Origin of the sequence: Gemmata sp. SH-PL17, assembly GCF_001610855.1 — a bacterium.
Lineage (GTDB): Bacteria > Planctomycetota > Planctomycetia > Gemmatales > Gemmataceae > Gemmata > Gemmata massiliana.
Genome location: NZ_CP011271.1, coordinates 1726775 through 1784445, shown reverse-complemented (window position 1 = coordinate 1784445; position 57671 = coordinate 1726775). Strand labels below are relative to the sequence as shown.

Sequence of the window (57671 nt, the reverse complement as noted above, 5' to 3'; positions counted from 1 at the left end):
ACGAAAGCACTCAACACTGTGGCTCCCCCTTAGAGCCCTCACCCAGATTCAGGAACCTCCGTCATGACGCCTACGTGGAAGACGTTCCTTTCGCGGCTCCACTCGACGATTTCCGGTACCGGGCGGCGCCCGGTGCGCACGCGGCGCCTCAAGCCCCTCGCCATCGAACAACTCGAAGACCGCTTGGTGCCCTCGTTCGCGCTGCGGTTCAGTACCAACGGCGGCGCGACCTTCGGGGCCGCTGTCACCGACGGAAGCATCAACGACACCGACCCACTAGCCGGCACCATCGGCGTGAACATCGGGGCCATCTCGATCAAGGCCTCGTCCCTGGGGTCCACCAGTGCCGCGAGCACGACCCTGAACTTAGCCGTTACGGGTACCGCGGCGGCTTCGGCCACGGTCGGGCACGACATCGTCGTCCAGGCAAGTCTCGACGACCTCACCACGGCCCCCGCGCCCCAAACGCTCGTTTACAGTTTCACCGGTTCGACCCCCTCGGGCGGGACCGTGACCGCACAAACGTGGGTCGACGACGGCAACACACTATTCGGGACAACCGGCGACACGACTGGCGCCAAGATCATCCCGGCGAGCGGGTCTCTCGTGGTGAGCGACACGGTCCCCTACTCGTCCACGACGCAACTCCGGCTCGTATTCAAGAACAGCACCCCGATCAACCTGAGCCTGAACAACCTCAACACGATCACCGCGAGCCCGGAACAAAAGGCCGAGATCCACGGAACGAAGTTCGAGGACGTGAACGGCAACGGCACGCGCGAGGGTGGCGAGAGCGGTCTGTTGGGTTGGACGATCCAGTTACTGGATACCAACGACAATGTACTGGCCACTACGCTCACCGCGGTCGACGGCTCGTACTCGTTCACCAACCTCACCCCGGGCATTTACCGGGTTCGCGAAGTGAACCAAGCCGGGTGGACCCAAATCACGGCGAACCCGGGCGACATCGGAACGGTCAGCGGCTCGAACATCACCGGTATCGACTTCGGTAACTTCAAGAACATAACGATCGCGGGCACGAAGTACACGGACATCACGGGCGACAGCTTCAGCTCCGACGACACCCCGCTCGCCGGGATCACCGTCAACCTGTTCAAGAACGGCGCCCTCGTCGCCACCACCACCACCGCCAGCGACGGCACCTACTCGTTCGCGAACCAGGGCCCGGGCAACTACTTCGTCCAGGAACTCGTGCCCACCGGGTATCAGCAGACCGGGGGCAACGCGGGCTACACCATCGTCGCCACCAGCGGCCTCGTCAGCAGCAGCAACAACTTCGACAACTTCCAACTCGCCAAGATCACCGGTAAGAAGGTCAACGACATCACCGGCGACGGGATCACCAGCGACGACACCGGGCTCGGTGGCGTCACCATCAACCTGTACCAGAACAACGCGAGCGGGGCACTCGTCGCCTCTACCACCACCGCCGCCGACGGCACCTACTCGTTCGACAACCTCGCCCCCGGCACCTACTTCGTCCAAGAACTCGTTCCCGCCGGGTACCAGCAGACCGCCGGGAACGCCGGGTACACCGTCACCGTCGGGGGCACCGGGGTCCAGAGCGGGGGAACCGCCACCGGCAACAACTTCGCCAACTTCAAACAGGTCACCATCACCGGGACCAAGTTCACCGACATCACGGGCGACAGCTTCAGCTCCGACGACACCCCCCGCGCCGGCGTCACCATCAACCTGTACCAGAACGGGAGCTTCGTCACCAGCACCGTGACCGGGGCCGACGGCACGTACAAGTTCGAGAACCTCGGGCCGGGTAACTACTTCGTCCAGGAACTCGTGCCCGCGGGCGCCACGCAGACCGGGGGCAACGCCGGGTACACCATCGCCGCCACTAGCGGCCTGAACAGCGCCGACAACAACTTCGACAACTTCTACCACGGCCAGATCACCGGCAAGAAGGTCACCGACCTCACCGGCAACGGACTCAGCGCCGATGACACCGGGCTCGGTGGCGTCACCGTCAACCTGTACAAGGCAACGTCCACACTCACTCTGATCGCGAGCACCGTAACCGCGGCCGACGGTACGTACTCCTTCGGGGATCTGGACCTCGGCACCTACTTCGTCCAGGAACTCGTCCCCAGCGGATACGTCCAGACCGGTGGAAACGCGGGCTACACCATCACTGTCGGACCCGGCGGCGTGGTCAGCGGGGGCACCTCCTCGGGCAACGACTTTGCCAACTTCCAGAAGGGATCGATCACCGGGACCAAGTACACGGACCTCACCGGCAACGGGCTTTCGGGCGACGACACCGGGCTCGGTGGTGTCACCATCAACCTCTATTCCGGCAACTCGACCGCGGGCACACTCGTTGCCAGCACCGTAACTGCGGCCAACGGTGCGTACTCGTTTGGCGACCTCGCGCCCGGTACCTACTTCGTCCAAGAACTCGTGCCCGCAGGTGCGACACAAACGGCCGGAAGCGCCGGCTATGTGGTGGTCATCGGACAAGGCGGCGTGGGCAGCGGGGGCACGTCTTCCGGTAATAACTTTGCGAACTTCTATCGCGGTCAGATCACCGGGACCAAGTTCACCGACAAGACGGGCGACGGGATCACGAGCGACGACGCGGGCCTGGGCGGGATCACGATTAACCTGTACCAGAACAACGCCAGTGGCGCACTGATCGCCACAACCACCACCGCCAGCGACGGCACCTACTCGTTCGGGAACCTGGATCTGGGTACCTACTTCGTCCAGGAACTCGTGCCCGCAGGCTCGACGCAGACCGCCGGCATTGCTGGGTACACCATCACCGTCGGTCCCGGCGGTGTGACCAGCGGCGGCACGTCCGCTGGTAATAATTTCGCCAACTTCAAGAACATAACGATCGCGGGCACGAAGTACACGGACATCACGGGCAACAGCTTCAGCTCCGACGACACCCCGCTCGCCGGGATCACCGTCAACCTGTTCAAGAACGGCGCCCTCGTCGCCACCACCACCACCGCCAGCGACGGCACCTACTCGTTCGCGAACCAGGGCCCGGGCAACTACTTCGTCCAGGAACTCGTGCCCACCGGGTATCAGCAGACCGGGGGCAACGCGGGCTACACCATCGTCGCCACCAGCGGCCTCGTCAGCAGCAGCAACAACTTCGACAACTTCCAACTCGCCAAGATCACCGGTAAGAAGGTCAACGACATCACCGGCGACGGGATCACCAGCGACGACACCGGGCTCGGTGGCGTCACCATCAACCTGTACCAGAACAACGCGAGCGGGGCACTCGTCGCCTCTACCACCACCGCCGCCGACGGCACCTACTCGTTCGACAACCTCGCCCCCGGCACCTACTTCGTCCAAGAACTCGTTCCCGCCGGGTACCAGCAGACCGCCGGGAACGCCGGGTACACCGTCACCGTCGGGGGCACCGGGGTCCAGAGCGGGGGAACCGCCACCGGCAACAACTTCGCCAACTTCAAGAAAATCACGATCAGCGGGACCAAGTATAACGACATCACGGGTAACAGTTTCAGCTCCGACGATACCCCGCTCGCTGGCGTCACCATCAACCTGTTCAAAGACGGTGGCACCACGCCCGTCGCCACGACCGTGACCGCTTCCAACGGCACCTACTCGTTCGATAACCTCGCCCCCGGCACCTACTTCGTCCAAGAACTCGTTCCCGCCGGGTCCGTCCAAACCGGGGGCAACGCGGGTTACACCATCGCCGCCACTAGCGGCCTGAACAGCACCGGGAACAACTTCGACAACTTCAAGAAGGTGTCCGTCACCGGTACGAAAGTTACCGACAAGACGGGCAACGGGTTCACCAGTGACGACGCCGGGCTCGGCGGGATCACGATTAACCTGTACTCCGGCACCTCGACCGCGGGTACCCTCGTTGCCAGCACGACGACCGCATCGAACGGTACGTTCTCGTTCAGCAATCTCGCACCGGGTACCTACTTCGTCCAGGAAGTCGTGCCCAACGGCTACGTCCAGACCACCGGGACCAGCGGCTACGCCGTCACCGTCGGCGGCACCGGCATCCAGAGCGGCGGGACGTCGGCCAACAACAACTTCGCGAACTTCCAGAAGGTGAAGATCACCGGGACCAAGTTCCAAGACATGGACGGCTGCGGGTTCGGTTCGGACGATGTGGTGCTGGGCGGGGTTACGGTCAATTTGTACTCCGGCACCTCGACCGCGGGTACCCTCGTTGCCACCACCGTAACTGCGGCCAACGGTACGTTCTCGTTCGAGGGCCTCGCGCCGGGCACCTACTTCGTCCAGGAAGTGGTCCCCGCCGGGTGGACGCAAACGGGTGGGAACGCCGGGTACGTGGTCACCGTCGGCGGGACCGGGGTCCAGAGCGGCGGCACCGCGAGCGGCAAGAACTTCGATAACTACAAGAAGCCGAACCCCGGCATCGATATCGAGAAGACCACGAACGGGCCGACCAACTCCAACACGACGGCCCCCGACTACGACAACGAAGACGCCGTGGACGGCCCGGGCGTGCCGATTCTCACCCCGGGTTCCACCGTCACCTGGACCTACAAGGTCACGAACACGGGTGACGTGGCGTTCACGACCAGCCAGATCGCCATCGTGGACGACAACGGGACGCCGGGCCTCACGTCCGACGACCTCTCGATCGCCAACGGGAAGATCACGTTCCTGAGCGTGCAGACCGGCGACTCCGACAACATCCTGGAACCGGGCGAGGTGTGGTTGTACAAGGCGACCGGTACCGTTCAGGACTTCTCGGTCCCCGTAGCCGGTTCGTCCGTCTCGTTCGACTTCTCGGGCAACAGTCCCGTCAGCGGGACGGCCGGCAACGTCCGCACGTTCACCTCGTCCGGGGTGTCGGTCAACGCCAGCGCCTTCAGCCGGGACAAAACCACCGGCGCCTGGTCCACGGCGTACCTGGGCAGCTACGGTGGCGGGCTGGGCGTCACCGACACCAGCGAGAGCGGGAGCAGCAACTCCCACACGGTCGATAACTACGGGCGCGACAACTACGTGCTGTTCGAGTTCTCCGAAAGCGTCGTCATCGACTCCGCCTTCCTCGGCTACGTCGTGGGCGACAGCGACCTGACGGTCTGGATCGGCACGAAGACCGGCGCGTTCAATAACCACCTCACGCTCAGCGACAGCGTGCTGGCGAGCCTCGGGTTCACCGAGGTCAACCTGGGCGGGTCGAGCACCCGGACCGCGAACCTGAACGCGGCCCTGCTCGCGGGCAACGTGCTCGTCATCGCCGCCAAGACCGGCGACTCGGACGACAATTTCAAGATCGAGACGCTGTGCCTCCAGAAGGTCAAGCCCGGCGTTTACGAGAACAAGGCCACCGTCACGGTCCCCGGGGACAGCGACAGCGACCTCAGCCACTACAAGAACCCGCCCGCGGCGGTGGGCGGGTCGATCAGCGGCACCAAGTACCTCGACGTGAGCGGGAACGGCCTGAACAAGACGGCCGGCACCTACTCCCCGGCCGACACGCCGCTCGCGGGCGTGACGATCTACCTCGACCTGGACAACGACGGCCGGCTCGACGCGGGCGAGCCGCAGACGGTGACCGACGCGAACGGGAACTACCTGTTCACGGGCCTGTCCTCGAAGACGTACTACGTCCGCGAAGTGGTCCCCGCGGGCTTCGTCCGCACCGGCCCGGCGCTCTCGGACTACTACGCCGTGGCGGTCGCCACGGGCAAGAGCTACACCGGGTACGACTTCGCCAACGCCGAGGCGTGCGACACGTGCGTGGAGAACACGATCACGTGCGTGTCGTACACGATCTACCACACGGACGGCACGCGCGAGACCGTCAGCGACCTGCGCGGGCGCACCCGCGAGGGCGACCTGATCACCGTCACGTTCAAGGTCAACGTCCCGACCGGGCAGACACAACAGGTCACGTTCGTCAGCTACACGGCTCCGGGCGCGGACTTCGACGCGAACACGGCGAGCCAGCAGAAGATCTACGACCTGGACACGGACGAGTTCGGTCCCGGTACCCACACGCTGACGGTCCGCGTCCCGAACTGCTACTACCAGGTCGACTTCGTCTGCGGGTTCGCGATCGACAAGCTCGGGCCGGCGAACAGCAACATCTTCTACACGCCGCAGAAGCGCCTGCTGAGCGCGGACAACGGCGGGGACGATTGCTGCGACAACGCCGGCACGATCAGCGGGTACAAGTTCAACGACGCGGACGCCGACGGGGTGTGGGACAACGGCGAGAAGGGGCTGTCGGGCTGGGTCGTCTACCTCGACGGCAACAACAACGGGTACAAGGACTCGTGGGAAACCGCCACCGTCACCGACGCGAACGGGTACTACAAGTTCAACAACCTCGCCGCCGGGAACTACCGGGTCCGTGAGGTCCAGCAGTCCGGGTGGGTCCAGAGCGCGGCCCCGGCCCTCGTCGCCCTCACCACCGGTCAAAACAAGACCGGCGTGAACTTCGGGAACGTGGCCGGGAGCCTGGTGTCGGGTTGCGACACGGCCTCGATCGACTTCTGGAACTGCTCGAGCGGCCAGAACCTGATCAAGTCGCTCAACGGCGGGTCCACGAAGACCGCCCTGGGCACCTGGCTCGCGAACAACTTCTCGAAACTGTACGGGTCGTCGAGCAGCTACAACCTCAGCGGCAAGACGAACGCACAGGTCGCGTCGTACTTCCAGACCCTGGCCGGGAAGACGGACAAGCTCGAGGCCCAGATCCTGGCGACCGCGCTGGCCGTGTACGCGACCGACTCCGACCTGGCCGGTGGGACCTACGCGCGGAACTACGGGTTCAAGGTCACCACCACGGGCATCGCCGACGAGTTCTACAACATCGGCACCAACGGCGCGCTCTTCGGGGTCGCGAACGGGGGCGTGCGGACCGTCTGGCAGATCCTCGTGGCGGCCAACAACTCCGCGACCAGTGGCCTCGCGTGGAACGGGAACTCGACGACCCGCAACGCGGCCCGCACACTGTTCGCCGGGCTCAACGACGTGGGCGGCATCGGGTAACCCGGACGTAGTATCGCGGCTCGGGTCAGCGGGCCGCGGCGCCAGGCAGCGGGGTACGGGTGTGTTAAAGCACCCGTACCCCGCTGCCGTTTGTCCCTCGAAGTTCACAAAGTTGTGTGCCCGCTCATTAGCGCTCTTCGCCCGGATCTTTCTTGGCGAACTGTGCGAGTTTCTTTAAACAGGCTCCCCAAGTCCCCGATTCGCGCCACACAATAGTGAGACACAATCCGTGTTGACGATTGGAACGGTGCCGTTTTAAATTCCCTCTTCGCCGCGCGGTTCGGGGCCTCTTTCCGGTTCGGAGAGATCGCCGCTCCGAATACACCTGGAGCGACCTTATTGTGAAAGTTGCGATCATCGGAACCGGGTACGTCGGCCTCGTGACCGGCACGTGTCTCGCGGAGAGCGGGAACGACGTCGTGTGCGTGGACAACAACCCCAAGAAGATTGCGGTCCTGCAGCAGGGCGGCATCCCGATCTACGAACCGGGCCTCCAAGAGCTGGTCGCGCGAAACGCGCGCGACGGGCGCCTCGCGTTCACGCCCGACCTGGCCGCGGCGGTGCGCGCCGCCCGGCTCGTGTTCATCGCGGTGGGCACGCCCCAATCCGACGAGGGCGACGCCGACCTCACGGCCGTGTTCGCGGTCGCGGACGCGATCGGCGAGGCGCTCAAGGACGCCCCCCCGGGTCCACCGGGAACCCGCGTCGTGGTCACCAAGAGCACGGTCCCGGTCGGGACCAACGCCAAGGTCGCCGAGCGCCTGGCCGCGAAGGGTTGCGCGCACGTCGACGTGGCGAGCAACCCGGAGTTCCTCAAGGAAGGGGCCGCGATCGAGGACTTCATGAAGCCCGACCGCGTGGTCGTGGGGGCGCGCCGGCCCGAGGCGGCCGAGGTGCTCCGGGAGCTGTACGCCCCGTTCCTGCGCACCGAGCGCCCGTTCCTGGTGATGACCCCGGAATCGGCCGAAATGACCAAGTACGCGGCCAACGCGATGCTCGCGACCAAGATCAGCTTCATCAACGAGATGGCGAACCTGTGCGACCGGCTCGGGGCCGACATCAACGACGTGCGCAAGGGCATCGGGCACGACCAGCGGATCGGGTTCCAGTTCCTGTTCCCCGGTCCCGGGTACGGCGGGTCGTGTTTCCCCAAGGACGTGGAGGCGATCATCGCAATGGGCCGGCGCACCAACTTGCCGCTCGAACTGATGCGCGCGGTGGACGCGGTGAACGACGCACAGAAGCTCGTGCTCTTCGAGAAGGTCCGCGCGCACTACGGCGACGGGCTCGCGGGGAAGACGCTGGCCGTGTGGGGGCTGGCGTTCAAGCCCCGGACCGACGACATCCGCGAGGCCCCGGCCCTGACGCTCATCGACGCCCTGCTCGAAGCGGGCACACAGGTCCGGGTCCACGACCCGGAAGCGACCGCCAACGTGCGCGCGATTTACGGCGACAAGTTGCACTACGCGGACCGGCCTTACGGGGCACTGGAGGGCGCGGACGGGCTGGTGGTCGTGACCGAGTGGGCCGAGTTCCGCAACCCGGACTTCGAGGTGATGAAGCGGCTCCTGGCCCAGCGCGTGATCTTCGACGGCCGAAACGTGTACGACCCCCGAATGCTCCGACAGTTCGGGTTCACTTACTACGGCATCGGGCGCGGGGCACGTGTGTAGTTCGCGCCAAGGTGTTGCGAGCGCCTCGCGTGAAAATGTGCCGCTACTGCCCCGAGCGCGGGGCGGTCGCGGGGGCATCAGCGGGCGTGGAAAGCTCGGACTCGGTCGCAGTGGGACCGTCGAGTGTGGGGAGTGTAGGGAGCGTGGGGCACGTCGAAATGTGAACCGTCGTTTCGGCCGCGGCCGTCACGAGGGGGGTCGCGAACGGGGCGAGTGCTTCGGCCGCGGCCCGCGCGGACGGGAACCGCCCCTTCGGTTCGCGCGCCAACAGGCGCCCCACGACCTCCGACAAACCCGCGGGCAAATCGGGGCGCAGTTCGTGGATCGGGCGCACGTTCTCGGTCACGCGCCGCAAGGCCCGCGCGACCGGCGTACTGCCGGGGAACGGCACTTCTCCGGCGAGCAAGTGGTAGAGGGTGCACCCCAGTGAATACTGGTCCGACCGGCGCCCCACGTTGCGGGCGTTCAGGACCTGCTCGGGGGCGGCGTAATCCGCGGTACCGACCAGCCACCCGGCTTGCGTCAGCACCTCGCCGTCGGCGTCCGGGTTCATCCGCTCCTTGACCAGCCCCACGTCCAACAACTTCACGGTCCGCCCGCCTTCGGCAAGGCTCACGTTGCCCGGCTTGATGTCGCGGTGAATCAGGCCGCGCTCGTGCATGTGGTGCAGCCCGAGCGCGGCCTGGCGCGCGTACTCGCACGAGTGCCCGACCGGGAGCCGCTCGCCGGCGGCCAGCACCCGAGCGAGGTCCGGACCGGGGACGTACTCCATCACCAAGTAGCACGCGCGCCCGATGAGACCGGCGTCGTAGGCGTGAACCACGTTCGAGTGGTCCAGGTGGCCCAGTGCCCGCACTTCGCGCAGGAACCGTGCGCGCCCGCGTTTGTTATCGAGGCGGTCGGGGCGCAGCACTTTGATCGCCGCCGGGCGCCCGAACGAGCGGTGCCGGGCCAGGAACACCTGCCCCATGCCGCCCTCACCGATCCGATCGACGAGAACGTAAGAGCCGACGAACAGCCGCGCCCCGTGCCCCCGGAGCAACCAGCGCCCCTGGAGCGGCGTCAGCCATTTACGGCGGACGAGTTCCGTGGTGAGCTGCTCTTCGGACGCGAATCGCGCGCGCAGACCATCGATATCCGCGAGGCGTTCGGGGGCGAGCAGGGCCAAATGATCGATCAGCGCGGACAGGGCGAATCCTCACGCGGGTTGAACGTGCAAAACCACACCAAACCGGCTCGGGTTGGAATCGGCTGTGCAATTAAGAAGCCGGGGAACACGAACCGGGCTGGGCGCTTGGCGGATTTAACACGGACCGTAACTTCCTTGAATTTAACGGGTCCACGCGCACTGTCAATGTGAACCTTTCCAAGTACGAATATCCGATCGATTCGAGTGTAGGGAAATTGGCTTCTGGGTAACGGACGGCGGGTGCGTGACTTTGCTCCCGCATGAAAAGCGGCACCGGTTCGTGCGACGCACAAACGCGCTCCGCGGACCGAACGCGATCGGCTTCAAGGCGCTTTGAGTCCGCCGACCGGCCAAGCGACGTCGGCGATCACCGGGCGGTGCGGCGACCCGATGTTCGGGCCGACCCAACACGCGCTCGCGCGCCCGCCCCCGCCGACGAGGACGTGGTCGATCCGGACCGCCGCGACGCGCACGATAAACGTGTGCCCCCACCCCCACCCGGCCGACGCAAAGGCGTTCTCGTACTCGCCCCAAACCTGGCGGAAAATGTCGCTGTGCGGGGGCGTGTTGAAGTCCCCCGCGAGGACGACCGGGCCGTCCACCCGCCCGGCCCAATCCGCCAAGTTCCGCGACTGGATCCAGCGCAACTCACTGTTCGCGAGAATATTATCGAACCCGAACGTCCCCCCCTTTGCCACTTCACTCAAACCGTCGCGCGGGCTGGCCAGGTGAACGCTGAACAGGGTGACGGCCCCGGCCGGCGCGTCCAGCGCGTAGCGCGTGACGGACCCCTGCGTCCCGGCGGACTGGTTGCCGAGCGGTTCGACCCGACGAATGGGGTAGCGGCTCGCCAAAAAGTGCCCGCTGTCGCGGTGCGTGTGCCACTCGGGAGCGGTGAGCACTTCGGACCGGTTCTTCGAGTTCCATTCTTGAAGCACTACGACATCGGGCCGGGCGTCCGCAACAAGGGCCTCCAGCGGCGCAGCCGACATGCGCGCGTAGTGCGCGTTGCAGGTGAGCACGCGGAGCCGCGCACCCGTCGGCACACCGTCCGCACTCGCGCCGGCCCACGGCACACAGAATTCCGCTACCGGGCCAACAGTTATGACGAACGCGGGCACGAGAGTTCGCAGCGCCCGGCGGTGAAAGGCCGCCGCAACAACGAGAAGTGCGCCGGGGAGCAGGGCCACGAGGTGGAGCGGGGCGAACATCACGACCGTGGCCACGGGCCACGAGTCCGCGAACCGCAAAACGCCCCACAAACCGAGCGCCAACACGAGACAGCACCACCCACTAATCGCAACGAGTCGGCGGCGCAACGAGGAGCGCGGGGGCGGCGTGTGGTGGGGACTAAAAAAAAGCTGCGGCGGGTCACCAGAAGGTATATTCATCATTCCGCTCGGCGTGGTACCGGGGCAAGGACACGCAAATTGAGAGCGACGGCGCCCGACCGACCTTACACGAACATTTTACTCGCCACCGGAACCGCTGACGAGTGCCCCGTCGGGCGGCTCCAGTCCCAACCCGCGGAGCAGTCGCTCGATCTGCGGCCACGCGACCGTTCCGCGAATGGCGCTCGCGTCGGCACCGGTCACGTCTTTCACGAAGCGCACCAGGGCGTCCCGCAATTGGCGCTCTCCCGGCGTCAGCAGTGAATCGAACCGCTCCCCGACCAACAGGTGGGCCGCGTCTCGCGTCCGGGACACCAAATAGTCGAGAAACACTTCCAGGCGCCGGGCCGCTTCGGGCGCCGCAAAGTTCGCCATCGTCTCGGGCACATCGGCCATGCGCACGCGCCGAATATCTTGGTCCCACAGCATTTCGGCCAATCCGCCCGCACCGAGTGATAGGGCCGTTCCAAAGTGCCCCGGAGGGCGGTGTTCCCCGCGTAAGCGCCGCACCGCGTCCACGATGCGGTGGAAGTTGTCATCGGTCATCGAGAAACCGACGAACAGAACGTGTCGCGTGACAAGAAACGCCTGAACCATTCCGCTAAGGGCCGGGAGCTGCTCGTCGTAGCGCGTGTAACTGGAGCGCGTTAGAACCACTCGGTCCGGGTCCGAGAGGCACCCGTGCATCTTCAGGAGCCAGCGCCGGGCGTCCGGTTTGATCGCGCCCGGTAGCACCGACAACCCGTCGGGATCGGACAGCGCCCAGGCGTCCTCGAACAGTTGGTCGTAATTGGTGGTGATCGCTTCGCGGACCGGAAGCGCGGCAAGTAGTGCGTGGGCAAGAGCGTAGTGCCGGCGCGGGCCGAGAGCCGAAGCAACCGTTCGGCCGATCGAACCCCCGCGTGCTTTGAGGCGCCGTTCGATCACGGTCGCCTGATCGAGTGCGTTGCGTAGCTCCGCGAGTGCGGCACGCTCCTCGCGAGACATTTCTGCCCGAACCGCCAGTTCGTCGAGCAACCCGCCCCAACTGGGAAGTCCGGCCGCGATGCTTACCCCCGCACCGAGAAAGAGCGCGAGTTCGCCCCGCAGAGCGTGTGCGGCCAGGCGCTGGGCTTCGGCCCTCAATTGTTCGGTGAGGTCCGTGGGCCAGTCCGCCCGGCGCACGCGCTCGGCCTGGGCCGCGGCGTGACTGGCAGAATCCCAGCACACGAGCGCGACATCGAACTCCCGCTCTCCGGGGAACGTCCGCGCGGTAAATGCTTCCAGTTCTGGCAGAAGTGCCTGAAAGGCCGTCTAGAAAGCTAGGATTTCACCGCCTTGGGCGGTCTCCTCAGTAGGTCATCGTCCTTGTTCTTGTCGGGCAAGCCGAACCGCGACATGCGATGGATCATGGCGATGTAGATCCATGCCTCGCTGCTCTTGGTGTTGTGCTCATAATCCTTGGACAGGCGCCGGTACCGGCCGAACCAGCCGAACGTGCGCTCCACGATCCATCGCCACTTGTGGACCTCGAATGTGGTCTGACCGGGGCGCCCGGTGACCACCTCCAGTACCCACCGCGCGTGCCCCTTGATCCACTCGCCCAGGGCGCTCGCCCGGTAGTTCGCGTCGGCCCACACCTTGGCCAACCGGGGCATCGTCTTCCCGACCTTCTCGAACACCTTCACCGCCCCGTCCCAGTCGGTCGGGGCCGCGGGAAGAACGACCAAACCCCAGATCAGCCCGAGCGTGTCCACGAGCACGTGGCGCTTGCGCCCGGACACCTTCTTGCCCGCGTCGTACCCCTTCGGGCCGCCGGCCTCGGTCGTCTTCACCGACTGGCTGTCGATGATCCCGGCACTCGGAGTTGGTTCCCTTCCGCCGCACACCCGGATCTCGGACCGCAGGGCGTTATGTACCTGCTCCCACACCCCCGCATCGCGCCACGTGTAGAAGTAGTAGCTGACCGTCTTCCACGGCGGGAAGTCGTGCGGCAGCATGCGCCACGTACACCCGCCCCGGGCCAGGTACAGGGCCGCGTTCACCACCTCACGTACCGGGTACGTGCGCGGACGACCGGTCTTCCCATTACCCTGCGGGAACAGGTGCCCGATGTTGTCCCACTGAAGGTCCGTCAGGTCGCTCGGGTAGCGCTCGCGAGTGCTCATACCCGAATGGTAACGACCACCCCAAACGGCTCCCGGGACCGCTTTCTAGACGGCCTTTGAACGATCTCGCCGGCCCGCTCCGCCCCACCGCCCTGCCCCGTACCCACGACCGGTAGCGCGAGCAGCGAACGGGCACGGCCAAAGAGTGGTGGAAGGTCGTTCGTGGCGATCTCGGTCGCGGCGGTGTTGAGGAACTCGGCCGCGCCGGAGGTGTACCAGGACACCGGCTGCCCGCCGCGCCCGATCCAGCACAACCACGGTTGCGGGCGGTTCGGTGCGGGGGCGATGAGCGGTTGCACGCGGCTCTGCCCGTCGACAAACCGGCGCCCCTCGCGCGGGCCGGCGTAGTCCGGCGGGAACCACTCGTACCCGGGGCGCGCGCTGCGGCTGCACGGGACGAGCCACGCATCGCAAGCGAGGCGCCGAACGTCGCCGCGAACGATGAACACGTGCCCCGGCATCGTGGTACCCCGCGAGCGCCCCGCCCGGGCCGAAATCAAAGCCGGATGCCGCCGGACACGTCGAGCCACGAGCCCGTCACCCAGCGGGCGTCGTCGGACGCGAGGAACGCGGCGGCGTCCGCAATGTCCTTCGGGTCACCGATCCGACGCAGCGCGGTCGCCTGTTCCTCCTGGCGCTCCTCTTCCTTGGTTTTGCCGCTCTTTTCACTGTTCATGTCGGTCCGCGTCGAGCCGGGTGCGAGCACGTTCACGCGAATGCCCTTCGGCCCCAACTCGGCCGCGAGTACGCGGGTCATCACGTCGATCGCGCCCTTCGTGGCCGTGTACACCACCGCACCGGGGTACGCCATCCGGCTGATCGCGCTGCCGATGTTGATGATGCTCCCGCCGGCCGTCATCAGCTCGGCCGCGTGCTTGACGCAGAGCAGGTACCCGCGCACGTTCACGTTGAAGTGCGCGTCGATGGATTCCGCGGTCACGTCCGTCAGGAACGTGCGCTGCATGATCGCGGCGTTGTTCACCAGCACGTCGAGCCGGCCGAACGCTTTTGTCGTGGCGGCGAACAGCCTGGGGATCTCGGTCGGGGTTCCCACGTCCGCTTTCACGGCCACGGCCGATCCGCCGGCCGCGGTGATCGCCGCGACCACGGCGTTGGCCTCGGCCTCGCTCCGGGCATAGTTGACGACCACTTTCGCCCCGTCCGCGGCGAGCCGGGTGGCGATGGCCGCCCCGATCCCGCGCGACCCTCCGGTAACGAGCGCGACCTTCCCGGCGAGCGGTTTATCGGACATGGATGCTCCTGTAACGTGCGTGTGAAGAGAACCGCGTAGACAAGCCTATGGGAGCACGGAGAAAGAACCTAACCCCCACCCCAGGGCCAACGCAGCTAATTCGCTTTGAATCCTTGTTCTGGGCCGCGTGAACGCCCGACGCCGTGCCACCGAGTGCCACAGCGTCGGGGATCACCGCCACGCGAGCCGACAACTCCCGGCGGCGACGTGAGACCACCTTCCGGTCGCGCCGCTCAACGAGTTCCGCTCCGACCTCAATGTGCGAGCCGCCCGACCAGGCTCTCGCTGACGACAGTGTTTGCCATGCGAACCGCGTTGGTGGCACCGCTGAACGAGGAGAACCGTGCGGTCGCGGTGCCGATTCGCTCGCGGACAGAGGAGCTACAACCGTGTTCATCCAACCCCAGTACCGTTCGCGGGGGAAAAATCCCGGCGACTGTCGGGGCAGCGAGCCACTCGCTCGACACTGCACAGTCCCACAAGGCAGTTCGCTAGTGAGCCGTTGGGCTTGTTGCTGGGACGGGAGGTGGAAGGTTCCTTCGGTCGGCCCTTGCGTGGCGGTGGTAGCGATCTGCTGCAAGGGTCGGAAGTCGACATTAAGACCTGGTCCACCGTTCCCGAATGTCCGTTTGGAAACAATTTGGGGCCACTGAGCTGCAAGGTCGTGGAGCTCTTGGCGTTCTTCGGGCACGAATCGCGGGAGCGCCATACCTCATCCTGCCCTGAAGTTACGTCAATGACAGTTTCAGCACTTCCTACCCCGTAGCGGAATTAACGCAAGCGCCCGCGCCGACCGCGACGTGACCTCCGCAATGCCCCGGGTTTTGTTCGGCTTGTTCGCGGACGTGTGCGCGATAGAATCGTCGATGAACCTGTCGGCTGTTCATCGAGAGCAGCCGTTGTAACTCGGCCACGGGTGTTACTCGCACTCTTGGTCATTTGCGAAGATACTGGGGGTCACAACTGGTGTCAAACGAAGTGAAGCGAGTGAAACGAAAAGCTCATAAGTGACTGAAAAGAAAGTATTTGCACCCGTAGCTCAACTGGATAGAGCATCGGTCTTCGGAACCGAGGGTTAGAGGTTCAAATCCTCTCGGGTGTACTGAACTTACGGAGAATCTGCCCGCGTGTGGCAGAGAATTCTGGCAGAAAAAGTGACCTCCTACCCAGCATTTCACTCTGGGAGGTCAACTCATGCCGCACATGCCCAAACCGTTCTTCCGAACGGCCCGGAGCGCCTGGTACGTTCAACTCGGGAAGCAGCAACTCAAACTGTGCGACGGGCCGAAAACGGCCCTCACGGAAAAGGCCGCGTGGAGCGCGTTCCACCAACTCATGGTGGAACGGGCCGCCAACGACAACACCCCGCAGGCATCGACCTCGAGCGCCTCGCCACCGGCCCTGAACGGACTTCTCGTCAGCGAACTGTTCGACAAGTACCTGGAGTGGTGCCAGAAGCACCGGGAGAAGCGCACCTACGACGGGTACGTGTGGCACCTGCAGCGGTTCTGTGACCACCTCAAGGACCGGACCACGATGCCCGCTCTGGCCCTGCGTCCGTTCCATGTCGTCGAGTGGCTCGACGCGCACCCGGGTTGGGGACCCACGTACCGGCGCAACGCCACCGGCGCGGTCCAGCGGGCGTACAACTGGGCCGAGGAGCTCGGGCACATCGAAATCAACCCGGTGCGCAAGATCAAGAAGCCCGCGGCCCGACGCCGCGAGGAGTTCGTGACCCCAGAGGACTGGGTGCGGATCCGGGACAGCTACCCAGCCGGTGACCCGTTCCGCGCGTTCCTGGAGTTCTGTTGGCACACCGGGTGTCGGCCCCAGGAGGCTCGCATCATCGAGCCCCGGCACGTACACCTCGACAAGGCCCTGATCACGATTCCCCCCAAGGAGGCCAAGGGGCGAAAGAAGTGGCGCGTGATCCGGCTCGAGGGCCGGGCCCTGGAACTCGCGCGCGAACGGCTCGCCGGCGCACGGGGTACCTTGTTCGTCAACCGCGACGGGGCGGCGTGGACCTCGTACGCGGTTAACTGCCGGTTCGGGCGCCTCAAGGAGAAGCTCGGGGAGCGGTTCTGCGCGTACGAGTTCCGCCACGGGTTTACCCAGCGGCTCCTCATCAGCGGCGTGGACCACCTGACCGTGGCGGCCCTGTTGGGACACGCGGACGGGCAGATGGTCCAGAAGGTGTACAGCCATATGGATCAAGCGGACGCGCACTTGCGGGACGCGCTCAAGAAAGCCGAAGGTGCTTGAGCGCGGGTTTGCGCGCCGGGTGCCGGCGCGGCCCCGGTTGCGCGCGCGTAACCTTGAACGCGGCAAGTGTGGCGTCGAGGTCTTCGCGCTGGATCCGGATGTGCCCGCGGCGCCCCTTCGCTCCCAATCGGAGCACGGGGAGCAGGCCGGACGTGACCCACTCGCGGATGAGCCGTTCCGAAACCGTCGCGTACACCGCCGCCTGTGCGACCGTGAGCATTATTCCCCCTTTGGAGTGAGTCTGTCCTGAATCAATTGTTCTCCGGGTCAGTTCGCACTCGGGTCTGCGGTGCGCCAGGTTTCCGCCTCGAGGTACGTCAGGATCGCGGTATAGCTCAGGTCGTACAGCAACTCGTGGAGTTCGTCGTGCCGATCCGCGGGGAACCAGTTTGCTAGCTGGTGCGTCCCACACGCGGCCACAGTGGCCGCGACGGCCTCGGCTCGGTCGGGGTCAATGGTCATCGCACAATCCTATTTTGTTCATCGAACTGCGCTGCTGGTTGCTGAAGGCGCGAGCCGGTCACGCGCGAGGGGGCACTGTTCCGGTCTCGTCGTAGGTCAGGAGCGCGGTCAGGATGATCAGGGTCAGTTCGTGGTGTAATTCGGGGCCGGGGAGGTGGAGCAAGTCGCCGCGGAGCCGCTCGGCCAAATAGGCTGCGGTCGGCGCGGCGACATCGAGCGCACGATTGTGACTCGGAGAATTCATCTCGTCTCCTTGTTCATCGGCGCGTCTGATTGGTGAGGAACCGACCCCGCGAATCGGGTCGCGGCGCCTCGGATCCGGGAATGAAACAGCCGACGGGATTTCGTCCCGTCGGCCGCGACGATGGTTCCCTAACGTGGGTCACCGGACCGGACGTCGGTGGACCCGCGCCGCCAGGCCGGTTTCGACGCGGCGCGTCAGCCGCAGGAGCGAAACCAGCACGAACCGCCAAGACGCCCTCAGGTGCGTCTTCAGTCGCTCGGTCTTCATCTTGGCCCTCCCGTTACGTTGTCGAAGGTCATCAACCATGTAGCCCGCACTTGGCCTTCTACGCCCGCGCCCGGACCGCCCGGACGTCCAGGCCCTCGCCGAACAGTCTGGCCGCGGCGCCGATCATCAGCACCGCACCGAGCGGGGCCCTCCCGAGTTGGAACAGGACGAGGCCGACTCCGAACGCGACCACCGCGTCGGCGAACCGGGCCGCCCGCTCGGCCCACGGACCCGGCCCGAGCCAAAGCCACGACGCCCCCGGAAACTCGGCCGCGCATTCGTACCCGCCCAGGCGGCGAACGATTCCTACAACGCGGTGGAAAATGAGTAGGGCAGCGGTCGCGATCCAAAAGTAGAACAGGTCGTCATTCCGCAGGGACCGGACACAGGCGATCCCGATCACGCCGAGCCAGGACAACCCGGCCGCGGCCGAACCCGCCAGGAAACGCGTGCCCCAGGTTCCGGACTTGGTCGTCCACACTAGCACGGGGAACGCCAACAGCCGGGCGATCTCGGCCGTAAAGTCGAACGACCAGTCGATGGCGCCGCGGACGTTGTTTGGTTCGATTTGTTCCATACGGAACACCCATGAGTTAAATGAAATTGTTCGGGTCCACACACTTTCATGCCCCTTCGGCCCGCGATTTTCTTCCCGACCGCTCCCGCCGCGACTCGCGCGCCACGAACATTCGGGAAGCGAAACGGCCGGCGGGGAGCGTCCCGTCGGCTGCGACTGTTGGTCCGCAGACCAGCGACGGTCTGTTAGTGACTGTCCCATATGTGCGAAAAAGCCTGGAAAATCGCGAGTGGTAACGCAAAAACACCGCGATTTCGAGGCATATGGAACAGTCACTTAGCGCTGGGGACCGGTGACATCGCTCACTGGCCTCTGGAGATGAGGCGTTATGAGTCGCCCTTTGCTTAACCTGCCGGCGGGACGTTGTACCCGAGCCGGCGGGCGGCCGTGCGGATCCGCTCGCCGGCCTCCCGGTGGATAGCCCTCACCCGGCGGATCACTCTCGTGTCGGGCGGGGTGGCTCCCACCGGGCCCGCCCGCCACGAGCGAACCTTCACCACACGGCCGTTGACGTCGAGAACCGCCAACCGGGCGATGTAGGGGTACGCCCCGTGAGCGGTGCCATACTCGTACTCGTACCGGCGGTAGGCCTGGGCCACCCCCACGTGGAGCCGGCCGACGCCCCGGGCTTCGCGGAGCACGGCGGCAAGCAACTCGCCGCGCTGGGCGATATCGGACGCGTCGATGGTCGGTGACGCGATGCGGTCCACATCAATCCCAGGAGCGTTCGAGCCGAGTTCGGTGCGAGCGGCGGCGTTCCGCGCGAGGTGGCGGAAGTGCATGGCGTTCGTGGCCAGCACCCGGGACGTCATTTTCTGGAGGCACTCGACGGTCTCGATCCGGCCCGCGGAAACCAGGCGGGCCAGTGTTCGGAGCGAGTAAATCAGAACCCGGTCGGCCCGGTCATCGACGTGTTGGGCGAGGATATTGAAGGTTGTTCCGAACGGGCTGTCTGGGTGGTGACGGAGCCATTCGACCACGGCGGCGCCGTTGCGGCTCTGAATCGCCGTGGCCAACACGAGGGCCGGTCCCCGGCGTGTGCATTCGGTCGGTACGGGTGCCGGGGTCAAGGGGGTGCGAGTTGTCACGTGCGTTAGCCTCCTGGAGTTGGCCGGGCGATGCGGGCCCGGTTGCTTTCCGAAGACGCGAGATGGGGTTCTTGCCGACAGAAAATGATCGGACGTGGAGAATCGGAGCGCGACCGCGTTGAAGAAGGTGCCGCGCCCAAGCGTTTGAATTTTGTGGACGTCGGCTGCCGGGGAAACGTGCGGGCGCGGTGAGCGGGAGGGGAATCGCCGACTCGGGGAGCGTTCGCGAGCGCTACTAGCGCCCCGGTCGGCTGCCGTCGTTTGCCCGCCGCACGGCGGGGCCGGGTGAACGGCCGGTTCCTGCGGGGACTTCTGTCCCTCGTTGGAGCTGCGGCGAGCCGGAACCCGATGTTCTGGTTCCGGTCGTCCGGCTCGGTCCTGTTGCGGTTCGCCGACCGGCAGTTCCTGCCGTCGTTGTTCCAGCTACCGCCCCGGAGAACCCGCGCCGACGCCTGGGCCTTCACCCGCAAGCAGATCTAGCGTTCGGCGGCGAAATCGCCAACTCTTGACCCCCGCGGCACAAGCGAAGGAGACCACGGCCTGCCCTCGTCGTTGGACCTCCTCTTCGCTCATCTCGCCCCGGGCCATCGCCCGTTCGATCGCTCGGAGGGTCCGCCGGTACCGTCGTCGGCTGCGGGCGCTCAGCACGAGGTGCGTTGGCAAGACCCGGCAGCCGAGGAAGTCCAGACCGTGCCGCGTCCGGTTGATGTACGGCTCGGGTTTGACGGCCAACCCCAGCCGCACGTCCAGGAACGCGCGAATGTCGACCAGGGTGCGCCGGAGTGTATCTGATGAGTCGGCCCAGACGGCCATATCGTCCATGTACCGGACATAGCCGGGCCGACGGAGGACTTCTTTGACGTACCGGTCGCACCCTCCCAGATAAAAGTTGGCGAAGTGCTGTGAGGTCAGGCTGCCAATCGGCAATCCCCGGCCCGGTGAGGCGGCGTGGGCGGCGATGATCCGGCCGAACAGGTCCAGAAGTCCCCGGTTCTTGAACCGGCGGCTCAGGAGTTCGTTCAGGGTCTGGTGGTCAATGCTGTCGAAGTATTTGCGGATGTCGAGTTTCAAGAAGCACGGGTGACACCGGGCGATCGCCTGCGCCCGCCGGAGGCAGGCGATGCGGCCCTTGCCCCGGCGGCAGGCGTAACTGTCGGCGATCAACCCGCGGTCGAACACCGGCTCGCAGACGTTCATGATCGCGTGGTGCAGGACGCGCTCGCCGAAGCACGGTGCGGTGATGAGGCGCTCCTTCGGGTCGTGGATGGTGAATTGGTGGGACCGGCCGACGGCCACCGTGCCCGCCAAGATTTGCGTACGGAGCTCGTGGAGGTGAGCGTCGAGGCGGTTCATGAACCGGCGGGCGTCGGGCCGGGCTCTCTTGCCACAGAGGGCCTTGAGGGCCGCGAGGCGGAGGTTGTCCCAAGCCGCAACGGCGTCAAGTCCCAGGGTCACGCGCTTCATGGTTGAGCCCCGCGGCCACGAGAGCGGCCAGGAAAGCTGGGCCGTACTTGCCGATCCGGGCGTCACCGGCGCCGGCGATCGCCTCCAGGTCGGCCGGTGTGGCGACCCGGCGGCGGACCATGTCGGCCAGTTGATCGTTGGTGAAGATGGTGTAGACCGGCACCGCCTCGGCCCGGGCCAGTTGCTGTCGCAACTCCCGAAGCTTGGCGAACGCGGCGAACTCGTGCGGTGGTAGGGCCTCGCGGTAATCCACCCGTGCCTTCTTGCCAAACGAGGCGCCCGGGGTGCTCGACGCGACCGGCAGGTAATCGACGCAGATGGCCCAAAAGGAGTTCTCGCCCGCGTCCACGAACCGACGGTCCACGCCCAGGACGCGGTGGCAACCCAGAAAGGCGTTCAGCGCCCCTTCGCCCGGTGCCGGATCGCGGATCGGCACGGTGAAAAACGTCAGAGCCATGTCGCTGCCATTCAGTCATAAGATAATAACACAATTCAAGCAACGGCCATTGCGCGACCCCCTCAACGCTCGCCGAGAGCTGACAACCCGACGGCATTCTAACCGCGGCCCGTCCCGCTGCGGCACCTGCGGCTCCGGCATCCGCCTGCGCCTCCGGGCCTCCGCTCCGCATGCGTGCTGTGTTCACTCGGCTCCAACGACAGGAACTGCGGCGAGCCGGAACCCGATGCTCTGGTGCCGGTCGTCCGGCTCGGTCTTGCCGCGGGCCGCCGACCGGCAGTACCTGCCGACGCCGTACCAGCTACCGCCCCGGAGAACCCGCGCCGACGCCGGTGCGAAGTTCACGGGGTCTTGAAAAGAGCCCTCTTTGGAAGAATAGAAGCTCGCCAAGTACCAATCCGCGCACCACTCCCAAACGTTCCCATGTATCTGGAAGACGCCCCACGGGTTCCGACTCCGATCCTCATCAACTGCGTGCGTGTGGCCGCCACTGTTCCTCCCGTAACGTGCCACGGAAGCGAGATCCGCTTCCTCGTTCCCACTCCAATACAAGGTCCCTGTTCCCGCGCGACACGCATATTCCCACTGGGCCTCGCTCGGCAGGCCCACCCGATAACGCCTGTCACCGATCTCAACGGAGCCGAGCCACCGGGCGAAACACCAGGCGTCGTACCACGACACGTTCACCACCGGGCACCGGTCGTCCGCGCTCGGGCCGTTCGCTGCCACCAGTGGATGTTGCTTCTTGTGTTCCCAGCGAACGTTTCGATGCCACGGGTCGTACAGTTCGAATGCGACGTTACTTACGCAATACCGATGTAACGCGAACGCTGACAGCGTCACCTCGTGCCGGGGCTTTTCATCGGCTAGCGCCAACTTGTCGTCCCCTGCCGACCCCATCAGGAACGATCCGCTGGCCCCGGGCTGGCCGATGAGCGGGATGAACGCGTCACTTAGTTCCAGGGCGATTCGCTGTCGTTCGGAGTCGGCTTCCTCGAGGATCTTCGGGAACTCGGTCAGGAACGTGGCACGGGCCTCACGGCCCTTCTTTGAATGGGCCATCGGGTCGACGAAACCCTCGGCGCCGGGTCGGAGCCAGCTGCGGTAGAGGAACTCCGACGATCGGATCGGCAACCCGTCCTTGTCCGGCGGGGCGACGTAGAGCGGGGTCATCGCCGCAACCCAGGCGTCCATCGGCGGCGCCTTGCGGTTGGGCCAAATGACCTCCTCGGGCATTTCCGACGCGTACCGCCACAGCCAGTAAAAGGCCCGGTTCTTGCCGCTGTGTGGGTCCACCGCCCAGCCGCCGAGAAGCTCCGCGTCCGACGCGTCCCACCGGCACACCCAGTACGCGGCGAAGAACTCTTGCAACGAGGCGTTCCGCCACAGCAGCGGCGGCGCGTTCGTGCCCAGCCCGTCCGAATCGAGCCAGCCGTGACTCACGGCCGCGTTCAGGGCCGAAAGCGTTTTCAGATCATTCTTGAACCTTTCTTTGTCGTAGTTGGGAATGATCGGCTGTAAGCGCTCGAGAACGGATCGTTTCCCGTCCCGCGGGCCGTACAGGAAGTCGAGGAGGTCGTCGCCGGCCAGAATGCGATCGAGATTCGGCCGCAGGTTCCCGTTCCCGTCCGATTCCGTCTCGGCGTACATCGCAAACGCGAGGGCCCCGAGGATTTGCAGGTACCGGCGCTCGTCCTCCCGGTCGATCTTGCCGCCCGGGTGCGGCCGGAGCGCGCGGACGAGCATGTACCGAACCGCTTTCCAGTACACGTCCGCGACCGTCCGGAGCGTCGGCAGCTCCTTCTCATCGATCCCGCGGATGCACTCCAGTACCCGCGGCGTGGACAGAATGCTCCGCGCTTCCTCGGGAACGGCTCCAAAGCGACGCTCACCGAGCAGCTGTTCCTGCTGCTTTCGATTTAACTCTCCGATCTGGACATATTGCCAGTTCGGTGCGGCAAACAGATCTTCCCAGTGCGATTCCAGGGCAAACGGCCGGCCCGCCACGACAACGTGGCACCGGTCCCACCCCGCGGTCGGATCGAGTAAGTCCTTGAGCCAGCCGACGGTCTTGGTTTGGTCCAGTCCGTCGACGATCAGCGTGATGGCCCCGTCGGTCCTGGCGGCCTCCAGTATTGCGGCGACCTGCAATTCGTCGAGGTTAGTGTTGTTCGCGGCCAGAACGCGTTCGGCTAGCCGCTTGGGAACCAGTTGGTGGAGCGGGAGCGTTTCACCCGCCAGGAGCGAGAAGACCCAGCCCGGTCCCCGGGACTGGCACTCGTGTTCGAGCCAGGCCAGGTTCCGGGTCTTGCCCAACCCCGCGTCCGTGGTGAGCGCGATGCGATGGCCCTTCGCGTCCCCCGTCAGCGACGCGATCAGTGCCTCGCGGTCGAGTTCCTCCCAATACTGGGCGTCCGGGGTTGGCGGTTCGCCAGAACGATCGTCGCTGGCGAGTCGGGCCGCGCGGAACCGCTCCGGGTGCAGTGCCTCCTTCGCATCGACTCCCGGCTTGAGGGTGAAGAGTTGTTGCGACCTGAGAAACGGTAGTTCCTTCCGCGACGGATCGTTCTCTGACGCATCGGGATGCGCCTCGTTGTAGAACGTGAAACCGGCACACACCTTCTTGCGGTAGTTTTCAAGCGCCCGACGCGACCAGTCCGTATCCGACGAACCCGAACTGCCCGGCGAGCTCCCAACCGCTTCGGGCAGCAACAGCGTGCTCAATGCCGCCAGGACTTGAGCCGCCAGTGCTTCGCGACTGTCGGAGAATAGGACTGCTCTGGCCGTTTCAAGTTCGCTCCGAAGGGCGTGGATCGGCGATGCCCCTAGGGCCTGCCATTCCGCTGACGAGTGCAGTTTCCGATGTGGCCTCTCGGACATAAATAAGAGCGGTGTGAGTTTCCAACCCAACGACGCTCGGTATTCGCGTTCGAGAAGCGATACGGAATCTTCTTTCAAAATCGGGCCGTAATCGAATCCGAACAGCCCGACGTACACGTGGCACTGCGCGATCCATTTCTGACACTCCTCGACCGGAAAGGCGAACTCTTCCGCGTACTCTTGTGGGGGGAAGACGACGTAGCGATCGGGAGCGGCGCGGATCGCCTCGACGACGGCCCTGCGGAACGGTATCAGTTCCTTCGCCACCGAGGAGACGTAGACCTTCATTAGCGCGGCCGCTGAATCGGCCGGCCGGCGAACGGCGCGCGGCGCTCGTTCCCGGTTCGGCGGCGCTCCCGCGCCGGGGTCGGCAATCGCGGCCAGTCGATCGCGGACCGTCACCGCGTCCGGTCGTTTCGTGGGATGTTCGGCCAACATGGCCCGGATCAACGTGTCGAGACTTTCCGGGATGTCAACCGACCGGTTGGCTTCCCGCGGGTGTGTGTAGCGGAGTCGGAAAATGTTCTCGTCGGTTTGCGTAACTGTGTCGGCCAGAAACGGGTGCCGCCCCACGACCAGTTCGTAAAGGATGACGCCCAGAGCGAAGATATCGCTCTTGGTGGAAACAGGCCGCCGGGGCACCGATCTGAGTTGCTCGGGGGCCATGTAGACCCGCGTCCCAACAATCGAAGTTTCCGAGGTGATGCGTGGTCGCTCTGCCGCCCGAACCAGTCCGAAATCGCACAACCGCACGCGCCACGGGCTGCCGTTCGGTGGGGAATCGGGCCGCCACTCGAGGAGGAGGTTGCTGGGCTTGAGGTCGCGGTGAATGAACTCTTGTGTGTGGGTGTGAATGCCGTCGAGTCCGGCGGCCGCCTGACGAATCAGCTCGACGGCCAGACGGAGCGGTACCGGACACCCGTCTCTTTGAAAGTGTACGACGAGGTCTTCCAGACTCGGCCCGTACACGTACTCCATCTCCAAATAGTCGATCTCACCGGCGTCGGGGTGGGTAACGGTTTTCGCGTCGTAGAATGCCACGACGTGGTCGTGTCGGATGGCCCACAGGCTGGCGGCCTCGGCCTCCAGGCGCTGACGGCTCTTGGTGAGATCACCCTCCGGAATGAGGAGTTTGAGGGCCCGTGGCCGATCTTTCCCGACGACGGCCCGCGTGTTGAATGCCCGGAACACGATACCGAGCCCGCCGCGACCGACCTCACGAATGACCCGAAACGTCTCGAACCACCCGATCTCGCCGCCGGCTCGTGGGGGCGCGAAATACGGGTAAGGGGCAGACTGGGGGCGGCGACACCCGAACAGGTCCAACAGCGGGTCCGCGGATCGGAGTGTCGGCCCTGTCGCGAGCGCGGGGAACAGCTCGAATCGCGCGCGCATTTGGGCCGCAACGAGCCGAGGGCCGACGTCCTGGCGCGAAAAGAGGGCGTCCCCAAAATCCGCCCGATAGGCCTCCGCCGGAATCGGCTGGCCGTTCTGCCACCGCGTGAGCAGGTCCCAGGTGGCCTCGAAGACCATCTGGGCGAGGAGTGGATCGGGGGACCGTCCCGACCCGCCCGCGGACGGTGAATCTTGCGGACCGGGCATGGAAGGGTCACTCCGACTCGTCGTTCTTCGGTTCCTGGTATCGCTCGCGCAGCGATTGGAACCGGCGCTGCATCGGCCGTTCCCAGCGCTTGCCGATTTCTTTCCAATCTTTGCCCGCCATTCGCGCGTCCGCAACGGCGCGCTCTTCCGGCGACAACTGCTCCAAGATCAGGTGCAACATGTCACGGTCATCCACACGCTCTTCAGGGCCGGGGTTCGGATCGGTCAAGATCGCGGCGAGGTCGCCCAATGGCACCATTTTCGGTCCGGCGGGTTCTGGGCCGCCGGTTGCGTCCGGTTCCCCCGACTTTTTCGGGAGCCGCCGGCTCCGATCGATCACCAAGCGGGTGGCCACGGTGATGAGCCATCCCACGCCGTTGTCAATGGGTTCCCGCGGGGGCGGGTCGGAATCGGCGACCGGAGCCTTTCGAGCCTCGCGGACGAGCCGGACGTGGACGGATTGCAGGATGTCGTTCGTCGTGATGAACGGGCGCAGTGCGTTGCCCGGTTCCAGGGCGAAACGGATGGCCGCGAGCACCAGCGGTTCGTGGTCGCGAATCAATTCGCCGATGGCGTCCTCATCGCCCGCGCGAATGCGATTGATCAACGCCGTCAGCCCATCGGTCGAATTCATTGAGGTGCTCCGTGCGGACGCCAGCGCTCGGTGGTTCCAGCCACTACGGCTCGAGTATCTCCGGGCGGCCGCGTCCGCAATGACCAGACGGATCATTTCCGGGGTGCCGACAGAAAATGGAAAAATTGCCGTCGCCCGTACTCGCCTGGCGCGTCCACCGCGATGGTAACGGATCGTTAATCAGTTGGCATTATAATGGATCATGTTCGGAACCAGATTGTGTCAAATTTTTATGCTCTCCAAGCTTCAGCCCCCACTCGATCCCGAGGAAGCCGCTCTGATCCGCGCGATCGTTGCCGATCCCGACGACGACACCCCGCGCCTCGTGTACGCCGACTGGCTCGATGAACACGCCCGGCCCGACCGCGCCCGCTTGATCCGCGTCCAGTGCGCGCTCGAGGACCTCAAGACCGAAGAGCGGGCCCTTCTGGAGAAGTTCGGCGCACAATGGATCGAAGAGGCCTACGGGCGGTACGGTGGCGAAGATCACCGATTTCATCGGGGGTTTCCGGAAGAAGTCACGATGAGGTTCCGTACCTTCCTGGATCACCACGCGACACTGAACGAGTACACGCCGCTGCGGTACCTGCGGCTCCGGGGGCGACTGACGGACAACATGGACGACGACCTCGCGACACTGTCCCGGCTCCCGGCGTTACAGCAAGTTCGCTCGTTGGAGTTCGACGAGCCGGGCGTCGCCTTGCCGCACTCGAATTACGGCCCGAAGGGAGTCGAAGCGCTGGCGTCGTCGTCGTACCTCAAAGGGTTACAACAGCTCCACCTTCATTCGTCACAAATTGGAGCGGTCGGGGCGCAGGTCATCGCCAACGCGCCGACGTTTCACAATCTGACGCACTTGGCCCTGACGGACCGGCGGTTGTGCCCGCCGGATTTCGACGCGCTGGCGTTTCTCCGCTCGCCGAATTTGAATCGCCTGAAGGAAGCTCAGTTGGGCGAGCAGCAATACGGCGATCACGCGCTGAACTATATTCGCGCAGTCCCGAACCCGTCCGGACCTGACGCAGGCCCGACACCCTGAAACTGGCAAAAACAGGGATCCTTCAATCATGCAGATGGGCGGAGCCCGAGTTCGAAGTGTGGTTGCTGAATCACATCGTCCCGTCGATCCGGCGGTGCATCTGGACGAAGTATTCGGTTCCGGCTCCGCGGCCGGCTGTTGACAAGGAGAGCTACTACCGAGGTTTGATTCACCCGAAACTCGCAGCCGTGAGATCGTCTGAAACGATCGCTTCAGAGGCGTTCAAACGCCGAACCCTCACCCGGCACGAAAAGGCGTTCGTAGAAACGGGTGGCGTAAGTGTCTGACATCGACGCCACGTAGTCGCAAACGATGCGGGCCGCCTTTCCGTCGGTCGCAAAATCCCGTGCCAACCGATCGCGATGGTACTCGTCGAGTAGACGCTCCGGGTCGCTCATGATCGCGGCGAACATCTCAGCGATCATCTTTCGGCCGCGCAGCTCCAGCGTCTGGACCGGCTGAGAGTCGATGATGTGCTTCTTGTTCAAATCCCGGAACAACTTGAGCAAGGCAGTCGTATCCTTGTCCAATACGGCATTGAGCCGGAGCAGTGGCGAGACGAACTGCTCCCGATCTTGGATGGAGATACTGAGAATCAGGGCGTGGATCAGCGCGCCGATACCTTGCTTTCGCGTTGGGGTGTGCGGATAAGGCGTGAAAAGCGCCTCGATAAGAATGTCTCGGGTCCACTCGATCGGGCTCGCGGGCTTATTTAGTGGGGCCAACACGCGGTCCAGAAGTTCAGGGCTCAACTTTTCGAGGTGCTCTCTCTTTATCAAATTGAGTGCAATCCCGTCCTCAAGGTCATGGACGCCGTACGCGATATCGTCGGCGATGTTCATGATCGACGAATCGAGTGACCGGTATTTCGGCTTACCGTGAGCATCCACTGTCCGTTCCTTTTGGCACTCCTCGAACTGCTCCCGGTCCTTGTCGATGAGAGGTTCGAGAACCCAGTCGACCACGTTCCGATCGCAATCCAGGTAACACTTTGGAGGTTCCCATTCAGTGGCCGGGAGTTCCAAGAGCTGTGAAGACGGGTACCTGTGCCGACACACTCGCGAGTGCCGACAGGGATACTTCAAGATCCCGAGCAGGATGCGGCGGATCAGGTTAAGACCGTGACGCTCTGTGTGCTTCTCCAGTTTTGTCACGATCCGCAGTGATTGCCCGTTCCCCTCGAAGCCGCCGTATTGCCGCATGGCCCAGTTGAGAGCGATCTCTCCGCTGTGTCCGAACGGCGGGTGCCCGAGATCATGCGCGAAGCAGATGGCCTCAACCACGGCATCTTTCGGCAGAAACTCGTTATACTGTGGGGCTAATTTCTCAAGCTGCAAGACGATGCCCCGCCCAATCTGTGCCACCTCCATCGTGTGTGTCAAACGGGTGCGGTAAAAATCACTCTCGCCGATACCAAACACCTGCGTTTTGTTCTGTAGGCGGCGAAACGCGGCGGAATGGATGAGCCGAGAACGATCCCGTTCGTGGTCGGGGCGTTCGTCACCGGGGTACGGACCTTGGGACACCTGCCGCTCGCCCCACAAATCTATCTCGCCATCGGCAAACTTGAGCGACATAGCGACTGTACCACGGTTCTTGCGAATCGTTCCAGTAATTGGATTTCACAACGCTGATGCGGATGCTATAGCGTGCTCCATCGGGGCCGGCCACCCCTGTCCGACGACGTCTTGGGCGTAGCGGGCGTAGTATCATTTCGTGATGATCTCGATCCGGGTAACCACAACGGAATCCGCAGGCTTCAAAGCGGCATGCAGTTCATCGATCTCACCAATCCACGACACCCGGTGCCGGTGGATCCCATCCAATATGGCGGCGCTCGAGCCCGACGGGCGCGCCAGATTGCGTCCCCGAACCGTTACCACGGCCCCGAGGAACCGGAGCGTTAAGCCGTCAGACGGGTCGAACGAGACGCGCTCCAAGAGCGCGTACGGGAGGGCCTCCCGGTTTCCGTTGCAGAACCGCAGGTCGAGCATCAGGGCTCGCTCCTTGACGCCTCGCAACAGTCCAAACGCGCCGCAGTCCTCGCACGCGTCCGGGTCGTCCTCGGCCGGCGCGACGCGGCGCCCCTGGATCCGCTCGTGGAGCAACGAAGTTTCGCTCACGCCCGACCCTCCCGGCGCTCGGGTTCAAGACTCGTGGGTTGCGGCCGGTGCCCCCGGAACCGATTCAGTAACTGCACCAATCGGGCGCGCAGGCGCAATTGTTCCCTGTGTACCTCCGATCTGACCAGTTCGGTCGCGCTGAGCCGGTCGGCACTGTGCCCGATCGCCTCGCGAAGCACCTCTTTGTCGTCGGTATACACGGTCATTTGCTGCCGTGCTCGCGACGCCGACACGTAGAACTGCTCACGCGACGCGGCCGCACCGGATCGGCTCGATTGAGCTACCATCACTCGGTCCACTGTCTTCCCCTGCGAGGCGTGCGAAGTTGCCACATATCCGTGGCTCAGGTGCCCGTAATCTCGGTCCACGATCCACCCGTTGTCGAGTCGGATGTTTCCGGCCCGCGTAAACCCGGATACCGTGAACAGCCCTCCGTTCTCGAGTTTGTGACCATCTTTAGTCTTTCCGCCTTTCGTGACCCGCACCCGGTCCCCGGGGGCCAGGATCAATTCGTTCGGGCGGAACACCTGGAACCGGGCTGCCTGATCGAGCGGAATCGAAATGCCGGGCTCCACAACGACCCGCTGTCCCAGGGTAAACCCCTTGGCGTTCTGGTGGAACTGGAGCACGTCACCGGGCCGGTACGAATTGGCCTGCGTGCGCTCGGCCTCGGTCAGTTCGACCCGGGTCAGGGTCGCGAGCGTCTGCTCTTCGGTGCCGAGTTTACCGGCCGCCTTGAGGGCTGTGCGGATCGCGCCGGTGGCCTCGGCGCCTTCGGCATGCGTCGGCGAAACCACCAGCGCGCTCTTCCCGCTCACCACCGCGGCTACGTAGTCCGCGGCTAGTTGTGTGTACCGGTCCGCGTCGGCAACTTCTTTCACCCACCCGAGCCGATCGAGGGCATCGAACCCATCGGCCGCGCGCCCCTCGGACAGCAATTCCACGGCGGCCTTGTACGCGCCCTTCTGGCGCTGCACGTCCTTGACCTCGGCCACCGCGAGCCCGGCTTGCTCCTCCAAAACCTTGAGCACCGCGCCCCGAGCGACTGAGCCGTGCTGCTTGCGATCGCCCGAGAGCACCACCCGGCACCCGAGCCGGTCGGCCAGCGTAAACACGCCGCGCATCGCGGTCGCGCCCAGGAGCCCAGCCTCGTCGATCCACAGCACCTGACCCCGGACCCGCTCCTGTAACGTCGTATCAATGAGCAGTCGTGCCACGGTGTCGGCCCCGGTGAACCCCTCTTTGCGCAGCACCCCGCGGCTCGCGTCGGCGGACGGGGCGAACGTGAACACCCGGGTGCCCGCGCGCTCGATCGCCTCGACCGCTTCTTGCATAAGCGTGGTCTTACCGGTCCCGGCGGCTCCGCGGATCAGCATCACCCGGTCGGGAGAACTCAATACGTGCCGCACCGCGGCCTTTTGCCCCGTGTTGAGCCAGCCGCGCCGGGGAACCGCGTCGCCCCGGCCGAGCGGCGCGCACCGGCCCCGCCCGTCGCGCGCGAACGCGATCAACTGCTCCTCTTCGGCCAGGACCGCGCGCGTGGTCGCCAGGCGCCGCCCGTCGAGCTCGCGCACCAGCACGTCCGAATCCCGGACTGCACGTTCGGCGTCCGCGAGGTTGAAGCGCCCGAGCCCGGCCCGGAGCGTTTCGGCCAGGAGCTCGCGCTCGGACACGACCGAGCGGCGCTCGAACAGGTGCTGACACGCGAACGCGAGCGCGGCCCGGGGTTCGAGCCCGGTTTCGGGCTCCGGCTTGGTCGGGGTCAACGGGGGCTGTAGCGCGCCGCGCTCGACCGGATCCAGGCGCTCGGACCAGAGGGCGCGCAGTTCGTCCATGCTCAGGTACTCGGCCTTACCCCGGCGCGTCTTCGCCCCGAGTTCCGCTTTCGCGTCCGGGTCCGTGATCCCGCGCGCCGTGGCCAGTTGCTCGATCTGCTTGGTGCGGCGCGAGAACTTGTCGAGCGTGGTTCGGTCGAAGCCCCGGACCTCCCACCCCTCGGGCGTGTGGTCCAGCAGAATCCCGAGCGCGCGGAGCCGGGACGTGAGCTCGGCGTGGAACACGGCCTGGTAAAACGGTGCGTCGCGCTTGAGGTTGCGGAACTGCCCGGCCTTCCACTGGCCCTCGGCACGGTCGAACGTCATGTTCTGGACGAAGCAGTGACTGTGTAGATGCGGGTCCGGGACTCCGTCAATGGGCCGGGCCGTGAGGTGATCGAACCGGGCCCAGACGAGCTCCCCGGTGGTCCGGTCCTGGTACGTGTACCCCTTGCGCACCCGGGTTTGGGCGTCCGCTTCGATGAGGCCCATCGTGGCGTCGACCGATTCCTGGAACGCGCGCAGCAGGTTCGGGTCGCCGGTCAGCGCGTGCAGGACCGACAGGGATTTGGGGGCGTGGAAGTTGAAATCGTACCCGACCGTGCGGTTGGCCCGGGTGCTCGCGGTGACGCGCTCGCCCGAACTCGGATCTCGGTTCTCGCACAGAGCGGCGAACTGTTCCTTCTCGACCGTGCCGCTAAGCCCGAGGCGCTCGGCCCCCTTGCCGCGCCACACACCGGGATGCTCCTGGTCCCCGGCGTAGTAGTCCGAATGGCTATAGTAGCTCTGGGCCTGGGCGGCGGAACGGGTGGGGACGATGCGGAGCATGGCGCGACCCTACGGCCCGGGTGTGACGATCCGGTTAACGGGGCGCGCTCGCGCCCGTCCCACTTTTAGATGCCCTCGGGGCGGTCGATTTTGTCCGGTTACAAGAACTGTTGGGTCGCGAGGTACCGGGCGCACCAGCCGGTGCGAGGGCGTGCGCCCGGTACCACGCGGGTCCGAAACGGTGAGTACGAAGCCGGAAGTGGCGACGTCTCCGCACGCATTGCTTCCAAACGGTCGAACAGCCCGGCACGCTGACGCGGTATCGGGCGCTCCCGTGGTCACGGTGAGTGAAATGAGAGCCGATCTGGTACGTGGTCCGAGACGGTGCTGCGATGGTGCCGGTTCGATACGGCTTGCCAGCCGGCTTGAAAGGTGTTCGCTCAGTCGGTCAGCTCTTCCGTTGGAAATACTCAATTTCACCTATTTTGCGCCGGAATTTGGACCTGAAGGTGGCGGTGCCCCCGTTCCGGCAGGCCGTGCTGAAGACGGCGCTGGCCGCGCGAGCCGGACATCGTGGGCCACGCGGACCGACGAACAACCCGTGGGGCACGTCCGTAACGTGACTGGCCGAGCCGGGCGCGTTCTCGACCGACATTTCTTCGGCAGTGACCGCCGACGCCCCGGTCGCTGATGCCGGGGCGCGTGGAAGGCACTGCTGCTTCGAGTTTATGACGACCAAGATCCATCAGTTGCTACGCTTCACGAAGTGCTTGACCGGAACATTGTTCTGCGCTACGGTCGACTCACGCATGGGCAATGAAGCCCGGTGAAGGAGCGCAAAGGCCAAGAGATATGACGGAAGAGCTGAAAACCAAGGTGTGCAAGATTTGCGAGACAGAGAAGCCGCTCACCGAGTTCAGCGGGTGCGGACTGACAAGCGACCGCCTTCAGCCGAACTGCAAGCCCTGCCACGAGAGACAAAAGCGAGCGGGGAGAGTGATCGGCGCCGCCAAGCGCAAGGCTCTGGCTGCCGCGCCTTCGGAAGCGTTGGTTATCGACACCCGTGTGGACCGCGAGCCGATACCCATACCGTACCCCGGACTCGAGGAGATCCCCAAAGGAACGCGCGACGGGCGGGCGCTGGCAAAAGTTTTGGCCAATCACGCGGCCATGACGTTGAACGCCCAGCCCGACCACCCCAACCGAGCGCGGATCGCGGACGCGATTCGGGATCAATCGCAGATCGCGGACATGGACGACGAACAGTACCTGAGTCACCAGCTGTACGAGGCCAATCCCGTGCACAAGCTCACTCAGGATGAGAAATTGTATTGCATCCGCGCGCTCCCACTGGAAATCGCCAGGAAGCTCTTTCCGCATGTCTGACCGCGGGGACGCACCATGTGGCGGCATGACCCCGGCCGAGCTGCGCGCGTGCGGCGAGCACCTCTACGGCACCGAATGGCAGACGCCGCTCGCGCGGGCCCTGCCCGTTTCGACGCGCACGATCCGCTACTGGCTGTCCGGGGAGCGGACGATCCGAGAGGTGATCGCGCGCCGGATCCGGTCGCTCGGTGTCGAACCCCACGGGGACTGACGAATGGGAAAAGAGCGAGCCCCCTGGGGCGATCCCGGGCGGCTCGTCTGCCCGAGCCTCCGACTGTGTTCCGTTGACCTCGTTCACCGCGATGTGTCGGTGTCACGAGATCGATCCGTGGTTGTACCTGTTGGACGGACTCGTGCGGCTTGTGGCGCGAACGCACCAACCCAGCCCCGATTGCTTCGGCTCGGCGTGAGCGCAGATCGTTAACGACCGGTAACGAATCGCCGTTTGGGTGAGAGTCGGTACCGGGACCATTCTTCCGTCGTGCAAAGTGTAATTCACAAACCGTACTTCAACTAAGTTCTGTGCGTGGTGAAGCCGGACAGCAAGCTGTCCGGCTGGCATGCCGGCTTGTCGGGCAGCCGGCATGCCAGCCGGCCGTTTCGGCTCTGATATTCGTGACCGATAAAGGACGTTATCATTCACGAGTTAATATTCGGCGTGTTGGTGGGCGTGCCGCTCATTTCCCGGACGGGGCGCGAAAGTGCTTGACAGCTTCGGGCTTTTCGTGCAAATCTAATTTTTGTCACATCAACGGATTCGGTACGCCCATGACCCACTACACCCACACCCGGCTCGGCGAGGACCGCCGCGTCACCATCCCAGCCAAGGTCTGCACCCGGCTCGGCCTCGCCGCAGGCGAACCCCTCGTCCTGGAAGAGGATCACGGCACGCTGCGCCTGATCCCGTGCGGTCATCTGTTACGCGACGTTCAAGCCGCGTTCGCCCCGTACCACACCCCGGGTGAGAGCCTCGTCGACGAACTCATCGCCGAGCGCCGGGCCGAGGCCGCTCGTGAGTAGCAGCGTCCTCGACGCGTCGGCCCTGATCGCGTTCCTGTTCGGTGAGCCCGGGGCCGATGCCGTGGCCGCGCGCATTCCCGGGGCCCTCGTCTCGGCCGTCAACCTGTCGGAAGTCGCGACCCGGGCCCTCGAGAAAGGGATGCCCCTGGACCGGTTCGATTACGAGCTCGGGCGCCTGCCCCTGACCGTCGTCCCGTTCGACGCGCTCTTGGCCAAGGTGGCGGCCACACTTCGAGCCCCGACCCGTCCTCTCGGGCTCTCGTTCGCGGACCGCGCGTGCCTAGCCCTGTGCCTGGATCGCGGGCTCTCGGCCGTCACCGGGGACCGGGACTGGACCAAAGTGAACGTCGGAGTAGAAATCGTCGTGTTCCGATGAGCGATCTCGTCCCGCCCCCACCTCGTTCTCATCTGACCGCACCCGGCGAAATGGTGCTGCCAGCGTGCGTCACTGAGGCCGGGCCCAACGCATGGTTCGCCTGGGACGAGTTCTTTTGTGGTATGCTCGCCAACCCGCACACCCGGCGCGCGTACACCCGGGCCGCGCGGGACTTCTTCGCCTGGCTCGCCCCGACCGGCACCCAACTGCCCGACATTACGCCCGGTCTCGTGGGCCGGTACTTCCATCAGCACCCGGGCAGCATCCCGTCCCGGAAACTGGCCCTCGCGGCCCTACGCGCCCTGTTCGACGTGCTGGTCCAGCGCCACGTCATGCTCCTGAACCCGGCCGCCTCGGTCCGGGGCGAAAAGTATCGCGTGATCGAGGGTAAGACGCCCGAAATCACGGTGCCCCAGGCCCGGTCCCTGCTGGCCTCGATCGAATCCGAGACACTGATTGGCAAGCGGGACAAGGCGCTGATCGCAATGCTCGCGTACACGGGCGCCCGGGTCGGTGCCGTGGCCCGGCTTCGGGTGCGCGACCTCCAGGACGACGGTACCCAGTGGCTCCTGCGGTTCCGTGAGAAGGGGGGCCAGGAGCGGGAGATCCCGGTTCGGTACGACCTGCAAGAACTGCTCCTGCAGTTTCGCCGGGCGGCCGGTCCCGTGCACGCCACCAAGGACGCGCCCGTGTTCCCGAGCATGGCTGGTCGGACCGGGCAACTCACCCACAAACCGCTCTCGGGTAACGACATCTACCGGATGCTCAAGCGCCGGCTCGGCACGGCCGGGGTGCCAGACCGATTGTGCCCGCACTCGTTCCGGGTCGCCACGGTCACCGATTTGCTCGCTCAAAAAGTGCCGCTCGAGGACGTGCAGTACCTGGTCGGGCATGCCGACCCGCGCACCACTCGTCTGTACGATCGGCGCCAGCAGAAAGTGTCGCGCAACATTGTCGAGCGGATCTCGATCTGAACCGCAGATTTGCACTCGTAAGCAGCGACGAGTGTAGTTATTACGAATACGGAGAATCCTCTGTACTCGGCTATTCACTCAACGATCACAACTATTACGTCCCGTGCCTTGTCCGGCGGCAGGAACTACGGTGGCGTCAACTGGGGTTAACCGTCCTGCAACTCGACCCACGTCGGCGCGTGGTCACTGGTCTTCTCCCACCCTCGAACGTCGCGATCGACACCGGCCGCGGTCAGCCGCTTAGCCGCCGCCGGGTTCAGCAGCAGGTGGTCGATCCGCAAGCCTGCGTTCCGCCGCCACGCCCCGCTCGTGTAGTCCCAGAAAGTGAAGACCTGTTTGCCCGGGTTCAGGTGCCGCAGCGCGTCCGTCCAGCCCTGCGCGAGCAGGGTGCGGTACGCCGCCCTCGTCTCCGGCCGGAACAGCGCGTCGGCTTCCCAGCCGGCCGGGTTGTACACGTCGAGTTCTTCGGGGATCACGTTGTAGTCGCCCGCCAGCACGACGGAGTTCGGCGAGGCGACCAGTTCCGCTGCCCGCGCCGTGAACCGTTCGAGCCAGCGGAGCTTGTAGTCGAACTTCGGCCCCGGCGCCGGGTTCCCATTCGGCAGGTAAAGGCAGCCGACCCGAACGCTGCCGACGGTGCCTTCGAGGTAGCGGCTGTGGAGGTCGTCGGGGTCACCGGCGAGGCCACGTCCCGTTTCGACTGGCTCACCCCCTCGCGCGAGGATGGCGACGCCGTTCCACGCCTTCTGCCCGTGCCAGATCGCGTGGTATCCGGCCTCCCGGATAGCGTCGAACGGGAACTTCTCTTGGGCGGCCTTCAGCTCCTGCAGGCAGGCCACGTCGGGTTGGGTGTCCGCGAGCCAGCGGACCAGCACCGGCAGCCGGGCGTTCACGCTGTTCACGTTGTAAGTCGCGATTTTCATGAGTGGTTCCGTCCGGAAGAGACCGCGAGAACGGAATCCGCCCAGTGAGACGAGTGCGGGGGGTGGGTGTCGCACCCACGGCTCCGGGGGATTAGCCCGGCGAGTTGACTATCTACTCCACCCCCGCAGGGGGAATTATACCCGTGGGCAGCAACCGACATCGCGCCACCGACCGAATCGCGCTTTGCTGAGGGTGGAGGTGCCCCATGTGCTACTGCTGCGCTCGCCGGAATGTGCTTCCGATGAATTGTAATTGCACGAAGCCCGGATGCTGCCGGACCTGCTTGTACTGCCCGAGGCACTGCGCATGCAAGCCCCGGCCGCTGTCGCGGTGTGCGAGGCCGAGACCGCCGTTGACTGCTGATCGGCGAGGGTGACGATATTCGCCCCGCAGCGTGCCGCCCGGCGATCGCGCCGTTCGCGGGTGACCGTTCCACGATCGTGACCCCGCGAAAAAACTGGCGTCGCTACCGACATTGCTTGCGAGGCGCACATTCGGGTAGTTTCTCATCCCTCCCGGCCGTTGCGGTCCGAGCCGTCGCGCGCGCTTCGGTGCGGCAAGGCCGGTGATTCCTGCAGTTGAAGCGAAGGCGGTAGGCGGTGCGGAAGCTGGTAAACTGGGCGGAGATGCGACGAAGACGACCTTGCGGATTCTGCCTGCTGGGGTTATGGATTGCCGAGCGGCAGACGTCCAACGAGGCGTGAGTAGTCCTCGCCAGGTGGTAAAATCGGACCGGAGGATTCCTCTGGGTCCGCTCTCGAACGTCTGGGCTGCTACCCGCGGGCGTTATCGATGCGTATCTAGACCCTTTTTCATTCATCGCAACCACGCTCCCTTCCCGTAAGCAGGGGATTTGTTGGTGCGCGGAGAAACGACAACGCTGATGCCGAGCAAGATTCCTGTCATCGGGTTGTTCGCTGGGGCCGGCGGGCTCGAGATCGGAGCTCACTTGGCTGGTGCGGATGTGCGTCTGTCTGTGGATAATGACGCTGCGGCCTGCCAGACACTCCGCCTGAACCCCAATTTCCACCCGGGGGCGGTGCTCGAAGCGGACGTGTCGAAGCTCGAAGGGAAGGCGCTGCGGGCGCAAGCCGGGCTTTCCGCTCGTGATACGTGCATCGTCATCGGTGGACCTCCCTGCCAGCCATTCTCAAAATCGTCTTACTGGACAGATCCAGGTAATGATTCGCGGTATCGTCGAGCGCGTGCGAAGGGAGAGCCCACTCCGCCGAAGCCTGCCCCGATCACGGAGGCGAAGCCTGATACGCGGCGGACCCTCGTGCAGGAGTTCCTCCGGCTCATCATCGAGACCGACGCGCAAGCGTTCCTGTTCGAGAATGTTGTCAGCATCACCCACCCCCGGAACAAGAAAGTCCTTGAGTCCTTCATCGAAGACGCACAGGCTGCAGAATTCGAGACACTCCTGCTCAAGGTGAATGCCGTCGAGTACGGTGTGCCACAGGCCCGGCAACGGGTCGTCGTCCTCGGGCTAAAGCGAGGGAAGCCGGAGCCGCCGGAAGCAACGCACATGGCTGAGCGTGGGTCGAATCTATTCGACCTCCAGCCCCCGGTGTCGGCGGGCGAGGCGCTCGAGGGTCTCGACGACGAGAGATACTTCGAACCCGAAGAGGTGGTGAAGGGGCGTTACGAGAAGGAACTCCGCGAGATCCCACCCGGACAGAACTATAAGGCGCTGACCGCGTGGGCGGGGCACGCGAATCCGGTGTTCGAGGCAGAAACCCGGTTCTGGACGTTCCTCTTAAAGCTCAGCCCGGACCTGCCTTCGTGGACCGTGCAAGCAAGCCCTGGCCCGTGGGTTGGCCCGTTCCATTGGACATCCCGCCGCCTCCGCACGGTGGAGTTGGCTGCACTGCAAACCTTCCCTGCGGATTACTGCTTCCACGGGAAGCGGAGGGATAAGGTGCGGCAAATCGGCAACGCCGTACCGCCGCTTCTCGCGCAGCGGCTGATCGAGCCTCTTCTCTCCGCTCTTGGATCGGCGCGGAACGGGACCAGTCGGCGCTCCCGCAAGGAGCAGCCATGCGATGTCTGAGTTTGTTTTCGGGTTGCGGTGGACTGGATCTCGGACTTGAGCAAGCGGGCTTCTCGATCGCATTGGCAGTCGACAACTGGGAGCGGTCTGCTCAGAGCTACGCCCTCAACCGGCCTGACACGCCGTTTTTCCACGGCTCGGTTACCGACTTAACGCTGCCGTTAATGAAGCAGCAGTCGAAGGGTAAAGTCACACCCGGCATCGACTTGCTCGCCGGCGGCCCTCCATGCCCGCCCTATTCGAAGTCCCGCTTCTACCGGAAGAGCAAGCCTCGCGCGTTGGAGGATAAGATCGGCCAGGAGACGATGAGCGGATACCTCACGGCGCTCAAGCTCCTGAAACCGCGAGCGTTCCTCTTGGAGAACGTTGCGGGGTTGGCCTACAAGGTTCACAGTGAAGCACTTCGTCTCATAGAGGACACCGCGAAGGAACTCGGCTACACGACCAATTGGCGCGTGGTCAACGCAGCGAACTACGGAGTTCCGCAGATCCGCGAGCGGTGCTTCGTCGTCGGTCTACGGGATCGAAAGTTCGAGTTCCCCCCGCAAACCCACTCCTCAGGCGATGCCCGAGCCAAGCTCAAGGGCCTTGATGCGCTACCGCGGTGGGTGACCGCCGGGCAGGCGATCGACGACCTCGACACGGAAGAGAACGCAGACGACACCGGGCATTACGCCGGCGGGCAGTATCACGACCTGTTGGAGAAGGTGCCGCAGGGCGACAACTACCTGTTCTTTACTAAGGAGCGAGGGCACCCGAAGCCTAAATTCAAGTGGCGATCTCGCTACTGGTCATTCCTGCTGAAGCTGAGCCGCGAAATGCCGTCGTGGACCATCCAGGCGCGGCGATCGAACAACATGGGGCCTTTCCACTGGCGGAACCGCATCCTCCGCATTGCCGAAGTGAAGCGGCTGCAGACCTTCCCAGACGGTTGGCAGCTATCCGGCCGGGTCGACGACCAGTGGCGGCAACTCGGGAATGCCGTTCCCCCGCTATTAGCCTGCTGTCTCGGCGAGGCAATCGTGGCTCAACTTAACGCAAAGCCTATGGCAGAACCTGCTCCAAGCCGCCGCAAGCATGCCCGGTCCCGCACACCCGCCTGACGGGCTAGGCTCCGATCCTGGCCTGGCGCGTGGCCAGCGCGTTAACCATTGAAGCTGTCGCCGTGGCATCGATGTTGAAAAACGCCGGTGTCTGAATCGATTGGCCTCGGTGTGGGTCGATCCACTGCGCTTCACCGCCTGCCAATCCCGACCTCCTCAGATTCGTCAGTCGCACGTCATCGAACTCGATCTCCAGACCTGGGCGGATTAGGAGCAGGTTGGCATCAAAGAGCCGGTGGTGATTCGGGCAGAGCGCTATGCCGTTCCAGATGTCGTCAGTGCTACCCGCTTCTCGCACCGGAATGATGTGGGCACCTTCGACGATCCCGAGCTGGCATCCGCAGACGGCACAGGCGTGCCCGTATTGGAGCCCGACCAGACCGGAGAACCGCGGGTCGCGGCTCACGCGAGTCGCAGCGATCCGGCGCCGGACGCGAGCGGTGTACGCCGGGAGTTGAGTTTGGCTGGAAGGCGGCGCAGGGATCGTAAGGTTCGGTGTCCGTGCCAGGAAGAATGCTTCACGTGGCCCTTGCGAGAGTGATTGCGATTCGGCATCGCGTGCGGCAGTCAGGTAGGCCCCCAGGTTGCCGGGAGAGAATGCAACGCGGACCTCGGGCGTTGATCGTCGCAACGCCCGGGCCGGTGATACCGCCCATCCGGTATCACGGGCCTCTTCGAGTTGCCATTCCTTGATGTAGCACCCTTTGCTGTAGCGGAAGTTCGGATGTAGCTGCGGCTCCCATGCGCCGAACACGCCAAACTCGGGCGAGAACCCGAGGATAACAGTCACATGCGGCGGTGTGAAATCGAAGTTGGCCGATGATCCCGACTGTTGGCCAGGCAAGATAAGTTGAATCTTAAATTCGTCACGGGGCCGACTGCCAGCGCGCGAGCGATCACGGGTGAGCGTCCAAAGGTAAATGCGGAACTGCCCGACGCTCGGCACGGTGGCGAGGATCGGCCGAGTCGTATTCGCTACGCTCTGTATCGTCGACCCAGGTGGGAGTGCGGCTTCGAGCCGTGTGTAGAGCACGGGCTCTGTCAATCGTGGCATCTTGGGCTCCCGCCGACGGACCCATCGGCTTAAAGTTCCGGCTACTCGGGCAGCGCACTGATCGGCTGGCCACGCTTGATGGCCATGTTCCGGCGCGCGACCTCTTGGAAGAACTGCTTGAGGTATTCCGGCCCACCACCTCGGCGGAGATAGCGCCTGACGGTGTCGCCGTTGACCAGGACGACCTGCGATGCCGTGCTGCGTGTAACGGCGTCGGCGAACGGCTGGACTGTGGGCTTGAACTTTCCCCACGTGACCAGAACGATGACCTGGGCTTGCATGAGGGACGCGAGCCCGACCTCCCGGACCAAGATATCGCGGCCGACGCTGTTCTGCTTTTTGCACTGAAAGAGCCAGCGGGCGAAGAGCACGTCCTGCGTTTCAGCGACGACGTCCACCTCGGCGTCCTTCGATCCCTCCTTGCGGCTCCGCACGTCGGTGGGAGTGAGGCTAATGTCGTACGCCATGCGGACGGCCAGCGCTTCGAGCCCGTGGCCCGAGAGCTTGGTGTCTACCGAGTCGATATCCTTCTCGATGTCTTCGAGCCTCCGATCGAGGAGCTTCCGAACCTTGGGGGGCACTGGGTCCGTTTCACCGAACCGGAGAAAAGCGGGGGGCACCTCCAGCAGCTTGTCCTGCACGGTGACGGTCCCTGACTTCCCGCCTCTGCCCTCAACGGATGTCCTGTCCCAAGTGATCCAGCCGGCGTCAGCCAGTGGCCGGGTCACGTCTTCCGCCAACTGATCCTCAACGAAGGCCTCCGTCATCTCCTCCTTGATCGCCTTCACGGCGTGCGTGCGCTGGCCCGGGTCCTTGCCCCGGAGTAGGCCGAGGAAGTCTCGCTGCGGGCGACTGAGTTGCCGCAGTTCCTCGAGCAGGCCCCGAGACACGCAGCACATTTCAAGAAACACCGCTTCATCAACGGCGTAGCCGTTCTCGGGATCGATCACCTTCGCTTGCTGGAGCCACATGAGCATGTAGGTGTGGAGAGTGCGGTCGCCCTCGATCTCGCCGCCCTGGTGCGTGCGCAGGCCCATGCTCGTGAGTTGCCTCGCGAGCGACCGCTTGGTGACCTGCTCCGCCCGCTTTTGCAGTGCCCAAACCCCGTAGATCACCTCGATCCCGTGGAGGTTCAGAAGGATGTGGCGGGCGAAGGCCCCGGCACGCCGCACGTCGTCGCCCTCCGCGACCAGCGATTGGCCGACAGCGGTTAAGCGGTTCTCGCTATCGAGCAGGTCATAACAGCGGAGCGAAATGAGGATGTTATTCGCCGACTTGTTCTGCTGCACGAGGCGGTCTTCGCGGTTGGCCCGCTTCCCCGCGCGATGCGAGAAGAACTCCTGACGGAGCCGCTCAATCATGACCGATTTGTCGCCGGCGGCGTCGCGGACGATCTGGAGCGCCGGCAGCAGGTTGACCTGGTTCGGCGAGAAGTCCGCAGCGTTCGGGATGCGGATGACGGTGTCACTCATTGCCGTGGGCCTCTTGTTTTTTCACGAGCCCGCAGGGGCGTCGGGGACGGTGCGGATCCGGGCGGTGTACCCGCCGACGGCCTGCGTGCCGATTTCTCGCGTGCAGAGTGTTCGGAGCGTCTTCCACAGTACCGTGTCTTCGTACTGCTCGACCTCGACCGGCATGTAGTTCAGCAGAGTGTCGGCACAGACCACGACGAGCCGGTGCAGCGTCCGCGAGAACGCAACGTTCGCTCGGTTCAGGTTCAGGATGAACTCCACGTTCCGCCCAATCGCGGACGGGTCGCTGGCCGTTGCCGAGACGATGATGGTTGAAGCCTCGCCGCCCTGGAGCTTCTCGACAGTGTCGATGACCTTGATCGGCTTCCCATCCCCGCGGAGGTCTTCGAGGCGGTGCTGCAGCGCGCCGCGCTGTGCGCGGTGCGGGCAGATGATGGCGATCGACGCCTTCTTCGCCGCAGGGTTGGCCCGCACGATGCTCTCGACCACAGACAGTTCGACGTCGTTGCTGCGGCGCGACTGCCGCTCATCGTGGGATACGAGGAAGAGCCCGCTCTCCCGCATCCAGACGCGCTTCCACGGCTCCGGCTCCGAGGCGTAGTTCGGGAACTCCGGGGCTTCGGGCCGCCCCTTGAGCGTGATCCCGTCACGTCGGTAGGTCGGCGCGATCAACTGGCGAATGATCGCCGGCAGGCGGAAGGTGTGCTCGAGTGCCTGCCTGAAAATCTGCGTGTTTGGCAGCTTGGCGTTCGTCTTGATACCGTCGAGAGCTTCGTAAGAGCTCAGGTGCGGCTTGAACGTCTCGACCGTCGGCCTGTCTTCGGTGTCCCAGTCATGGGCGACGATGGGGGCGAGTTGGCGGTGATCGCCTGCGAGGAGTATGTCCCCGTCCGGACGCACGAGGCTGGCGAGCGAGAGGAAGTGAGGGAACACGAGCATGCTCGCCTCATCGACCACCAGCATCGGGACCGACAAGCCGTCCGGGAAGGCCGCGGTCTCGTCCAAGGCGTCCGCCATCTTCAGCAGCGCGCTCGTGGTTCCGGCGATGACCAGAACGCCGTTCTTGCGGTATTCCTTTATCTTTGCCGCGCAGGAGTTCGCGGGCAGTAACCCGATGTTGAGCGCCTTCTTTTTGCCGGTGGCCTCGTCCTCGATGATCGTCAGCTGCTCCATCTGATCCGCCGCCGAGAACACCTTGGCGAACACGGTGAAGGGGAAGTGACGGCCGGCCTCCGTGACGGCCTTGCGGAACGGCTCGATGACGAGGCATAATCGTACCAGCAGCTCGTCGACCGCGTTGTGCGTATGGGCGGCGATGAGGATGATGTCTCCCGCTACGGCGGGCACCTTCGGCCGTTTGGGTACGCCAGCCTTCATCCTTGCGAGGATGCGGAGGAGCAGCGCGACAGAAGTGGTCTGGGTCTTACCGGTCCCGGGCGGGCCCTGGAGTAGCTGCACGCGGCTCAGCAGGCCCGCCAAGGCGACGGTCTGTTGCTCGGGGTTCAGCGGATCTTCCGTCCCCGACGGCCGCTTAATGCGCAGCCGCGCCAGCACGTCCGTGAAGGCCGGGATGTCCTTGGCGTTCGGAGGGGCCTGCGACGGCACCTTCGGGGCGCGCGGGTCGAACCAGTCGTATACATGCGCGCCTTCGCGCGAAGTCAATCTTGCCTCCACTCGGCCAGCCACGAAATCCGAGACGCTCTCGTCGATCGTTGCCGCCTCGTGGGGCACCGTATCGGACTGCACGGCTCGGGATTCCAGGACGTAATACCCGCCCCCGCCGCCGATGGGCGTCGGGATGACACGGATACGAACGGTGCCGGCGACCCAGTCGATTTCGTCGATGGTGCCATTGTGGCCGACAGCCGTGGTCAACTGCCTGATGGTCTGGCCTTCGCGGAGGTCGCCGGTCCTGTGGCATGGCGAGACGCGAATGAAATCCCCCTCTTTGAGGTCGCAGCGATCCCTCAGCCCGGCGAGGTCTATCTCGCAGTTGTCCAGGTTGATGGTCGCCCGGATCACATTACTGCTCGGGTAGCAGATGTCCTTGATCGGGATCGTTCGGCCTTGAAGCACGCGGAACGCAGGAGGCATGAGATGCTCGCCGATCCAGTCGTTCAGCTTGACACGGTGGTCGAGACGAAGGAAATCCAGTGAGGACTGCCCGACGTCGTTGATGCCGAGGGTGAAGGTCGGCAGGTTCGCAATGACGAACGGCGTCTTCTGAATCTCCAGGTTCTTGAACGTCACCCGCTCGTCGAGCCACCTCAGCCCGTGCGCTCTGGCAATCAGGAAGCCTTCCAGAATACCCGGCCTGCCGCCCTCGTGATACCGGTTGATCTGCGCGATGAGCCGGTAGTCGGCCCCCGGCGGAAAGGTCAGCGTTCCCCAGTACGCCCGCCAGTAGGGCGCCGGTAGCGTGTCGCCGAAGCGGCTGCGGATCTCGAACGTGTGCTTGCCCGTTGCCTTGGCCTCGGTGGTCCAGTTGCCCGCGCCGTCGAAGTGCAGGGTCTGCTTGAAGTCGAACACGTCCTGCCGGAAGACCATTGACAGGTCGATTTCCGCCGAGTCGATCTTGCGGAGCCAGTGGAATCGCCGACCGAACCACGTCAGCGCCATCGCCGCAACGAGACCGCGGCTTGTCCAGCCTAGCCCGTAGCGCCGCTCCACCTCGTCGTGGAGGCACGAGAAGATCAGCTGCTCCGGTCCCTCCCGGCACCCGAGAAGCTGGTTGAACGCGTGGAGGGATAACCCGGTCCGCGTGAACGACTCAACGAGTTGCGTCACCTCGCCGCGCGACCACACGTAAAAGTGGAGCGGGGCCCTGTGTTCCTTGCCCGCCACCTTCTTGATCGCGGCCACGAGGTCGTTGAAGAACCCCGTGAGCAGGGCCGCCTCGGAATCGTTGTCTTTGTTGAAGTCGCCCGCCCACGCGATCGTCTGCAGCCGCACGATGTCCTCACCCTGGAGCGGCCGGTACTGGTAGACAGGGTGGTTGTCGAGGTCCTTGCCCTTCTCGCGGGCTTCAACAACTTCCGGCCGGTTCTCTGGTTTAGCGGGCGTCCCTTTCCAGTCGGTCGGGGTGTCGAAATCCCAGTCACTGCTTGTAACGTGCGCGGAGAGGCCGCCGATTCGGTTCTCCGTGTAGTCGTAGTGGACGGTTAGGTAGATGCGGATGAGCCTTTGGCCGTCGATGACGTGGCCGGGAAGCTGACTCTGCGACCGAAAGGGCAACACCTCGACCTGATACCCATCGGGGTCAGCGCCGCCCTTGGGGAGCGTCGCCCGCCGCGCCAGGGCCTTGTGCTTCAGGATCTCCAAGCTCTCGTTGAATGTAATGTCTTTCCTGACGACAGACGCCTCGGCGCTGGTGAGCACGAGATCCGCGAGCTTGTCGATGCAGTCGATCTTCGCACGCCGTAGTGCCTCTGTCGTCGTCGGATCGAGGCCGAGCAGCTCCAACCCCCGCAGCCTGCTGCTCTCCGGGAGGCAGTGGATATTGAACCGGCAGTCGTCGCACTTGCTGTCGATCCGGTAGGGCAGGTTGGCCAAGGTTTCCCCGAGGATGCGCGCGAGGTCGCCATCGACTGAGAGCAACCGCTCGATGTCGACGTCCTTCATCCATAGGTCAAGGGGCTCGAGCGCGAGAATGTCCTGCCGGAGATTGGTGTCCTCATCGAGCCGGGCGACGACGCACTCGATGGCGTTTGGGTCGATCGGCTTTTTGCCCGCCTTCGCCGGATTAGCCGAGAGGCGTTCGCGCGCCATCCGCCGGTAGATGGCGACTTGGAGTCGCTGGTAGGTGCGGTCGCGGCGGCTCGACTTGCACTCGACCAGTCGCAGCCTCGGGACCTCGCCTGACCACAGCACCAGGACAAAGTCGATGCGGCCTACAAGCCGGAACGGGCCGAAGTCGACCTCGATAGCGATCTCACGGCCGTACGCCTGCTGGCCCGGCGTGACGCCCTTCACGGCTGCCAGGAAGTCGGCCCAGGGGGTTGGCTTGCTGTCTGCCGGTTTGCTCCCGTACTTGGTAAGGTCTTTCAGCCCCTTCTTCTTCAGCGACTCTTCCCACGCATCCTCGCTCTCCCGACCCTTCTCGCGCAGCACGGGGTCGAGCGCGTTGAAGACCGTCGTGTGGTATGGCAGGGAATTGACGAGCGTAGCCGCCTCCACGTCGAGCTTGAACCGGCGCTCGCAGGCGTGGTGGCGGACGTATTCACCGATCTGGGTGACATTCACAAGCGGGAGAGGCACTGTGCTCATCGACGTTCCCCGGTCCCCGCCCGGTCGCTCGGCGACCTCGGCGTGGGATGGACAAACTGACGGAAACCCTCCTGGCGGTCCGGTCGGCGGACTAACGGATGCGGCTGGCTGGCTGGTTGCGAGGCAACTTGGTCAGGACGCCTTGGCGGCCCGCGACGTCACCACGTCGCTAATCGTTCGGGCGGCGGGTGAGGGATCCTTCTTGATGTCCGTTTCCCAAAAGCGCAGCACGACCCACCCTTGCCCTTCGAGCAAGGCGGTGGTCTGCTGGTCCCGCTCCCTGTTCCTAGAAATCTTGGCGAGCCAGTAGACGGCGTTGTGACGCTGTTCGAGTTGGGACTTAAGTCTGTCCCAATTCCGGCCGTGCCAGAAGTCGCCGTCACAAAAGACGAGGACGCGGGCACTTCGGAAGACAAGGTCAGGGTTGCCGGGGAGGTTCGAGACGTGCTTGCGGTAGCGCAGCCCCAAACGCCAGAGCTCCCGACGCAGGAGCACCTCGTGCGCAGTGTCCTTCTTGCGGTTCGCTTGTTTGGCGCGCGACGCCGCCTCGGACGCGGGCGCGAAGCCCTTGTAGCTGGGGTTCGGTGAGACACGGTCGGTCACCTGGACACCTCGGGGTGCCAGCTTAAAATTAATCAGTTCCGGCTATTGTCGTTGTCCAGCGGCGGAGTGCCAAGGTCGGCCGCGGACGGGCCCGAAAACCGCCTCGCGGCAGCCATCGCTCGTCGGTCTGACCGCGCGGGGACAGGAGATTGCCGTGCCGCGCAGAAGTCGTGACCGCGAAGACCGTCTCGGGCAGTTGCTCACCCAGGTCGAGCGCCGGTTCCAAAACTCGCCCCTGGAAGCCATCGGCCGGATGCTCACGGGCACGCTGACCGAAATTCGTGAATCCGCTCTGTCCAATCCCACTCCTGACGAAGCCGTTACTCGCATCGCCGATTATACGTCCGTCTTCCTGCGTTTACTGCCCAGCACGTTCGGTGAGCGATTTACCTTCGACTTCAACATCCTCTCCGCCTTGGTGGCTGACTGCACGCAGTTGAGTGAGTTGCCGCAGAGCAACTACGTCCCCCGCCCCTCAAGCGGCTGGGGGCATCAGATTGTCCGAATGCCTGCCGCCGCCGGGCGGTCCACCCCCTTCTTCGACCTCATTCATGTGCCCGGCGAGGACAACCTTTCCGACGTCAACCTTCTGGAATACCCCTTCGCGTGCCACGAACTCGGCCACGAGTTGTTGAAGAAGCAAGGTGACGGCTTCCGCATAGCGTTTTCAAAGTCCCTCGATGAGGTAGCGAACGGCCTTCAGCGTCAGACACTAGCGTTGCAGGGGTCGGCAAAGGAAATCGCCGCCGAAACCATCGCTGGTATCCGCCGCTTTTGGACACCCACCGATGACCACTTCAACTGGGCGCACGAGATTGCCGTTGACATCGTCGCCCTCTGGACCTGCGGCCCGGCCTACATTGCGGCCCTGCACGACGTAATGGAACGCCCCGAGACCAACCCGTACCAACTGGACCAAGATCACCCGCCCTACGAGCTCCGAGCGAAGGCGCTTATCGAGGCGGCTATCCCGCTGGGCTGGAGCTACTACACCGGGGAATACCACAACCTCCTTGACGCCTGGACGAAGTCCCATTGGGCACGCGGGCGAGCGAACCTCTATGCGGCGTGCGCGGACACACGGCTAGTAACCAGCAGCGTTGAAGCCGCGCTCGATGCCTGCCGATCCCTTCTGCTGCCCTGCTGTACCCCCACGATACTCGACTCGATTCGGGCGAAACTCAGCGATCAGGAACTGCCCGACCTCGGGCTTGAGCTCATCACCGCCGCGTGGCTCCATCGGAACGGTGGCACCGAGGAGGCGTATCTCGAGTGGGAAGGCAACGCCATTCGAGGCCACCTCGACATCATCAAAGCGTTAGACCACTGATTTTGTAAGCCCGCGACGCCTGCAGTGCTCCGGCGTCAGCGACGTGAAGCACCCAGGGCAAGCCCATACCCATGTCGGGCTTGGTGAAGCACATGTCGGCCTCCCAGACCAGATCGCGGATCACCTCCTCGCGGACCGCTCGCCCGTGGATGTCCACGATGCCGATTTTCAGCGGCGACGCAGTCCCTTGGGGCAGATACGGTAGCCCCGTCGTGCAGACCAAGCCGGTGTTTTCGTCGTCGAAAGGGAACACGCACTGGCCGACCAGCGGATTGGAAACGGACGTGCCGCCCCGCATAACCCGCCATTCTTCGGCGTTCTTCATGACCTCGACGGCCGTCCACACCGACTTGTCACTGACCCAGCCGAGCTTGCGGAGCTTGGCGTGGACGTCGCGCAGTGCGTCGATCTCGTTCCACTCGTCTCCGTCGCCGAGCAGCATCCCATCGCGGAAGAACAGGGCCTTCTCCAAGTTCATTTTGGTCTGAGCTTCGCTCAGGTCGGCGTGGACGTGCTCGAACAGCCGCATCAGGCCGTTCTTGAGCGACTCCGTCGGAATGGGCTCGGCCTTCTGCACATTGATCGCGATCTCTTCCGCGCGGAAGAACAGGCCATCGCGCGGCGTGGCGAAGCCGTAGCCGAGGCAAGCCATCGCCCGGTTGTTGTGGCGGCCACCCACATCCAGCCCGAGGTGCAGGTTGTAGGCGAACGGATCGGCGGGCGCAAACGGCACCCACCCGAGCTTCGCGAACAAGTTCCACAGGCACAACTCGTACCGCTGCGTGATGCGGCGAGCCAGCTTCCATTCTTCTCGCTGGATGTCGGCTTGGCCGCGAGATACCCAGACCTCCGGCAGCGTGTGCTCGTGCAGGATGCACTGTGAGGGGACGTCGATCCGCTGTTTAATCTGCTCGTGCGTGTTGTCGTCGCTGAACGGCTCTCGCCACCCTTCCGGTAGCACCGCGAGCAGCGCGTCGTGCCTGTTCTTCTGAACGTGCCGCCGCAACTCTTCCACGTCGCCGTAGAGGAAGTGGTTGAAGTGGAAGGTGATGCCCGCGCTTGCGAGGATGCGGTTCACGTCCTCCGCCATCCGCTTGGCCCGAGCCGCACCGAACGCCTTGGGCCAAGCGAGCAGCGGATTGATCGAGTGCCCCTGAAGGTACCCAAACTTTTTCAGGGCATCGCGCCGCTGCTGGCCACGCCCCTTCAAAGATTCCTCTGTCACCGGGCGAGGCGCGGGGATCGTCTGCTCGGTCGTGCCGTGACTCTTGACCCGAACAGCCGGAACGGCCACGACTTCGTGTTGGAACGATGCCGCATCGACCGGCGTTTCGCTAAGGCTGACCGCGACCCGACCGACCTCCATTCCGTCGAGAAAGTCCTGCAGCGTGCTCGCCAACTCGTTGCGATCCGCTGGATCGAGTATCGTCTGCGAGTGGTCGCCCTGGGTGATCTGCGTGTCGAGCACGAGTCGCAGGTCGCTGAAGGCTACCTCGACCGGCTGTCCCTTGAACGGAATGCAGCGAATTGCGCCACCCGCCTTCTTAGCCTGTTCTTGGCGCGACATCGTCGCGAACCCTTCCAGCAGGTTGGGCTTCTCCAACTCGACCACGGTGTGTTTGGGCTGGCCTTCGACGGTCTCGGTACGCAGGACGCGGACTGCTGCCGGCCTGTTGCGGCGGTTGATCCGGTTCACCTGTTTAGCTTCGATCATGCCCGTGAGCGCCCGCACACGCCCATTCCGGAAATACTCGGCGAACGTCCAGCCGTCGAGAGACGCTGTGGTGATGACGATCTGGATCACCCAGCGGTTGCCCTTCAGCACCTTCGGCACCGCGCCGAACTTGCGGCAGAAGTGATAGTCCTCCTCGCTCCGGAAATCCGGCACTTGGCAGAAGCGGTCGAAGTCCTGCCAGAGTTCACCCAGCGTGTCGGAGGGGGTGTGCTTGAATCGCGACTTGATCGCCTCGCGCAGAATGCCCGTGATAACGCTTCGGTGCGCGGGGGTGTTGGGGTCTGTGGTGATCGCCTTCTCGAAGGTGACCAGGTAAGCTCCCTCGTTCACGTCGCTGGGGATGTTCCACTCGGCAGGGACAGCAACGGTTTCTTCGTCAATGTCCACGACGTACCCACGGCCCTGGCAGACGTCGCGGTGCTTCCTCTGGAGATCCCAGACGACCTGCTTTGCCGCGCCTCGATCTGCGTGCTCCAAATCCCCGCCGGGCTGCCGGACCTTGTAGAGACGCACCGCCCAGCGAAGGGCGTTCGGGTTGAGGATCTCGTAGCAACTCAGGAAGGTCTCGGGCAGACTGCTGGCAGCGGCAGACGGCGTGGGGACCGCGGAAGACTTGGCGGCGGTGTGCATCACTTTTCCCTTGTGAAATAGTATGTAGCAGCCGCGCTCACCAGGCTTGAGATGGCGGGCAGCCAAGCGTTGAAAATCGAGTTGAGGCCCTTTACGGCCTCTTCTTTGGCCCAGATGAGCAGAATTAGAGTGAGGAGGTAGTGGAGCGCGACGCTGCCCGCGAGAATCCACACCAGCCAGAGGGCGAGTGAGCGAGCCGTCTCCGCCCGATGCTTCTTGTCCTCGAACGGGATGTCCTTCAGTTCCCCGATCTCACCTCCGTCGATGGGCTCGTCGTCTGTGTTGGCTTTCGTGGCAGCGTCACCGTTCATTTACCGCCTCCTTCCGCGTCGCCGGAGGGAGCCTGCAGGACCGGGATCACCAGGACACGCTCTTCTCTCGTCTCCGGGTTGCGGACGACGACTTCGGTGAAGCCCTGGTTCGCCTGCGCCTGAAGGGCACGGCTGATCTGAAGGGACTCTCGGACGGTGTCGGCCATCGACGAGAAGCGGCCCTGGGTGGTCAGTTTTTCCAGGCTCTCCAGGCTCCTTTCGTCGAAGCTGAACACGACTCGTTTCGTTGACTTCGCCATGACTCCGGCCTTCCTCGGGTGGGGTGGTGGGGTGGATTCGCGCACTTTTAGCGTAGGAATTGATATCGTCCAAGTCAATCTCAAGACATCAGAAATGATGTCGATTTTGGCAAATTCCTGATGCCGCTCCTGTCTCGCCGGTCGCCTCATTGAAACGCATTCTTCCTCGAAAATGACACAAAGTGCTTCCGTGTATCGATTTAAGACGCGGCGTCTCGCGGGCGATTTGGGTGCGGAGGAAGCGGGTGAATAAGATACCGCAAGCAGTTTCTTCCTTCTGGAAGGCAGCCTGTTTCCAGGCGGAACGGCGGGACCGATTCTTGGTCTCGAGCCACCTCGCTGGAGTTCCGACGCCGTTTCCTCATCGCGCCGCGATGGCTGGCTTACGGTCTCCTGTCTCCATCCGAGGAAGAGGTGGTTTGTGGTCGAACAACTCCGCAAAACTGTGAACGCTACTCTCGACGCGAGGTTCGGCGGTGGCCTTCCCTGGAACCAGAACACCGGTACCGCGTTCGCGATCGATCTAGCCGCCAGGCTTGCCCCCGAGGTGGCGAACCCCGTGCTCTATGGCCGTCCTCGCGCGGGGGCACGAGCACTGATCGCCGAGTGGGGGCTGTCGTTCGTACCTGGCGAGATGTTCGTAGACTTCGTGCTGGGCGATTTGCGATCGCCCACTGCCCTCCGGGTGCTGGTCGGCTGCGAGTCCGAGATGCACGAGAACCACGGAACCGGTTACTCCCTCGATGACGAAAACGGGTATACGAAGGACTTCAGACAACTCCTGCGGTTTCCTGCCCCCACGCTCCTGTTCGCGGCGAGGGTCCGGACAGAGCGGCTCCCCGGGCTGGAGGTCAGCCTTGCGGCGTGCGCGAAGGACTTTTATGAGGAGTGGTCGACGAAGAGGGTCTTGCTCGTACTGATCCCCTCCGCGAGCCGGCGGTTGGATCTGGTGCGGCTCGGAATCGGCGAAATCGAAGGCGCCGTACGCTTCGTGCCGTTCGTTGCGCCCGCCATGTCGTCGGGTTGACGAGGGCAGCGAAGGTCGGAAGGGATAAAGAAGGGAAATGGGTGCGGAGCGTGCAAAATCGACGCTCCGCGCAAGTCGTCCAGAGGGTCATCTGCTCCGAAATCCCTCTTTTTCACGCATATTTTGCACGGCGTGCCTGTAGGACGCCGCTTCTGCATTGGCAAGCAATGCCCCAAAACAGCTTGCAGGCCAGGCGGGTCGGCCACATCGACTGCGAGCTGTTACGACACCGAGCTCGGTGCACGATAATCTGTGGAACGAAAATGCTGGCGCACGGCGAGAATCTGTGGCAAGGATGATTCTCCGGCCTCGGCCGAGTCCCGTATCACGACACGAGGAGTACCACCATGATCCGACAACTTGTCACTCGATCTGAACACACTGTAAACGCGGTCCCGGCAAACACAAACCACCAGATCCAATCTCTGTCCGATTTGCTCGCTGCCCTCACGGGCAAACTTTCCGAGGCGGGGCGAGCTGCAACCGAAGCCCGGGTTGCACTGAGCCGTGGAGAAACAACTGCTGCTATCAGTGCCTTATTACCGACTGAACAGGTGCTCCGGGACGCTCTGGCGCTCCACACCGCGGCCGTCGTGCTCCACCTTGAACCGTGCTGACTCGCTGCGGGTCCAGGTCGAGTGCGAACTTGAGGATACACGAGGATTCGTCCAGTTCCGGTGCGTCCACGGCTTTGGTGCCTTAAATCCCGGTATCGCTCAGCTGATCCGGTTCACGCGAACAGATCCGGGGCTGGATAAGGACGCATCACCTGCGTCACGGGCGCTGGCCGGCCATCCGGTCCGGGGCGATCCCTGAACGGCCGGGCGAGACGTAGTTAACGATCGACAACGCGCTGAAGCGGGGCACGCGGGGCTTGCGCGGGGGGGGGGGCTGGTTCAGTTAGTGACCCAGTTGAAGGGTGCAAACGGGCGGATTCAGGCCGGAGAAACGTGAGCCGTCGGAAGGGCCGGTTGAGGCTATCGCCGTCGTCTCGGACGGCTCGTTCTCGTTTGCCCGAGCGCGTTCCAGTGTGGCGTCGACCCAGGTCGCGCGTTGACGCCATTCCGGTGGAAGGCGTGAAGGATCCGCCTCAAGTAGTTCGAGGCAATCGGTGAAACTCGGTAGCGTAAAGGAGCAACCGGTTCCACCGCTCCTCCGCTTCGCGCACCCGCTGGGCGTCCAAATCGAGCGTGAACTTGAGTGTGCGGGAGGATTCGTCCTGTTCCTGAACGCCGACGGCTCGGGTTCCGTAGATTCCGGTGTCGCACAGTAGATCCGGCTCGCGCGATATTTCGGCTTCGCGCACGATCCAGAGACGCACCCCGCGCCCGTGCTGCTCCGCGAGCCACGGGTAAATGCCCGCCTCTGGCACCGGCGCGCGGCTCGGCCATAGAGCGCCCGGCAGGATCACGATCCGCTCGACAATCACCCCGTGGGCCACGGCCTCGAAGTTCGCGCGCGTGCTCTGACGGCCCGGCGCGTCCTGCCAGTAATCCTTTGTTCGCACCCACGCAACGGATCGGTACGATTTGAGGGCTGGGGATAGGAGCAAGCGCTCGTACACCGTGCGCCACCCCTCGGTCAGTGCGAACACGACGCGCCCCTCGCCCAACTCCGCGACCTGCGCCGCGACCGATTCGAGCTTCTGGACCGCGGCGTCACGCAGGATCCCATCAGGCAGTCGGGCCACAGCCAGTAACCCGTCGCACAGGGACCGGTACACGCGGAACACGTCCGGATCGCTGGCCAGGGCCAGTGGAACCGACAGGCCCTCCACGGTTGCGTTGCGCCGGCGCTCACGCTCCTCCTCTTGGCCCAGGTACGCGAGGAACAGTCCCCCCACAACACTGACCAGGCACCCGAGCGTCGCGAGTTGGGCGGGTGGCGGGCCGAGCGCCGCGACGAGGCCCATGAGGACGGACCCGAATGCGGCGCTGAACAGAAACCGGAAGCTCAGCAGGGCCGAGCGCCGGCGGGGAGGTTCCTCGCGTGACATGGCCTGCACACTAAAACACTCGGTACACGAGCGCAAGCACGAGATCGCGGCAGACGCGATAAGGGAAGTACGTCACCCGAGCCGGAACGTCGAACGTGGTGTGCCGTTTTGGGATTCACGCCACCGTGTGCAGCGCGCGGGATAAGTGCTCTCGTTCCGCGGATGTGAATTCGGTGGCGGGCATCGACAGGCGGACCAACCCGCCCCCGTACGTTGTGGCCGCAACTCCGGCGTCTCGGAGGGCCGTTCGCAACGTGTCGGGGGAAACGGACCGAACGGCGGCGCGTTCGGGCTCCAGGAGCAAGATTCCTGAGCGAAGCGGTTGGTCCGGCAACAGGGGCTTCCACCCGGTCGGCGGCGCGAGTTCCGTTACCACGCGCATGTTCTCTGCGCGAAACATCATGCTTTGTGGTTGCGCGTCCGAGATCGCCGCGCGGGTCGTGAACAGCGGCGTCAGGTTTAGGGTCTCGATCGCACCGAACTCCCCCGTCTCTAATTGGGCGACGAAACGCAGCAGCGGATCATCCAGATCCCCGGTCGCGGCCATCCGCGTCCCGGCCGTATCGACGGCGCTACGGGAGCGGGACCGGCCATAGAACCCGAGCCCCATCGGGTAATGGGCCCCGAGCCACTTGTGGCACCCGGTCAGGTACAGGTCGCAGTACTCGGTCTCCAGGCGCCCCGGCACGTGGCAAAACTCCTGGGTTCCGTCCACCACCACGAACCACACCCGGTGGGCCGCCTCCAGGCGCCGGACGATGCGCTCGATCGGGATCCGAACACCCCAATTGCTCACCGCCGAGAGGAATAGCCCGTCGCACCGCCCGCGCGCGAAGGCTGCACACAGACGGTCGACCAACTCGGCCTCGCCGATCTGGCCCGAGAGAGCGTCGGACCGCACGTCGACGGTGGTCACGCTCCGGTTCGTGCGCACGGCTTCGCGCGCCAGAACCTCGTGGTACCCGGGCCACCCGAGGTCGGTAATTAACACGTTGAGGCACGAGCCGAATATCGCCCGCGCGGCCAGTTTCATCAGCTGAGAGGTGCGGTGGGCGACGAGTACTGGTAGGTCCGCCCGCTGCCCAATGAGTGTCTGAAAAGAGTGCTTCAACTCGCCCACACCTGCCCAATGCTCAAGCCCCGAATAGCGCCCTTGAATCGCAAGGGGGCAGGCGCCCAAACCGCCCCGTAAGAACCGCTCGAAGTAGGCGGAGTTGCCCTCTTCAGCGCCCAGCGATACGAGGGCACGTTCGGCCCGTTGAGCCGCCGGGGACGTGCGTCCGAACCGGGCGGTATCGAGGTACAGAAGGTCGGACACGGCGGATCTCCGGGGTGCCGGGGGTTAATCTTACCCGCTCCGTGCGGCCCGCTCCAGGAGTTCTCCGAACGGAATCCCGACCCGCGACAAGCGGTCTAGGCGTTCGAGAGCGGCCCGGATCGTGACCGAGGCAAAATCGAGAGTGACGCGCGCGGTTTCGGACCGATCGTCCACGTCCCGTGTTCCCACCCCCCAGTCGTCGAACACACAGGTGTCGACCAGCGGCCCGGTACCCGGATCGAGGGCGCGCTCGGGCACCAGAATGACCCGAAACCCCTGAGCCTGCTGATCCTCAAGCCAGGGCAGAATCGCGCGCACGGGGAGCGTTTGCTCGGCGGGCCAAAGTAATTCGGGGAGTACCAAGATGCGCTCGACGAACACCCCCCGGTGTGCGGCGGCAAAGATCGCCCGGACGCTCTCCTGCAGAGGGGGCTCGTGAACGGAGGCCACGGACTGTACCCAGGAAACGGACCGGTACGCTTTTAATTCCGGCATCGTCAGCACGGCGTCATGGGCCACGTACCATGAGGTGGTTCCGGGGAACGTGTTCGCTCCCGTGGCCAGCGCACGGAGCTGAACCCCGAGCGCGACGAGCTTCTGAGTGAGTGCTTCTTTGAGTATTCCGTTCGGGCGAGTGGCGACCTCGGTTAGGGCTTCGCACAGGATGTGGTACGCGCGCGCGAGTTCCGGATCGCGGGCGATCGCGGGCGGCATCACCGGCCGCTCATCCGGATCCCGGCACTGTGCCGAACGGGCGACCCGAAACCCGACGATCGCGCCGACCAGTCCGAGCCCCGCTCCCATGAGCGCGAGCGGCATGGCGGGCACACCCATCAGGGCCAAGAGTATCAAGACGGTTCCGCTCACGGCCGGAACCCAAACGGAATGCCGGAAAAGCACAGCGGATCGGGGTGCGGAACGCTCGCGTGACATGAGGCGCAGGGTAAGGAACCGGCCCACGAAGGCAAGCGCATGGGCCGACATGCTGGCGGCCCAGTTCGGGCCAACCTCGGGCTTAAGGGCCGCCTAGGAGCGGCCCTCCTTGTTTGCGGTTCGTAGCGGAACTTATCCGGCGTAGGGTTCGTTGACCTCACCGTCGTGCCCAGAGACGCACACTCGCACGGTTAGCGTTAGGCAAGAAGTCCATGCCACTCGCGTTATCCGGCCCCTGATCCCGTGGGCGCTCATGAGCCGAGCCACGGTGTTCTCCGAGCACTCGTGCCCCCGCGTCTTCAACTCGGCGGTCATCCGCGGGCTGCCGAACCGGTGCTTCACCTCGGCGTGGGTCTCTTCGATGGCCCCGACCAACTGCGACTTTTTTGGCAGGTCTCGCTCGGTCTGCAGCCGAGCGATCTCAGCTCGGAGGTGGCGCAGCTCGTCGGCGGGCGGAGCAGGTTCTCCCCGATGTCGAGGTGGCGGGCGACCTCGGCGACAGAACGTCTCAATCGCTTTAATCCACCGGCTTGGTTTGGAGCAACCACTTGCG

46 protein-coding genes and 2 tRNA genes (2 of these 48 running past the window's edge) are annotated in these 57671 nt (G+C 64.5%); 14 read left to right on the top strand and 34 right to left on the bottom strand.

Going from position 1 to position 57671, the window contains the following annotated elements; translation table 11 throughout:
• Nucleotides 1-63 precede the first annotated feature (63 nt).
• Nucleotides 64-7014 (top strand): SdrD B-like domain-containing protein, encoded by a 6951-nt coding sequence (locus VT84_RS07325; RefSeq protein WP_082839085.1) that lies wholly within the window; start codon nt 64-66, stop codon nt 7012-7014.
• A gap of 341 nt (nt 7015-7355) precedes the next feature.
• Complete coding sequence (locus VT84_RS07320; RefSeq protein WP_082839084.1) at nt 7356-8687, top strand: UDP-glucose dehydrogenase family protein; 1332 nt, start codon at nt 7356-7358, stop codon at nt 8685-8687.
• A 43-nt stretch (nt 8688-8730) separates the two neighbouring features.
• On the opposite strand, the gene VT84_RS07315 is transcribed toward VT84_RS07320, so the two are convergent.
• The 6 genes from VT84_RS07315 to VT84_RS07290 form a co-directional block, all read right to left on the bottom strand.
• The gene (locus tag VT84_RS07315) at nt 8731-9855 is read right to left on the bottom strand and encodes a serine/threonine-protein kinase (protein WP_082839083.1); all 1125 of its coding nucleotides are present in this window, start codon (nt 9853-9855) and stop codon (nt 8731-8733) included.
• Between the two features lie 344 nt (nt 9856-10199).
• Nucleotides 10200-11153: an endonuclease/exonuclease/phosphatase family protein gene (locus tag VT84_RS07310; RefSeq protein WP_052559238.1), complete on the bottom strand. Its 954-nt coding sequence runs from the start codon at nt 11151-11153 to the stop codon at nt 10200-10202.
• A gap of 192 nt (nt 11154-11345) precedes the next feature.
• Nucleotides 11346-12476 carry an SIR2 family NAD-dependent protein deacylase gene (locus VT84_RS07305; RefSeq protein WP_082839081.1) on the bottom strand — a complete coding sequence of 377 codons (1131 nt, stop codon included), beginning with the start codon at nt 12474-12476 and terminating at the stop codon, nt 11346-11348.
• A 92-nt stretch (nt 12477-12568) separates the two neighbouring features.
• Nucleotides 12569-13414 (bottom strand): IS5 family transposase, encoded by an 846-nt coding sequence (locus tag VT84_RS07300; protein WP_239465478.1) that lies wholly within the window; start codon nt 13412-13414, stop codon nt 12569-12571.
• A complete protein-coding gene (locus VT84_RS07295) occupies nt 13411-13875 on the bottom strand; it encodes a hypothetical protein (RefSeq protein WP_082839080.1) in 465 nt (154 codons plus the stop codon). Before VT84_RS07295 ends, VT84_RS07300 begins: the two co-directional genes overlap by 4 nt.
• Nucleotides 13876-13910: 35 nt before the next feature.
• Nucleotides 13911-14666, bottom strand: coding sequence for a glucose 1-dehydrogenase (locus VT84_RS07290; protein ID WP_082839079.1), 756 nt, complete (start codon nt 14664-14666; stop codon nt 13911-13913).
• A 1028-nt stretch (nt 14667-15694) separates the two neighbouring features.
• Here VT84_RS07290 and VT84_RS07280 point away from each other — a divergent pair.
• Nucleotides 15695-15768 (top strand) — tRNA-Arg (locus VT84_RS07280).
• Nucleotides 15769-15860: 92 nt separating this feature from the next.
• Entirely contained in the window at nt 15861-16928 is a 1068-nt protein-coding gene (locus VT84_RS07275) for a tyrosine-type recombinase/integrase (RefSeq protein WP_082839078.1), read from the top strand.
• Here the strand turns inward: VT84_RS07275 and VT84_RS07270 are convergent.
• The 11 genes from VT84_RS07270 to VT84_RS07230 all read right to left on the bottom strand — a co-directional run bounded on the left by VT84_RS07270 (nt 16906) and on the right by VT84_RS07230 (nt 26603).
• A complete protein-coding gene (locus VT84_RS07270; protein WP_082839077.1) occupies nt 16906-17148 on the bottom strand; it encodes a helix-turn-helix domain-containing protein in 243 nt (80 codons plus the stop codon). The two genes, VT84_RS07275 and VT84_RS07270, sit on opposite strands and share 23 nt — an antisense overlap.
• 47 nt (nt 17149-17195) lie before the next feature.
• Entirely contained in the window at nt 17196-17390 is a 195-nt protein-coding gene (locus tag VT84_RS07265; protein ID WP_082839076.1) for a hypothetical protein, read from the bottom strand.
• A gap of 58 nt (nt 17391-17448) precedes the next feature.
• A complete protein-coding gene (locus VT84_RS07260; protein WP_082839075.1) occupies nt 17449-17634 on the bottom strand; it encodes a hypothetical protein in 186 nt (61 codons plus the stop codon).
• A gap of 138 nt (nt 17635-17772) precedes the next feature.
• Nucleotides 17773-17901: a hypothetical protein gene (locus tag VT84_RS41640; protein WP_255359534.1), complete on the bottom strand. Its 129-nt coding sequence runs from the start codon at nt 17899-17901 to the stop codon at nt 17773-17775.
• Between the two features lie 58 nt (nt 17902-17959).
• On the bottom strand, nt 17960-18478 hold the full coding sequence (locus tag VT84_RS07255; protein WP_082839074.1) for a hypothetical protein: 519 nt from the start codon (nt 18476-18478) through the stop codon (nt 17960-17962).
• A 344-nt stretch (nt 18479-18822) separates the two neighbouring features.
• Nucleotides 18823-19566, bottom strand: a complete 744-nt coding sequence (locus tag VT84_RS07250; protein WP_157469296.1) for a hypothetical protein — start codon at nt 19564-19566, stop codon at nt 18823-18825.
• Nucleotides 19567-19571: 5 nt separating this feature from the next.
• Nucleotides 19572-20030, bottom strand: a complete 459-nt coding sequence (locus VT84_RS42145; RefSeq protein ID WP_204249723.1) for an SUMF1/EgtB/PvdO family nonheme iron enzyme — start codon at nt 20028-20030, stop codon at nt 19572-19574.
• The gene (locus VT84_RS07245) at nt 19990-21030 is read right to left on the bottom strand and encodes a reverse transcriptase/maturase family protein (RefSeq protein ID WP_082839072.1); all 1041 of its coding nucleotides are present in this window, start codon (nt 21028-21030) and stop codon (nt 19990-19992) included. Before VT84_RS07245 ends, VT84_RS42145 begins: the two co-directional genes overlap by 41 nt.
• The gene (locus tag VT84_RS07240; RefSeq protein ID WP_082839071.1) at nt 21005-21487 is read right to left on the bottom strand and encodes an HRDC domain-containing protein; all 483 of its coding nucleotides are present in this window, start codon (nt 21485-21487) and stop codon (nt 21005-21007) included. The genes VT84_RS07245 and VT84_RS07240 overlap by 26 nt, the downstream gene beginning before the upstream one ends.
• Before the next feature lie 183 nt (nt 21488-21670).
• Nucleotides 21671-25969: an SUMF1/EgtB/PvdO family nonheme iron enzyme gene (locus VT84_RS07235; protein ID WP_082839070.1), complete on the bottom strand. Its 4299-nt coding sequence runs from the start codon at nt 25967-25969 to the stop codon at nt 21671-21673.
• A gap of 7 nt (nt 25970-25976) precedes the next feature.
• Entirely contained in the window at nt 25977-26603 is a 627-nt protein-coding gene (locus VT84_RS07230; protein WP_082839069.1) for an RNA polymerase sigma factor, read from the bottom strand.
• A 232-nt stretch (nt 26604-26835) separates the two neighbouring features.
• Here VT84_RS07230 and VT84_RS07225 point away from each other — a divergent pair, with 232 nt between their 5' ends.
• The gene (locus VT84_RS07225; RefSeq protein ID WP_082839068.1) at nt 26836-27642 is read left to right on the top strand and encodes a TIGR02996 domain-containing protein; all 807 of its coding nucleotides are present in this window, start codon (nt 26836-26838) and stop codon (nt 27640-27642) included.
• Nucleotides 27643-27854: 212 nt separating this feature from the next.
• Here VT84_RS07225 and VT84_RS07220 read toward each other — a convergent pair whose 3' ends face one another.
• From VT84_RS07220 to mobF, 3 genes are all read right to left on the bottom strand, one after another.
• Nucleotides 27855-29219 (bottom strand): anti-phage deoxyguanosine triphosphatase, encoded by a 1365-nt coding sequence (locus VT84_RS07220; RefSeq protein ID WP_082839067.1) that lies wholly within the window; start codon nt 29217-29219, stop codon nt 27855-27857.
• A 132-nt stretch (nt 29220-29351) separates the two neighbouring features.
• Entirely contained in the window at nt 29352-29765 is a 414-nt protein-coding gene (locus VT84_RS07215; protein ID WP_082839066.1) for a hypothetical protein, read from the bottom strand.
• Nucleotides 29762-32407, bottom strand: a complete 2646-nt coding sequence (gene mobF / locus VT84_RS07210) for a MobF family relaxase (protein ID WP_082839065.1) — start codon at nt 32405-32407, stop codon at nt 29762-29764. The genes VT84_RS07215 and mobF overlap by 4 nt, the downstream gene beginning before the upstream one ends.
• A 792-nt stretch (nt 32408-33199) precedes the next feature.
• Between mobF and VT84_RS07205 the strand changes: the two genes are divergently transcribed.
• The 5 genes from VT84_RS07205 to VT84_RS07185 all read left to right on the top strand — a co-directional run bounded on the left by VT84_RS07205 (nt 33200) and on the right by VT84_RS07185 (nt 36103).
• Nucleotides 33200-33733: a hypothetical protein gene (locus tag VT84_RS07205; protein WP_082839064.1), complete on the top strand. Its 534-nt coding sequence runs from the start codon at nt 33200-33202 to the stop codon at nt 33731-33733.
• Nucleotides 33726-33944, top strand: a complete 219-nt coding sequence (locus tag VT84_RS07200; RefSeq protein ID WP_239465721.1) for an adhesin — start codon at nt 33726-33728, stop codon at nt 33942-33944. The genes VT84_RS07205 and VT84_RS07200 overlap by 8 nt, the downstream gene beginning before the upstream one ends.
• A 557-nt stretch (nt 33945-34501) precedes the next feature.
• On the top strand, nt 34502-34753 hold the full coding sequence (locus VT84_RS07195) for an AbrB/MazE/SpoVT family DNA-binding domain-containing protein (protein WP_082839062.1): 252 nt from the start codon (nt 34502-34504) through the stop codon (nt 34751-34753).
• On the top strand, nt 34746-35129 hold the full coding sequence (locus tag VT84_RS07190; protein WP_082839061.1) for a type II toxin-antitoxin system VapC family toxin: 384 nt from the start codon (nt 34746-34748) through the stop codon (nt 35127-35129). The genes VT84_RS07195 and VT84_RS07190 overlap by 8 nt, the downstream gene beginning before the upstream one ends.
• Nucleotides 35126-36103 carry a tyrosine-type recombinase/integrase gene (locus VT84_RS07185; protein ID WP_082839060.1) on the top strand — a complete coding sequence of 326 codons (978 nt, stop codon included), beginning with the start codon at nt 35126-35128 and terminating at the stop codon, nt 36101-36103. The genes VT84_RS07190 and VT84_RS07185 overlap by 4 nt, the downstream gene beginning before the upstream one ends.
• Before the next feature lie 146 nt (nt 36104-36249).
• Here VT84_RS07185 and xth read toward each other — a convergent pair whose 3' ends face one another.
• Nucleotides 36250-37026 carry an exodeoxyribonuclease III gene (xth, locus tag VT84_RS07180; RefSeq protein WP_082839059.1) on the bottom strand — a complete coding sequence of 259 codons (777 nt, stop codon included), beginning with the start codon at nt 37024-37026 and terminating at the stop codon, nt 36250-36252.
• Nucleotides 37027-37080: 54 nt separating this feature from the next.
• A tRNA-Ile gene (locus VT84_RS38245) sits at nt 37081-37153 on the bottom strand.
• A 757-nt stretch (nt 37154-37910) separates the two neighbouring features.
• On the opposite strand from VT84_RS38245, the gene VT84_RS07175 reads away from it, so the two are divergent.
• Together VT84_RS07175 and VT84_RS07170 are read left to right on the top strand one after the other, a co-directional pair.
• Nucleotides 37911-39080: a DNA cytosine methyltransferase gene (locus VT84_RS07175; RefSeq protein ID WP_082839058.1), complete on the top strand. Its 1170-nt coding sequence runs from the start codon at nt 37911-37913 to the stop codon at nt 39078-39080.
• Nucleotides 39068-40183: a DNA cytosine methyltransferase gene (locus tag VT84_RS07170; protein ID WP_082839057.1), complete on the top strand. Its 1116-nt coding sequence runs from the start codon at nt 39068-39070 to the stop codon at nt 40181-40183. The genes VT84_RS07175 and VT84_RS07170 overlap by 13 nt, the downstream gene beginning before the upstream one ends.
• 4 nt (nt 40184-40187) lie before the next feature.
• On the opposite strand, the gene VT84_RS07165 is transcribed toward VT84_RS07170, so the two are convergent.
• The 4 genes from VT84_RS07165 to VT84_RS07150 all read right to left on the bottom strand — a co-directional run bounded on the left by VT84_RS07165 (nt 40188) and on the right by VT84_RS07150 (nt 47578).
• Complete coding sequence (locus tag VT84_RS07165) at nt 40188-41237, bottom strand: HNH endonuclease (protein WP_082839056.1); 1050 nt, start codon at nt 41235-41237, stop codon at nt 40188-40190.
• A gap of 41 nt (nt 41238-41278) precedes the next feature.
• Nucleotides 41279-42709, bottom strand: a complete 1431-nt coding sequence (locus VT84_RS07160) for a restriction endonuclease (protein ID WP_082839055.1) — start codon at nt 42707-42709, stop codon at nt 41279-41281.
• 21 nt (nt 42710-42730) lie between these two features.
• Entirely contained in the window at nt 42731-46975 is a 4245-nt protein-coding gene (locus VT84_RS07155; RefSeq protein ID WP_082839054.1) for an AAA domain-containing protein, read from the bottom strand.
• A 132-nt stretch (nt 46976-47107) separates the two neighbouring features.
• Nucleotides 47108-47578, bottom strand: coding sequence for a very short patch repair endonuclease (locus VT84_RS07150; RefSeq protein WP_082839053.1), 471 nt, complete (start codon nt 47576-47578; stop codon nt 47108-47110).
• 154 nt (nt 47579-47732) lie between these two features.
• On the opposite strand from VT84_RS07150, the gene VT84_RS07145 reads away from it, so the two are divergent.
• Nucleotides 47733-48908, top strand: coding sequence for a hypothetical protein (locus VT84_RS07145; RefSeq protein ID WP_082839052.1), 1176 nt, complete (start codon nt 47733-47735; stop codon nt 48906-48908).
• Here VT84_RS07145 and VT84_RS07140 read toward each other — a convergent pair.
• The 3 genes from VT84_RS07140 to VT84_RS07130 are packed head-to-tail and all read right to left on the bottom strand — an operon-like array spanning nt 48889 to nt 51844.
• On the bottom strand, nt 48889-51273 hold the full coding sequence (locus tag VT84_RS07140; RefSeq protein WP_082839051.1) for a hypothetical protein: 2385 nt from the start codon (nt 51271-51273) through the stop codon (nt 48889-48891). The two genes, VT84_RS07145 and VT84_RS07140, sit on opposite strands and share 20 nt — an antisense overlap.
• Entirely contained in the window at nt 51273-51584 is a 312-nt protein-coding gene (locus VT84_RS07135) for a hypothetical protein (protein ID WP_082839050.1), read from the bottom strand. The genes VT84_RS07140 and VT84_RS07135 overlap by 1 nt, the downstream gene beginning before the upstream one ends.
• Nucleotides 51581-51844, bottom strand: coding sequence for a hypothetical protein (locus tag VT84_RS07130; RefSeq protein ID WP_082839049.1), 264 nt, complete (start codon nt 51842-51844; stop codon nt 51581-51583). Before VT84_RS07130 ends, VT84_RS07135 begins: the two co-directional genes overlap by 4 nt.
• Before the next feature lie 421 nt (nt 51845-52265).
• Here VT84_RS07130 and VT84_RS07125 point away from each other — a divergent pair, with 421 nt between their 5' ends.
• Nucleotides 52266-52871 (top strand): hypothetical protein, encoded by a 606-nt coding sequence (locus tag VT84_RS07125; RefSeq protein WP_082839048.1) that lies wholly within the window; start codon nt 52266-52268, stop codon nt 52869-52871.
• A 1090-nt stretch (nt 52872-53961) separates the two neighbouring features.
• Here VT84_RS07125 and VT84_RS07120 read toward each other — a convergent pair.
• A complete protein-coding gene (locus VT84_RS07120) occupies nt 53962-54867 on the bottom strand; it encodes a hypothetical protein (RefSeq protein ID WP_082839047.1) in 906 nt (301 codons plus the stop codon).
• Between the two features lie 115 nt (nt 54868-54982).
• Entirely contained in the window at nt 54983-56185 is a 1203-nt protein-coding gene (locus VT84_RS07115) for an aminotransferase class V-fold PLP-dependent enzyme (protein ID WP_082839046.1), read from the bottom strand.
• Nucleotides 56186-56215: 30 nt separating this feature from the next.
• Nucleotides 56216-57052, bottom strand: a complete 837-nt coding sequence (locus VT84_RS07110) for a hypothetical protein (RefSeq protein ID WP_157469292.1) — start codon at nt 57050-57052, stop codon at nt 56216-56218.
• 198 nt (nt 57053-57250) lie between these two features.
• Nucleotides 57251-57671: the 3' portion of an IS3 family transposase gene (locus tag VT84_RS42140; RefSeq protein ID WP_410000378.1), read on the bottom strand. Its footprint extends 8 nt past the window's final position; 421 of the gene's 429 nt are visible here — the last part of the coding sequence; its start codon lies off the right edge, out of view — the gene reads right to left on this strand; the stop codon is at nt 57251-57253.
• Nucleotides 57636-57671 carry the 3' end of a hypothetical protein gene (locus tag VT84_RS39500; RefSeq protein ID WP_162271630.1) on the bottom strand. The gene runs 828 nt beyond the window's last position, so only the last 36 of its 864 coding nucleotides appear in the window; its start codon lies off the right edge, out of view; its stop codon occupies nt 57636-57638. Before VT84_RS39500 ends, VT84_RS42140 begins: the two co-directional genes overlap by 44 nt.

What these genes read in the sequence shown, in the direction of transcription:
- VT84_RS07265 (WP_082839076.1), bottom strand. Translation starts at nt 17,390, where the DNA reads ATGACCATTGACCCCGACCGAGCCGAGGCCGTCGCGGCCACTGTGGCC.
- VT84_RS07155 (WP_082839054.1), bottom strand. Translation starts at nt 46,975, where the DNA reads ATGAGCACAGTGCCTCTCCCGCTTGTGAATGTCACCCAGATCGGTGAA.
- VT84_RS07195 (WP_082839062.1), top strand. Translation starts at nt 34,502, where the DNA reads ATGACCCACTACACCCACACCCGGCTCGGCGAGGACCGCCGCGTCACC.
- VT84_RS07255 (WP_082839074.1), bottom strand. Translation starts at nt 18,478, where the DNA reads ATGGAACAAATCGAACCAAACAACGTCCGCGGCGCCATCGACTGGTCG.
- VT84_RS41640 (WP_255359534.1), bottom strand. Translation starts at nt 17,901, where the DNA reads ATGAAGACCGAGCGACTGAAGACGCACCTGAGGGCGTCTTGGCGGTTC.
- VT84_RS07205 (WP_082839064.1), top strand. Translation starts at nt 33,200, where the DNA reads ATGACGGAAGAGCTGAAAACCAAGGTGTGCAAGATTTGCGAGACAGAG.
- VT84_RS07160 (WP_082839055.1), bottom strand. Translation starts at nt 42,709, where the DNA reads ATGAGTGACACCGTCATCCGCATCCCGAACGCTGCGGACTTCTCGCCG.
- VT84_RS07120 (WP_082839047.1), bottom strand. Translation starts at nt 54,867, where the DNA reads ATGTCACGCGAGGAACCTCCCCGCCGGCGCTCGGCCCTGCTGAGCTTC.
- VT84_RS07325 (WP_082839085.1), top strand. Translation starts at nt 64, where the DNA reads ATGACGCCTACGTGGAAGACGTTCCTTTCGCGGCTCCACTCGACGATT.
- VT84_RS07170 (WP_082839057.1), top strand. Translation starts at nt 39,068, where the DNA reads ATGCGATGTCTGAGTTTGTTTTCGGGTTGCGGTGGACTGGATCTCGGA.
- VT84_RS07185 (WP_082839060.1), top strand. Translation starts at nt 35,126, where the DNA reads ATGAGCGATCTCGTCCCGCCCCCACCTCGTTCTCATCTGACCGCACCC.
- VT84_RS07295 (WP_082839080.1), bottom strand. Translation starts at nt 13,875, where the DNA reads ATGCCGGGGCACGTGTTCATCGTTCGCGGCGACGTTCGGCGCCTCGCT.
- VT84_RS07275 (WP_082839078.1), top strand. Translation starts at nt 15,861, where the DNA reads ATGCCGCACATGCCCAAACCGTTCTTCCGAACGGCCCGGAGCGCCTGG.
- VT84_RS07270 (WP_082839077.1), bottom strand. Translation starts at nt 17,148, where the DNA reads ATGCTCACGGTCGCACAGGCGGCGGTGTACGCGACGGTTTCGGAACGG.
- VT84_RS07230 (WP_082839069.1), bottom strand. Translation starts at nt 26,603, where the DNA reads ATGAATTCGACCGATGGGCTGACGGCGTTGATCAATCGCATTCGCGCG.
- VT84_RS07165 (WP_082839056.1), bottom strand. Translation starts at nt 41,237, where the DNA reads ATGCCACGATTGACAGAGCCCGTGCTCTACACACGGCTCGAAGCCGCA.
- VT84_RS07235 (WP_082839070.1), bottom strand. Translation starts at nt 25,969, where the DNA reads ATGCCCGGTCCGCAAGATTCACCGTCCGCGGGCGGGTCGGGACGGTCC.
- VT84_RS07175 (WP_082839058.1), top strand. Translation starts at nt 37,911, where the DNA reads ATGCCGAGCAAGATTCCTGTCATCGGGTTGTTCGCTGGGGCCGGCGGG.
- VT84_RS07130 (WP_082839049.1), bottom strand. Translation starts at nt 51,844, where the DNA reads ATGGCGAAGTCAACGAAACGAGTCGTGTTCAGCTTCGACGAAAGGAGC.
- VT84_RS07290 (WP_082839079.1), bottom strand. Translation starts at nt 14,666, where the DNA reads ATGTCCGATAAACCGCTCGCCGGGAAGGTCGCGCTCGTTACCGGAGGG.
- VT84_RS07300 (WP_239465478.1), bottom strand. Translation starts at nt 13,414, where the DNA reads ATGAGCACTCGCGAGCGCTACCCGAGCGACCTGACGGACCTTCAGTGG.
- VT84_RS07245 (WP_082839072.1), bottom strand. Translation starts at nt 21,030, where the DNA reads ATGAAGCGCGTGACCCTGGGACTTGACGCCGTTGCGGCTTGGGACAAC.
- VT84_RS07260 (WP_082839075.1), bottom strand. Translation starts at nt 17,634, where the DNA reads ATGAATTCTCCGAGTCACAATCGTGCGCTCGATGTCGCCGCGCCGACC.
- VT84_RS07140 (WP_082839051.1), bottom strand. Translation starts at nt 51,273, where the DNA reads ATGCACACCGCCGCCAAGTCTTCCGCGGTCCCCACGCCGTCTGCCGCT.
- VT84_RS07135 (WP_082839050.1), bottom strand. Translation starts at nt 51,584, where the DNA reads ATGAACGGTGACGCTGCCACGAAAGCCAACACAGACGACGAGCCCATC.
- xth (WP_082839059.1), bottom strand. Translation starts at nt 37,026, where the DNA reads ATGAAAATCGCGACTTACAACGTGAACAGCGTGAACGCCCGGCTGCCG.
- VT84_RS07240 (WP_082839071.1), bottom strand. Translation starts at nt 21,487, where the DNA reads ATGGCTCTGACGTTTTTCACCGTGCCGATCCGCGATCCGGCACCGGGC.
- mobF (WP_082839065.1), bottom strand. Translation starts at nt 32,407, where the DNA reads ATGCTCCGCATCGTCCCCACCCGTTCCGCCGCCCAGGCCCAGAGCTAC.
- VT84_RS07220 (WP_082839067.1), bottom strand. Translation starts at nt 29,219, where the DNA reads ATGTCGCTCAAGTTTGCCGATGGCGAGATAGATTTGTGGGGCGAGCGG.
- VT84_RS07225 (WP_082839068.1), top strand. Translation starts at nt 26,836, where the DNA reads ATGCTCTCCAAGCTTCAGCCCCCACTCGATCCCGAGGAAGCCGCTCTG.
- VT84_RS07200 (WP_239465721.1), top strand. Translation starts at nt 33,726, where the DNA reads ATGTCTGACCGCGGGGACGCACCATGTGGCGGCATGACCCCGGCCGAG.